This window comes from Methanobrevibacter sp., from assembly GCF_045603845.1.
In the GTDB taxonomy this organism is placed as follows: domain Archaea; phylum Methanobacteriota; class Methanobacteria; order Methanobacteriales; family Methanobacteriaceae; genus Methanocatella.
The window spans coordinates 1-47206 of the sequence record NZ_JAZUMY010000107.1; the positions used below are offsets into that span (position 1 = coordinate 1).

Sequence of the window (47206 nt, forward strand, 5' to 3'; positions counted from 1 at the left end):
TTATTCTTTTGTTGTTGATAATGCTGCACCGATGGTTTTTGCAAATATTGGTTCAGGTATTTACACAGAGTCTTTATATATTAATTTAACCTGTATTGATAATACGGATGATAATCCATTAATTTATTATTCTTTAAATAATTCTCCATATATTTTATATGCTGGTACAAACATTTTTATTTTAAATAATTATAATCATGTAAGTTTAAGTTTTTTCAGTATTGATAAATATAATCATCAATCTGACATTATTACAATTAATTATTTTTTTAATGTAAGCATAGCTAATTTGAATTCAGGAAAATTTTATTCAAGTTTAATGAATGCAATAAATGATTATGATACTGGTGAAGGTAATGTGATTGAACTTTATAATTTATATTCTATTGAATCATTAATAATTAATAAATCTATTACTTTAAAATCTACTAATTCTATTTTAAATTATACTAATGGGAATAATATTCGTGTTAATGCAAATAATGTCATTTTCATTGATTTAAATATTATTTCAAATGCTTACTCTAGTGCGATAGATATATCTGCATGTAATTGTACATTATTAAATTGCTTCATAAATTGTTCAAATTCATTTTCTTGTGTTAATATATGTGGAGATGGAAATAAATTATTTTTTAATAATTTTATTAACACTAATGGTTATTCTTTTTATTTAAATTCTTCTCAAAAAACTATTTTAAAAAATAATATTTTTAATTCATATAACGGATCTATGTTATATAATTCGGATTACAATTATTTACAAAACAATACATTTATTTTTAATAATTATAATTGTCGTTTAATATTTATTGATAGCTTCTTCAATGATATTTATTCTAATAATTTAACAGTCGGTATTAATCTATTTGATTCAGGAAATAATACTTTTCATAGTAATTGGATATATAACAAACCTAAATCTGGTGAAAATACTTCTTTAATAAATTATTATTTAATTAATATTGATTGTCCTAATTATTCTAATACTTTTTATTTAAATTATATTTTATTTGATTATTATGGAGGAATGAAAACGCATAATATTTATATTACTTCATATAGTCATGTTGATTTGTCTGATAATTGGTGGGGTGATTATGGAGTATTAAGTTTAATTTATTACAAAAGGTATAAGGATATTGTTTTTGATTCTTATATTGTGTTAAATGCAGATATTTCTTCATATAATGTTCATGATGGATTGATTTATGGAGCCATTATTTCTTGTGATTTGACTCATAATTCTAAAGGTGTTGATTTGTCATATAAGGGTTATTTGCCAAATAATATTCCAGTTAAATTTGAAAACCAGACAAACTCTTATGTTTCATATTTATCTGAAGGTCATGGATCATATTATTTTGAAGTTAATGATGATATTTCAAATTTCATTGTTAGTTCGGATTATATGGATAAAACCATCTCAATCAATCGAAGTGCTTGCGCAAGAATTCAGGTTAGTAGCACGGCTTTATATAATAATTCTCATTTAAATTTTAATCATGATTTATATCTTAATGATAGTGTTAGTTGGGTAAGTTTGATTTCTCATAACTTAAATAATTTCACTGATGAGTTATATTTAATCATTAACGGTATCATAGTGAGAAATTTCATGATTACAAATTCAGCATATGATTATTATAAATCAATGTATAGAACTGAAGTTTTTAATGCAATACATATGTATAATGATTTTTTATACAACAACATGTCAAATATCAAAGCACAATTCTATGTTTATACTTCATTAACTTATAATATCACGGATTTAAATGTCTTAATGAATAATCATTTTATTCTTATTCCGCAGTATTTTCTTGAGTTTATTACTTCATTACAAGATATTGATTGGAAAGAGTATTTATTATTTTTAGTTTTGGACTATTATAATTTAACCAATGATGAAAAAATTTTTGTTAAAAATCATTATAAAGATTTTCATGATACTGCATATGTAAGTATTAGTTATCCTGGAGATAAATTGAAGAAGTACAATGCACAAGATGAGAATAATACTTTTGATGTAATATTTATGGGTAATCAGATTTATCGTAGTTTTGATATTAGTTATATTAATGGTGCGTACTTGCACACAGACCAATTATATAAAGACAATCCTGAATTAGGTATTTTTTATTGGATTGGTGATAATGTATATTATGAAAGTAATTCAATCAAAGGACATTATATTAATTCGGATTATGATGCTTTAGAAACATTCACATTTGTTACTACTAAATTAAATGAAGATGATTTAAGGTATTGGTTGAATCAAAGAAATAATTATCCTGAAGGTTATATGAAAGCTAGTTATGGTAGTTTTTTAAATGGATTTTTAACATTATATTGTGTTGATTTGATTGCTGATATTGGGTCTAGTTTATTTAATGTAACATGGAATCGTAATACGCCTATTGCCATTAGTGTTCGAGATGATTTTAAGCATACAATTTTGAGTGGTGAATGTGATTTTCGATTTGGTATGGATGTATATGGTGAAATGAATAATGTTAAAGCTTTTAATTTTTTGGTTTCAGCCAGTTTTTCACAAATTGAATATTGGGTTATGGATGCTTTGTTTCCAGGTACTAGTCCTTATGGAAGTGTTACTTATGGTTTAGGTAATTTATTATTAAATGGTAGTTCTTTGGAAGTTCTTTTTGAAGATGGTTTTGTCATTATTCGGGAGAAAGGTAGTAATTTAAGGATTTTAGTTATTGATTTAGTTTCAGGTAGAGTTTGTGATGTTCTTAATTTGAGTTTTGAAGGATCGTATTGTTATTCTAATCAACAAGCTGACTGGGCCTGTGATTTTGGTGAAAAATTATTGAATGGTAGTGAAATTTTTGAAATATTAGTTAATTATTATATAAATATTACCTATACTTATCTTCAAGATATGATTAATGGTGCATTTGAATCAATTGACGATTATCTTGATAGTATGGATAATAATTTTTTAGGTATTGTTGGAAGTGTTGCTATTACTGTGGGTATTGCTGCATTGTTAGTTTCAAATCCCGCGGGATGGCTAATATTGGGGGGTATTACTTTAGCAGTTTTCGGCGGAATATTGACATATTATGCCGATGACTTAAATAAAGGCTGGAATTATGAGAGAGGGGCTTGGTTTTTCGCAAATATTGCTTTATCACTTCCTTTTGGTGTTTTTAAATCGGGTGTTACTGTAGGTAAAATAATTATTAAAGAATGTGCGTTTTCAAATACAGAAGTTGTTATTATGCATTCAAATGATGCATTTGAATTACTGTGTAAATATTATTCATTAACAAAAGCAAGTATCACCTATGAACCTTATGGTACATTAAAAAGTGTAATTATTTCAGTTTATGAAACCACAAACCCTCTTGTAATTGGTGGAAAAATAACGTGGAATGCAATTAAAGGAATATTTTTATACCATCCTCTAATTAGCAGTATGATTAATTTCATATATGAAAATTAATTATTTATTGATAACATGCGAAAAAAAGATATAAATACTGTAGAATACGAGAATCATTTATTAAATATGTTCTGGAGGATTTCAATTCCTATTTATTTAATTTTATTAATATTAACTATATTTTTTAATAATCCTGCACCATTAATGGCAAGCTTATTTATTTTCTTAATTCCTGATGCGATAGGAGATAAAGATGAAGATTTTAAATGGAAATATAGATTAATTCTAAAAAATAAATATGTTAAAATCTTTTTGATAATTTGTATTTTGCCTTTCTTAATTGCAATTATTTATAAAAATATTTTATGATTTGGGGGAAATTTATGAATTTAATTAATGAAATAATGAATAGTCATGCTAAAAGTTACCTTTTATTATTAATTCTTCCTTTTGGTGCTTTTTTATTAAATTATTTGAATATTATATCTTTAAATGATAAAAATAAAAAACAAATGATACTTTTAGCATTCATGGGATATTTGGTATTTTTAACAGTACATTTTAGATTTATCAGTCCATATGGAGAATAATGGGATAAGATGGTGCTCTAATGAATATTAAAGGTTTAATTTTATCTGTATGTTATATAATCGGTTTAATATTAATATTTCGTGGCGAAGAGTTAATTGATAGAATTAGTGTTAAAAATTTAGCAAGTTTAACTTTAATTTTTTCTATCGTAATAACAATTTTATTGTTTTATGTTTTTTAAATTATTCAAAATAAGAATTTGTGGTGGCAATGATAATGAATTATTTAAAAATTATACTTTCTAATAGATCCGATTTAAATCCTCAGGAAAGATTTACTAGATTTAAACTCACATATTTTTTAGCTATATGCTCAATTATTATAATATCTTACATTATTTCATTTTTCATTTCAAATGGGGTTATTTCATTCCTTTTAGAAGGAATTGTAATCTCATTAATTTTAATATTTTTCATGTCGCTTTCAGTTAGAAGCTATTACAAAAATAAAGACATGGATTATAAAGATTTTTCTGACAGAATGTTTTTTATTATCTTATTTTTAGGAATTAGTTTTGTAGTTATAACAGAGTTTCTTAAATGAATTGATTCAGGTGAATTATGGATAAAAAAGATATTTTAATGATACTTTTCATTGGCATTGTTTTAATTGTATGTTATGGATTGTTTATACTTAATAATAAACTATTTTTATGTGGAATAATTGTTCTATTTATTTATTATCTTTATTTAAATCGTTTATTTAATAATATGTATTATAAAATAATTAATTTCATTTTTTGGACAGTAATTGGACTGATAATGATAGTATTCTTTCCAAAATAATCTTGGATTGTAATCTGAATTATAAGGATAATATTTAATAAACATTTAAGATATAATTTAATAGTGACTATTTTATTATGTTAATAAAACACTGAATTATAAAATTGAATATTGGTGATAAAATATGAATGAACTAGGTAGAACATTTACATCAGAATCAGTAACTCAGGGACATCCTGACAAGGTTGCAGATATTATTTCTGATGCTATATTGGATGCATATATGGCACAGGATAAAAATTCACACGTTGCATGTGAAACTTGTGTAACAACTGATTTTTGTATGGTATTTGGTGAAATAACCTCATCAGCTCATATCTCAGAAGATGAAATTGAAAAAATCATTAGGGATACTATCATTGAAATTGGATATGACAATCCTGATTTAAAATTTGATGGTCACACTTGTAAAGTTGAAAATAGGCTTCATGAACAATCTGCGGATATTAATCAAGGGGTAGACCGTGGAGAAGAAGAAACCGGAGCTGGAGATCAGGGAATGATGTTCGGTTTTGCAACTAATGAAACTGAATCATTAATGCCTTACCCTATTGATCTGGCCCGTAAATTAACTAATAAATTAACTGAACTCAGAGAAAGCGGAGAAATCCCATATTTAAGACCTGACGGTAAAGCACAGGTCTCTGTAAATTATGATAAAGACGGCAATGTCGTTTCACTTGATGCGGTGGTATTGTCAACCCAGCATGATGAGACAATGTCCGAAAATCAGGAACAGTTGAAAGAGGATATCCGTGAAAAACTCTTCAAAGCAGTTATTCCTGAAGAACTTATGACTGAAGATACTAAAGAGCACATCAATCCGACAGGTAAGTTTGAAATTGGCGGACCTCACGGTGATGCTGGTTTAACCGGCCGTAAAATCATTGTCGATACCTATGGAGGATATGCCCGCCACGGTGGAGGAGCATTTTCAGGTAAAGACGGTACTAAAGTAGACCGAAGTGCATGTTACATGGCAAGATACATTGCTAAAAACATCGTAGCTAGCGGACTTGCAGAAAAATGTGAAATCCAATTATCCTATGCTATTGGAGTTGCAGAACCGACTTCAGTTATGGTGGATACTTTTGGAACCGGTGCAGATGTTGACTTTGAAAAAATTGTACGTGAAAACTTCAAGTTAACGCCTGACGGAATCATCGAAACCTTAGGTTTAAGGGATGTTAAATTTAAACAAACCGCTAAATACGGCCACTTCGGTATTGAAGGTCTTCCATGGGAAGAAACCGACAAAGCTGAAGATTTAAAAAAGTATATTAAAAACTAAATCTGACTTTCCTCTTTTGAGGATAAGTTTTCTATTTTTTTATTTCTATTTTTCTTTTAAAATCTTTTCATTTTTTAAAATTTTAAATATTGCAATAAACTTTATTTAATATTTAAAACAAAAATATAAGTATTATAAATTATTAATTTTTGAGGAGTTACAATGCCAATAAAAGAGGCAGAAAAATCATACGATCATGATAAAATAGAAAAGAAAGTTCAGAAATTCTGGAAGGAATTTGAAACTTTTAAAAAAGTTAATGAACTTAGAGCAAGTGGTCCTAGATACTCATTTCTGGACGGTCCACCTTACTGTAGCGGTAGAATACATTTAGGTACAGCATGGAATAAAACAATTAAAGATACATACCTACGTTTTAAATCCATGAACGGATTCAGCCTAAGGCGCCAGGCCGGATGGGATATGCACGGACTTCCAATCGAGAATAAAGTGGAACACCTAATGGATATCCAGTCCAAACAGGAAATCGAAGAGACCATTGGAATAGCTGCTTTTGTAGACAAATGTAGAGAATTTGCAATGGAAAACAAAGTTGCGATGGAAGAGCAGTTCGACCAGTTGGGTGTTTGGATGGATTGGGATGATCCATACATGACTTTGGATCCGAAATATATGGAATCTTCCTGGTGGACACTAAAAAAGGCAAATGAGCAAAACCTGCTTGTACACGACCAAAGGGTAATCAGCTGGTGTCCTCACTGTGGTACAGCTCTTGCAGCAGCAGAAATTGAATATGAAGAAAAGGTTGACCCTTCAATATTCATTAAATTCCCGGTAACCGGTGAAGAAAATACATATTTCCTTGTATGGACAACAACTCCATGGACACTTCCGGCTAACCTTGCAATCTGTGCAAACCCTGAATTTGATTATGTTTACGTTTCAAAAGACGGTGAAACTTATATCTTGGCTGAAAACCTTATGGAAGAGGTTTTAGGAAAACAGGTCAAAATCCACAGAACCAAAATTCCTGCAGAAAACGAAGGCGAAGAAGATAAAATCATCGAAGAAAAAGAAGTAATGTATGAAGTCATTAAAACCGTAAAAGGTGAAGACTTAATCGGAATGGCTTACGATTACATTTTAGCTGATGAAATTCCAAAACAGATGGAATTCGACTCAGAAATTGAAAAAGTCCACACAATATTGCCTGGTGACCATGTGGAACTTGGTGAAGGTACAGGTTTGGTACACACCGCACCCGGACACGGTCCTGACGACTTTGAAGTCGGTCAGGCAAACGGACTTCCAATATTTTGTCCTGTAGGCGAAGACGGATGCTTCACAGAAGATGCAGGAAAATACGATGGAAAATTCACAAAAGATGAAAACCAGCAAATTATTGAAGATCTGCAGGCTAAAAATTTAATGTACAGAGTCGAAACCATTGAGCACAGATACGGAGTATGCTGGAGATGTAAGACTCCAATCATATACCGCGCTACCAAACAATGGTTTTTAAAAGTCACAGAAATCAAACAGAAAATGTTGGATGAAATTGCAAAAGTCGAATGGGTACCTAAATGGGCTGGAGAAGGCAGATTCCATGATTGGGTAGACAATGCACGTGACTGGACAATTTCAAGACAAAGATACTGGGGTATTCCGATTCCTATATGGGAATGTCCTGACTGCGGTGAGCTGAAAGTAATCGGTTCTCTTGACGATCTCAAATCCGAAGCATTAAATGAAATCAATGTAAGCGATGCTGAGCTTATCCACAGGCCATACGTTGATGAGGTTGAAGTGAAATGTGATTCCTGCGGAAAAGCTATCAGAAGGATTCCTGACGTATTGGACGTATGGATTGACTCAGGTGTAGCCGGTTGGGCTTCACTGTACTATCCTGAAGAAAAGGAAAAATTCGAAGACTGGTATCCATATGACTTCATTACTGAAGGTCACGACCAAACAAGAGGATGGTTCTATTCACAACTCGGAACAGGGGTAATTTCAATGGGCAGAAGTCCATATCAAAAAGTATTAATGCACGGTTTCGTTTTAGATGAAAACGGAAATAAAATGTCCAAATCTTTAGGTAATGTAGTGTCTCCTGAAGAAGTGATTGAGAAATACGGCGCAGACGTCTTAAGATTCTACTTATTATGGGCATCAAAACCATGGGATGACTTAAAATTCGTATGGGACGAACTCCTTAACATCAACAAGATGTTTAATATTTTATGGAATGTATATGTATTTTCAACAACTTACATGTCTTTGGATAACTTCAATCCTACAGAAATAACTGAAGATGATATTATTTTAAGGTCTGAAGACAGATGGATTATCTCCAAGGCCAATACGTTGGTGAAAGAGGTTGGTGAAGATTTCGATAAGTTATTCTTCCATAAGGCTACAAGAAAAATTAATAATTTCATATTGGAGGATTTAAGCCGTTGGTATGTAAGGCTTATCCGTGGAAGAACCTGGGTTGAAAGCGACGATCCGGATAAATTGGGTGCATATTACAGCTTATACACTGCTCTTACTAAATTAATATCTGTATTATGTCCTATTGCTCCTCATGTATCAGAAGAAATCTATGAAAACCTTGTAAAAGGAGTCAATCCTGATGCTCCTGAAAGTATTCACATGAACGATTGGACTTATGACGAAGATGCAATAGACGTGGAGCTTGAAGCTAAAATGGATGTTGCACGTGAAGTAATAGATGCATCAATCAGAGCACGTGACATTGCCCAATATAAACTCAGATGGCCGGTATCTGATATTACTGTCGTATCTCAGGATGAGGATGTTTTAAAAGCTATTGGAGAGTTAACTGATATCATTAAAGACCAGTCCAATACTAAAGATGTTTTATGCGCCAGTGAGTTTGAAAAATTGTCTTTCAATGCAAAACCTAATCTCAAGACTTTAGGTCCAAGGCTTAAGGGAGACATGGGTAAGGTAATGGCCGCATTAAAACAGGGTGACGGCAATCAAATCAAGGCAGACCTTGAAGCCAACGGAAGCATAACAATAGAAGGTCATGAATTGTCTGGCGATGACGTACTCTTTGATTCAGAACTTCCGGATGATTTCGTTTCATCAGAGTTTGAAGGCGGAAATGTATTCGTTAACACAAACATTACTCTGGAAATCAGACAGGAAGCAATGGCTCGTGAACTCATAAGAAGGGTTCAGGACATGAGAAAAGATTTGGATTTGGATGTTGAAGCAAACATTGACGTATGCGTCGAAACAACTCCGGAATTTAAAGAATTGATTACTCCTCAATCAGAATTCATCTCTCATGAAGTCAGGGCCAGAAGTTTAACAATTACAGACAGCGAAGTTTGCGATAAAGCTAGTGATTATGAAAAAGAATGGGATATAGAAGGCGAGAAAGTAATCATATCCATAAAAAATATCTAAGGTGTTTAAAATGACTTTAACAGATTCTGAAGTGGAATATATTGAAGGTATTCTTGGCAGGGAAATGAATGAGCTTGAAGAGGGAATGTTGGATGTAATGTTCTCTGAGCACTGTTCATACAAAAGCAGCAGACCAATTTTAGGTACTTTTCCAACTGAAGGAGAAAATATTATTTTAGGTCCTGGCGACGATGCGGGGTTAGTTTCTGTCACAGACAAATACGCTCTTGCAGTTGGTATGGAATCTCACAATCACCCGTCAGCTATTGAACCTTATGGTGGAGCTGGAACTGGTATTGGAGGAATTCTAAGAGATATTATTTCAATGGGTGCAATGCCTATAGCTCTTCTTGATTCCTTAAGATTCGGTCCTCTGGAAGATGAAAAATCAAGATACCTATTCGAACATGTTGTAAAAGGAATTTCAGATTACGGTAACCGTGTTGGTGTTCCAACCGTCGCAGGTGAAATAGAATTCGATGAATCCTTCAGAACAAATCCTTTAGTAAATGTAATGTGCGTGGGACTTGTCGAGAAAGATAAAATCGTACGTGGTCAGGCACCTTATGTCGGTGATGTATTCTTCCTTATGGGAGGAACCACTGGCCGTGACGGTATTCATGGAGTAACTTTCGCATCTGAAGAGCTGACATCTGACTCTGAAACTGAAGACAGGCCTGCTGTACAGGTAGCAGATCCGTTCACTAAAAAAAGAGTATTGGAAGCATCACTCGAGATTCTAGAAGAAATTGATGTAAGTGGTGTCAAGGATTTGGGTGGTGGAGGCCTTACCTGTTGTATTTCAGAGCTTGTAGACGAATCAGACAATGCGGCATTCGTTGACCTTCGTTCCATTCCTTTAAGAGAAACTGGAATGACTCCATATGAAATAATGCTATCCGAATCACAGGAAAGAATGGTATTCGTATTAAATCCAAAAGATGTTGAAAAGGCAACTGAAATCTGTGACAAGCATGAAATTGTCTCAGCAGTGATCGGTGAGGTAAGGGAAGGCAATAACATGATAATTTCTGATGAGGGTGATGAAATTGCAAACTTGCCTACTATTTTACTCGCAGACCCGCCATCCTTAAACAGACCATTGGAAGAAATTCCTGAAGATCTGGAGCCTGTTGTTGTTGAACATCCTCCAATTAAGGAATCCTTGCTTAAATTATTGTCTTCACCGAATATAGCTTCAAAAAGCTGGGTTTACAAACAATATGACCATGAGGTTCAGGTAAGGACTGTCGTAAAGCCTGGAGATGATGCGGCTGTTTTAAGAATTGATGATACAACAGCTATCGCTCTTACAACTGATTCAAATACAATCCACACTAAATTGTCTCCATTTGACGGAGCTGCCGGATGTGTTGCTGAAGCTATCCGTAATGTAGTTTCAATGGGAGCTACTCCATATGCTGTGGTGGATTGTCTTAACTTCGGTAATCCTGAAAAGCCTGATATCCTATGGCAATTCAAAAGAGCCATTGAAGGTATGAGTCTGGTTGCCGAGAAATTTGAAGCTCCTGTCATCAGCGGAAATGTAAGTTTCTATAATGAAACGGAAGGAATTAAAATCAATCCGACTCCTGCTGTTGGTGTCATAGGTGTTGAAAATATCGAAAATATTAGAACTATGGACTTTAAAAATGAAGGGGATAAAATCCTGTTAATTGGAGAAACTTTTGATGAATTGACAGGTTCTGAATATCACAGAACTATACATAATTTGGAAAAAGGTGTAGCTCCAAGAATTAGAATTGATGACGAAGTTGCTAATGCTAAAACAATATTAAACTTATTGGATGGGGATTATAATAAGGATATCACTGCAATTCACGATGTGTCTGCAGGAGGTTTGGCAATTGCACTTTCTGAAATGGTAATGTCATCCGATATTGGCTGTGAAGTTGAATTAACTTCCGATGATTTGGATGAAAATCAATTAATTTACTCTGAAAGTCATGGCAGATATTTAATGACTGTCAAATCTGATGCTGCCGATGATATATTATCAAAAATAGATGTTCCTGTAACTGTTATAGGGGAAGTTAAAGGTAATGTCCTAAAAATTAATGATAATGAATTCGGCATTGATGAATTGAAAGATTCATATTATGGCGTTATTGAAAAATACATGGCTTAAATAAGTTTGACTGGTGTTTATATGTTTTTATCAAAATTAGACTCTTTAAATGATGCCTTAAAGTTGATTGATGACAATCAGCAGTTAATGGACACAGAAGAAGTTCCATTGGATGAGGCACATAAAAGAGTATTGGCAGAAGATATTATCGCATATCATAATTCTCCACCTTTTGATAAATCTGCAATGGATGGTTTTGCACTTAGGGGGGAAAATACGTTTGGTGCATCTCAATCCAAACCTAAAACATTGAAAATTGTTGATGCTATGGGTGCTGGAGATTTTTGTGATAAGACGATTAATGAAGGTGAAGCTATTGTAATAGCTACTGGTGCACCTATTCCTGATGGAGCTGATGCTGTTTTAATGAAGGAATACACTACTACAGATGGGGATGAACTGACTATTTATTCTCAGGTTACTCCCGGTGAAAATGTCTCTCCAAAGGCTGAGGACATTAAAAAAGGAGATCAGATTCTTTCTAAAAATACTTTCATCAGATATCAGGAAATGGGACTGATTGCATCTGCAGGTTATAGTAGCGTTAAAGTTTATAAAAAACCTAAAATCAAGTTAATTGTAACTGGTAATGAACTGGTGGAACCTACTAAAGATGAAATCGACAAGGCTAAAATTATCAATTCCAATAAATATTCCATAAAATCCTTAATTGAGGATGCCGGTGCTCTTGTTAGCTTTACTCATGCTGGCGATACATTTGAAGAAGTAAGGGATGCAGTTTTAAAAGCAAGCGAAGAGTATGATGTCATCATGACAACAGGCGGAACGGCCATCAGTAAAGGGGATGTTGTATTGGATGTTGTCGATGATTTGGGCGAAATTTTATTCCATGGAGTATCAATAAGGCCGGGCAAGCCGATTGGTGCAGGAATAGTTAATGGAAAAATCATATTCACCTTTTCAGGCCAGCCTGTTGCGGCAATGACTCAATTTGATATATTTGCCCGTAAATTTTTATTTAAAATGCAAGGAAGAGACTTCAATTGGCATTTTGTCAAAAGACAAGCGCAATTAAAGATTCCATCTCAGCTTGGAAGAACTGATTTCATTCGCGCTTTCACTGATGATAATGATGCCAGACATATATTGAATAGAGGTTCAGGCATTATACGTTCAATGGTTGAGGCTAACAGCTATATCATAATTGATGAGAATGATGAAGGATATCAGAAAGGCGATATGGTGGACGTTGTCTTTTTCGATTCTTTGCTTTGGTAATGTTGTGGTGTTTTAATGAATGGGATTTATTATTATCTGGTAGCTTTCTTTGTCATATGGACGGTGGCTTTAATATTTAATAATAGATTATCCACTCATGGCTTTTCCATAGAATTTCCTGTAATAATGTGGAGAACAGGAAGACTTAGGGGATTAATTTCCCGTATTGCCAATATATCTCCACGTTTTTGGAAATATTTCATGACACTGGGTATTTTCGTATCGTTTGGGGCAATGATATTAATGGCATGGCTTCTGGTGTCATCTCTGGAAACGGTTACAACTGCTCCTTCGGTATCTTTAGTCATTCCTGGTGTTGAAATGCCGGGCTCATCGATTTATGTTCCTTTGGGATATGGATTGATTGGACTTGCTACAGTGCTTATTGTCCATGAGTTTTCTCACGGTATTGTCGCCACAGCTGAAAAAATCAGCATAAAATCCATCGGACTGTTATTGTTTTTAATCATTCCGGGAGCCTTTGTAGAGCCTGATGAAGCGGAATTGATGGCTTCTAAAAAAATATCCCAACTGAGGGTTTATGCTGCAGGTTCAATTGCGAACATGTCTTTGGCGGCCATTGCATTAATCATATTTTTAGTGATTTCATCATATGCAATACCTGCCAATTTTCAGGAAAACGGAATTGAAATCAATCGTGTCGTAAGTGATTCACCGGCTAGCGAGTATTTAAAGGAAGGAATGATTATAGAGTCTATTGATAATCACACGGTGGATGATTCAGACAGTTATCTGGATATTGTCGGATCCTTTAAACCTGGCGATAATGTTAGCGTAGGCACTAATGAGGGCACGTATACGCTGACATTAGATAAAAATCCTAACAATGAATCTGTGGGTTACTTTGGTATTCAGGCAGGAAAACATTTCGAATTGAAGAATAACGCTTTTGGTCCGCTTCCATGGATTTACTTTAATCTGCTGGAGCTGTTCCAATGGATGTTTGTTTTAAACTTGGGAATAGGTACATTCAATCTGCTTCCTATGAAGCCGTTGGACGGCGGTAAAATGCTTGAAATATTGCTTAGCTATAAACTTCCTGAACATCAATACAAGCCGCTGGTAAATTCAATTTCAGTCATCATGGCAATGGTCATTGTTTTCAGTTTAGTTGCAAGTTTTCTTTAAATTCACTCTTACATGTATGGCAAGATATTTTATTTATATTTTTTTTAACCTTATTTTTATTATTTTATAATTATGCATCATAATTTCAATAGTTTTAGAAAAATTATATTGAATTATTAATGATTATTTTAATTAAATGGCATTGTTTTGATGAGTGGTTTTTCGGTAAAAAAAATAAAGGATTGAAAGAAAATTAATTCTTTCAATTTAGAAGTATCTTTCTAAGATACCTTCTAAGATTTTGTAGTGACGACCTTCGTCTTTGGAACTTTCTCTGAAGAAATCAGCAGCGGTTTCAATGCCAGCTTCTTGAGCTTTTTCAGAAGCTTCTCTTTTTTCAGCGTTAGCCATTTTTTCTCCGCCCATCATCCATTCGATGTTAGCTTTGAGGTCATCTTTGATGATTCCGTTCATTTCACAGAATCTTGCAGCATGTTCAGCTTCTTCCCATGCTAATCTTTTGAATACTTCGGCTAATTCCCCATAGCCTTCTCTGGAAGCTTGTCTGGACATTGCTAAGTAGATACCTACTTCGTTGGTTTCTCCTTCAAAGTTTCCTGCAACAAATTTTTCTACAGGTGTTCCTTTTGTAATACCTATTTCATGTTCGTATTTTACCATATTAATACATCTCCTTTTAATTATAATTCTTTACAAGCTTGAGCTAATTTTTTACCTAATTCATAGCTTGCTTCGTTTTCGTCATCGGTTGGAATGAAGTAAATTTCTTGAGTGTCAATTACATCAAATCCGCAGTTACCTAATTCTTCAGCGAGTTTAGCAGGAGCTCCTCCTCTTCCACCCATGGAACCGAAGGTAACAGCTTTTCTTTCAATACCAGTTCTGTTGAATAATAGACCTTTCAAGTAGTACATGATGTCCCCGATACTTGGGAATGGAACATCGTTAATGGTAGGGTCTCCAATTGCAACTCCTTTACTGGTCAGGATACTTTTAACAATTTCGGATCTTTCATCTTCATGCAAGAAGAAGATTTCAACATCGTATCCTTCAGAGATTGCACCTTCAGCAATTTCGTGAGCCATGGTCTGGGTTGAGTAGTGCATTGTGTCGTATATGATTGTGATTTTGTCTTCACATACACCGGTTGCCCAGTTTTGGTATGCTCCAATGATTTGCATTGGGTCAGTCCAGATTTGACCGTGGGATGGTGCAATAACTTTGATTTGTTCGAGTAATCCTAATTCAACTACTTCATTTAATTTTTTAAGTACTAATTTTGAAAGTGGAGTAATTAAGTTTGCGTAGAATTTTTGAGCAGCGTCCATTAACACGTATTCAGGGATTTCGTCACTGAATCTTTGTGTGTAACATAAGTGTTGACCGAATGCATCGTTAGGGAATAAAATACCGGTTTCATCGGCAAGCAAGGTAAACATGCTGTCTGGCCAGTGGAGTAAGAATGCATCCAGGAATGCTAAGGTTCTTCCGCCGACATCTAATGTGTCTCCGGTTCCGACAGTAATGAATTCAGCACCTTCTAATTTAGGGTAATGTTTTAAAAGTCCTTTAACTGCAATTTCGGTACAGTAAATAGGTGCTTCAGGGAATCTTTTGTGCAAGTCATATAAAACACCTGAGTGGTCTTTTTCAACGTGGTTTTGGATGATGTAGTCAACTTTTACATCTCTTCCTTCCTGTGCGAATGCATCGTCGATACGTGCCATCATTTCAGCAGTTTTTCCAGGGTAAGCATTATCGATGATTGCTGCTTTATCTTCTCCAAATACAATGTATGCATTGTAAGTGGTTCCGTCTAAGGTGTATCCGTGGTAGCTTCTTAAATCCCAGTCAAGAACACCAATCCAGTATACTCCTTCAGCTATTTTTTGAGCATTAGCTTTCATAATATATTCCTCAATTAAATTTGTTTGAATCCATACGAATGACATATGAATTTATTATATTTATGTTAAAGAAAATATATATAAGTTATGTTTTCAAAAACTGTTCGTTTTTTAAAATTGAACAATACACTAAAAAATACATTTTTTAGATAATTATATTAATCAATAAATTAAATAATTGTTAATAAGAGGTGCAAATTAATGGCAGATGAAAAACCAATACAAATTTTCTCAAATCCCGAAAAAAATATTGGCGTTAATGTTATTAAAAGTCCAGTAAAACTAACAATTCTAGAAATGCTAAGAGATAGCGAAATGGAATTTGATGAGATAGTTTCAAATACAGGCAAATCAAAATCCACAGTTTCTGTCCATTTAAAAAGTTTAAGAGAATCAGGTATTGTTTCATTTAAAATTCATCCTAATGATAACAGAAAAAAGATTTTTTATATTAATTCAAAATATTTGGGTTCCGTTAATCTGACAGAGCAAAAAGAAATTGAAGAGACTCAAAAAGATTATTTGGTCGATAATATCATTGATAACGATGGTGATTTCACCGTTTTATTATTCCATACATTAAGATCCATGCTCATTCAGGAAGGAATTAACATTGATCCCGTATTGCAGGCAACAGGCGTTCGCATAGGCAGATCAATTTTTGATTCACTATATGATGATGATTTAGACATATTTTTACAAAATATCGCTGAATTCTGGGAATCCAAAGGTTTGGGCAAGGTATCCTTTGAAGTTGGTGATATTATTAAAATCACAGCTCTTGACTGCTTCGAATGCGGATTGCTGCCTAAAACAGGTAAACCGGCATGCTTTTTAGATACGGGTATTTTTGAAGCGCTGTTTTCAGAATATTTCAATTCGCCGGTTAATGTAATTGAAATCCAATGTTATACTATGGGTGATGGTAAATGTGTTTTTGAAGTTGAACCATTTGCTGTTAACCAGAATTAATCATCCAATTTGATAATTGTGGTTGTAAGATAAGGCTTGTCTTTTGAAAAGCCTTCAATGATTTCTTCATTTTCACGGGTACAATTTTGAACGGAATAAACGTCTTTGGTACGTTTATTGTTCTCTATTTTTAATTCTAATTTTCTCATGTTTCTTGATGCTTTCATCAATGCTATCGCGTTACTGTATTCCATCACATCATCAAGCCTGTCATCAATTTTCGGAACAACTGTTAATATATTGTTCTGTTCAACCAATGCCTCATTACGGGCCGCTGCACAGGCAGTAAATGCAGTAATTCCAGGAACTGTTTCTATTTCATAAGCTCCTTTCAGTTTCTTTTGAACATATGAATATGTACTGAATATTGAAGGGTCTCCAAGAGTTATAAATGCCACATCACGTCCGCTATCCAGATATTGTGCAATTAACTCTGAAGCGGAGGTCCATACCTTTTCAAGTTCATCTTTATCTTCAATCATAGGAAATATCGGTTCCACAAGCATTAATTTTTTGTAATCTTTTCTTTTTTCGATTATTGGTTTGACAATTGAAAGTGATATACTTTCCTTTTCTTTTGATGATTTCGGTGAAAAAACAACAGGAACACTTTCCAGAATCCTAGCAGCTTTCAATGTTAATAATTCAGTATCTCCAGGTCCAACACCAATTCCAAATAACTTTCCTCTTTCAGTCATATTATCACTTATAAATATTTCTTTTCAAATGCTCTTATATAATTTATTTATAGTATACTATACTAATATATTTTTGATGTCAAATTCTATGTTTTGTCCAAATTGTGGTATGCTTAAAAGTAATTGTATCTGTAAACATAAGAGTACTGTTGAAACTGAGGGTTCAACTAGTTTATTTAGTTTTTCCAAGCCTCAGACAACATCTATTTTAGATGATGAGATACAGGAGTCTTATTCTATTGAAGACCATAAGATGCAGGTAAACAGGTTTTTTGAACTTAAGGAGTTATACCCGCATATAAATGAAGATATTATAGAGAATTTCCCGTTTTACGAACCAAGATTCGGCCAGTTTGAAATTATTCAAAATATTGATGATGCAATCAAGCAGGGATATAAATATATCATTTTGGAAGCGGGAACCGGTACGGGAAAGTCCGCAATCGCAACGACTCTGGCTAAAATGTATGGTTCAGCATATATCCTAACAATGACAAAGCAGCTTCAATCACAATATAGCAACGAATTTGAATTTCCGCTGGTTAAGGGAAGGTCTAACTTTTCCTGTTTGCATGACGGTCTGGAAGTAACCTGTGATATGGGGGCATGTAAGACATCCCCTACTTCAAGCAACTTTTTCTGTGAGTTCGGTGTTGCTAAAAATCCGACATTGGATGCTGAGTTGGCTTTTGAGGATTCCTTTGGAGGTGCTGTGTTTTATCAGTCTCCTGCCCACTGTCATTATTGGGAACAGAAAACCAATTCAATCAATTCTCCAATAACTTTAATGAATTACGATTATGCTATAGCGGAATTAAACTATGTAAAGCATTTCGGTACAAGATCCCTGCTTATTCTGGACGAAGCCCACAACATTGAATCCAAACTGATGAATACGATGGAGGTCAATATCTATAATCACCGTTTGGAAAAGGACATTAGTAGGGTGATTTCCAAGGAAACGCTGAAGGATGGAGAACTCCCTGATTGGCTTATGGAAATTTCAGCTATTGCCGAGTCATATGAAGATATTGACATTAAGGATTTATCCAAAAACAAGGCAGAAAGAATCCGATCCACCATATCAAGGCTTAAAGTACTTAAGAAAAATCTTGAAAGCGAACCTGAAAACTGGGTTATCGACAGCGATGAAAACGGCGTTTCATTCAAACCGTTAAGGGTACACCATTATGCCAAAGACAGTCTGCTTAAATATGGTGATGTTGTTATTTTCATGAGTGCAACTATCCTGTCAAGCAATCTCTTTTCAAAATGGCTGGGATTGTCTCCTGATGAGGTCTATCACATTAAAGTTGACAGTCCGTTCACTAAAGAAAAAAGACCTATCATTCTGGATTTGGCGGGAAAAATGTCTAAAAACAGAATAAGTAAGACAGCACCAAAAACGATTCCAATACTTAAGGAAATCCTTGAAAAGCATAAGGATGAAAAGGGACTGATTCACACAAACAGCTATAAATGTCAGCATTTTATTAACAACAATTTGGTTAATTCAAGGTTGATTTCACATAATTCAGACAATAGGGAAAGAATTCTCGAATACTTTGAGAATGATGAAAATCCTTTGGTTCTGGTTTCCCCTTCAATGAGCGAGGGTGTGGATTTGCCTTATGATAAATGCAGATTCCAGGTAATCTATAAGATTCCATTCCCGTATTTGGGCGATAAGCAGATTAACATGCGCAGAAAAAAAGACCAGAAGTGGTATGCATATAAAACTGTAATGACTTTAATGCAGGCTTATGGACGTGGAATGCGTGCGGAAGATGATTACTGTTACACTTATATCCTGGATTCGGATATTAACATGGTTTTAAAAAGCCCTATATACAGATCTTTAGTTCCTGAGTTTTTTAAAGAAGCTGTCGTTAGAGTTAAAAAGTAAAAACGGACCTGGAGGGATTTGAACCCCCGATTTCAGGATCCGAAGTCCTGTGTCATTCCTGACTAGACCACAGGCCCATTAAACATGATTTATTTTTTTTCACTTTCAAGGTCTTCAACGTCTGCAAAGATTTCATCAATGGACTCGCCATCAAGCTGGGCTTGTTCATAGTCTTTTTCTTCTATTTCCTCTTTAATAAGACCTTTTTCATCATCGGATTTTTCACGAGCCGGAGGAAGATCTTCGACATTTATTTCCTCTTCATCATTTTTTCCCGGTTCTGATTTCTCGATAGTTTTTGAAAATGAGTTTTTTAGATTATTTTTAAGTTCGTTCATCTTGAACTCGCCTATTTTATAAGACTCTTTATCTAATGGAATATTACTTTTTGGGATGGTTGGTTCTTCTTTTTTGGTTTCAACTTTATTCAAAGTTTCTTTTTCTTCTTCAATTTCGTTAATTGATTCCATCATCGAATTCAACGGACCTTTAATGTTGAATATTTTAACTACTCCATAAATGAGTAATAATATTCCAATAATCAATAAAATAACCACTAAAAAGTTATTTTCGCCTGAAACAACATTGTCGATAATTCTATCAGTGCCTGAGTTGAAAACTATGATTGAAGCAACAATGAATATGATTCCAAGAATTGAGCTGACAAAGGCTAAAATTGGCTTTTCACCTATTTTAATATTAACTAGATTGTCGAAGTTTTCGCTGATGTCGTCATCGAAACCGGACGGCATGTTAATTACTTGTGATTTTTCATCCATCTCTTCGTTAATATCGGCTTCAATGATGAAATTTTCATCGATTTCAGCATCTTCATCTAAATTTAGCGCATAAGGAGTATCTTTTCCCGGACGGTAAATGTATTCATCATCAATTTCATAATCGTCTGTATTTTCGTTTAGGAAATTGATTAATTCCTCATCTTCTTCGATTTCTTCATTAACGTCCTTTCTAAATTCTAAGGATTCATCATTTTCCTCTTCGGACATATGATCAATCATATTCCTTAAGTTAGAAATCCTTTGCTCTTTTTCTTTAGAATCTTTCATAGCATTTCCTCTTAATCGTAATCTCTCCATTTATGGCCACATTTTGCACATTCAAAGAACCTTGTAGGTGCTTCATCTGCACTACGGGTTTGTTTGAGTTCATAGTATGCTTTTTTATGACCACATTCAGGACATACTTCATTAATTTGTGATCTAAGGTCTTCAGCTTCACCCATATTCACAACACCTTGCTTTTCTTTAACTTTCTGTGAAACTGAATATTCACTTTTATTTGAGGATAAATCTTTAGTATAGCCACATGAACATTTAAGCACATTATCTGTAGGAAGCAACATTGCTCCACATTCTGGGCAAAATTCCATTTTATCAACCTCTTATTTTTTCTTCATTCTATCTTTAATTTTTTTTTTAAATTATTTAAATCTATACTTTTTTTCAATATAATTTTTACCTAGAAATGCAATTTAGGCAATCATTTATAATTTTTTCATGATCAAAGGCAAGATTTATATTTTCCAAATCTTTTTTCGTGAAAATATTTATATCGCATGCATCGTCAGCCGCTTTCATTTCATCCATATTTCCTTTGGCAGTATATGCGATGCTTATTGTGTGTCTTCTAGGATCCCTATTGGGGTCTGAATAAACTCCGACGAGGTCTTTTAACACAACATTAATGCTGGTTTCCTCCAAAGCTTCTCTTACAGCAGCATCTTCAACACATTCGTTATAGTCTACAAATCCTCCAGGCAACGCCCAATAATCTTTATACGGATCATTTTTTCTTTTAATCAATATGAAATTTTCATTTTCGTCAAAAATAAAAATATCTGTCGTTACACTGGGATTTCTATATTTTCCCATATTAATCACATAAAAAAATAGAAACAAATATTGAAGTTATAATGCTTCTTCAATAAGTTGTTTGAAAGATTCACTGTCATTTTTAAGCTGTTCGGCAGCCTTTTTCAATGCATCTTTAGGGTTTGCACCATTAGTTTTAATGGTCATTATTGGTTTTCCTGTAAGAGGATGGTCTATATTATAAACTGCGAATTCAACATCTTCATCTTCCATTAAAATGTGTCTGAGTGCATTACATACTCCATGACTTTCATTTTCAATTTCAAATTCTATTTCTGTTGCAGTTTGTTTAAGAACTTTGATATCATTCATTTTATCTACCTTTTTATTCATTCACATAGTTAATTGAAACTTTACGTTTTTCTTTTTTATTACAAGTATTACATTGAACTTCGTCTTTTTTCTGGGTGGTGTGCATATAATCTCTGCAACGTGTACACATTGCCTTCAATACACCACAATCTTTATCTACAGTACTTAAATCAACATTATCTCCAGTTATCTTGACTACCTTTGCCTGCACGATATCTCCTATTCTGAATGCATCACCCAATTTTTCCAAATAATCTTTTTTGGCCTGGGATATGTGTATTGCTCCCATATAAGGCAATGCTAACGGTCTAGGATTATCTTTTATACATTCAATGTTAAAATTTGCTCTTTGTGGTTTTATGTCAGTTATTTGACCATAAACAATATCTCCTTTCTTTAAAAGAGCAGGTTTACCAAATTTTGAGTCAACAGAGATAACTCTCTTTTTTTGATTAATCTTAACGTTTCCTAGTACTGATGATTTAATTTCTCCATTGTCATCATAAGTACCTTCTCCAGGCACATACTGTTCAATTATTCCTAATTTATCTCCTGGCATTACAATTTGTTCTTTTTCTTCGCCCATATTAAATCACCAAATTAAGAAAAAAAATTTTTCATTAATATAATAATTTTATCCAAATCCATATTTATATTTAGTGTACTATCTTCTTCTAAAAAGTATTTCATCCAACTGATAATTTTCCCAGTCCCTTTTATCCAGGACAATTTCAAGCTCTTGGGGAGTTATCAGCGGTTTTTTATACATCTGTGAATCGTCAATAGCTATTCTTGGACATGCAGTCACAATAAATGCGTCTAAATCAAGGTATGGCAACAGAACATCCGGATTAACATTGTCCAGCATTATTATGAATCCTTCCATCCCGCTGTCCTTAAGCAGTTTTTTTATTTCGCGTGCAAGCTCCATTCTGTATTGTCCTTCCTTTGAAGATACTATGATTCCCCATTTTTTGGCTTCGCGTGCTTTAACGATTCTTGCAAAACGTATTCTTAAAATTCTATCAGCATATTCTGTCATTTCCCGCAGTTCATTGTTGTATGGGTCAAGGGCAAAAACGGGAGCTTTCGTAAATAGGTATATTCCTAAAGGGTGGAAATTTCCGCTTCCTATGAATAAAAAGACTTCAGCATCCAAATTTTTTATGGATGAGAAATTACATCCCAGTACCTGGCCTTTTCTTGTGCTTTTTGATGACCCGAGAACTACTTCCTTTCCATTGTCCTCAAGGAAATCTTTCATTTCATTCAGCAGATGCAGATGCTGTGTTGTTGTGACAAGTCCTATTCTGGAATAGTCCTTTAAGCTTTCAAGGCACTTTTTCAAATCATTCCTGACATCAATGTTTGCAAAGGCTTCAATAAACAGTGTGGGAGTTTCATATCTGATGGGAAGAGGCGTATGGCCGAAATGTATAATCAGGTCAACTGAATCTTTCATTTTATAGTCGCTGACATCGCATGCGCCGAAGCAGGGATCTCCGGATATGATTACATTAACGTCACATTCTTCCTCAATAGTGCGTGCAATGTTTACCGCCTGCATCTTCAGGCCTTCCGGAAATTGCAGTCCCACATTTTTGATATTGTTTTTTGAGTTGATCTTACGGATTACCCTGTCCAAATCCATATTGTACAATGACATTTTAATCTTCAATTGTTTTTTCAATTACTACCTTTCCGTCTATCACATCAAGTTTTATTATTGAAAGAACTTCTATTCCGGTTTCCTTTTCGACTATTTCTTTTCCTTTACCTTTTTCAATCACGGCAACAGTGGATTTGATTTCGAGACCCAAGTCTTCCAATGTCTTGATGAGGGCAATTAATGTTCCCCCGGTACTTACAACATCATCAATGAGCAGGATTCTTTCACCAGGGTGCAGGTCATTGATATAAAGGTTTGAAGAGCCGTATCCGGTTTTCTGATATACCTGCTTTTCTCCTTCAAGGCCATATTGTCTTTTACGGATAACGACAAATGGAATGTCTGTTGTAAGGGATAATGCAGTAGCCAAATGGATACCCATAGCTTCGACAGCGACAATTTTGTCAATTTTCAAATCAGCATATTTATAAACCGCTAGAGATAGTTCACGCAGCATTTTAGGTTCCATTGCAGGAACACCGTCACTGATAGGATTAACGAAATAATCATAATCTCCTTTTTTCACGATTGGGGACGCTTCCAAAGATTTTTTTACTTCTTCTAACATAGTATCACACAAAAATTTTAAAACTTAATATAAATATACATATATTTTAATAGATTAATAAATTTATTTAAGTGATATTATGCTTGGAAATTTAGGTGAAAATCTTACTAATACGATGAAAAAATTAGTAGGAATGTCAGTTATTGATAAAAAAACAATAAAAGAAGTTGTTAAAGATATTCAACGTGCATTAATTCAATCTGATGTTAATATCGCTTTAGTATTAGATTTATCTAAAAAAATTGAAAGTAGAGCTCTTGAAGAAGAACCTCCAAAGGGTATTACTCCAAGGGAACATGTTATAACAATTATCTATGAGGAAATGGTAAATCTTTTGGGCAGGGAAGCTGCCGGTTTGGATATTAACGAAAGGCCATATAAAATATTATTCTTAGGACTTCAGGGTAGTGGTAAAACAACCACCATCGGTAAATTATGCAGGTATCTGCAGAAAAAAGGTTTCAATCCTGCTGTAGTATGTACGGACACTTGGAGACCTGCCGCTTATGAGCAGTTAAAACAGTTAACGGAAGAAATGGATGTTCCGCTTTATGGTGACCCTGACAATAAGGATGCATTGGATTTGGCTGAAAAAGGTTTAAACGAATTTAAAAACCGTAAAGTCATTATTTTCGATACTGCAGGTAGGCATAAGGAAGAATCCGATTTGATTGCTGAAATGGATCAGTTGGACGATATCATAAATCCTACTGAAGCTATTCTTGTCATTGACGGAACTATAGGTCAGCAGGCCGGTGAACAGGCAAAGGCTTTCTCACAGGCAACAGATATCGGTTCCATTATCATTACAAAACTTGACGGTTCAGCCAAAGGTGGGGGTGCAATGTCCGCTGTAGCCGAAACAGGTGCTCCAATCAAATTCATCGGTACAGGTGAAAGGATTGATGACTTTGAACTCTTCGACCCTGAAAGATTCATTTCAAGATTGCTTGGAATGGGAGACATCAAAAGCTTAATAGAAAAGGCTGAAGAGAACATCGATGAGGATATTGCAGAAAAAACCATGAATAACATGCTGAAAGGTAAATTCACCCTTGTTGACATGAAAAATCAGTTTGACATGATGAATAAGATGGGTCCTATGCAGCAGGTTTTAAACATGATTCCGGGAATGGGAAATAAAATCTCAAAAGAGGCATCCCAGATGACAGAAGAAAAAATAGAATCATATAAGATAATGATGTCATCAATGACTCAGGAAGAAATGGAAAATCCAAAAATCATAAAGCAGTCCAGGGTTCAAAGAATCGCTCGAGGAGCCGGTGTTGATGAATCAGAAGTTAAGGAACTTCTAAAATATTATAACAACACTAAAAAGACCATGAAAGGACTTGGAAAACGTGGCGGTCGTTTAGGCGGCGGAGCAATGAACCGTATGATGGGCCAATTCATGAGATGAGATTAATATGCAGTTAGCTGACGAAATTCTTGAAAAAACTGACGGTAAAATCTGCAAGCACTGTCTTGGAAGAATGCTGTCCAAAACAATTGACGGCGAAGATAACGTTTCAAGAGCAGAATCCTTAGACATTGAATTGGGCTCTGAATGTGTGATTTGCGGCAATGTCTTTGATAAGATTGATGACGTTTTATTCGATAAAATCTATGATAAACTTGACTTCCTGAATGTTGAATTCGACTCATTCATAGTGGGTTCACGCATAGATAAGGAAATTCAAAAGCGGGATGAAGAATTCATAGACCAATTGAATTTGGATGTAGAGCCTATTAAAAAGGAAATAAACAGAATAATAGGCAAACGATTGGAAAAGGAATTGTCAAAGGAAGTCAATTTTGAAAAACAGGATATAATTGTCAATGTAAATTTAATAAAAGATCCAAAAATCAGAGTTCAAATTAACCCTATTTTTATAGAAGGCAAATACAATAAGCTTATCCGTGGAATCCCTCAAACTAAATGGCCTTGCAGTAAATGCAAGGGCAGGGGATGTGAGGAGTGCAATTTCACGGGCAAGCAGTATCCATGTTCAGTGGAGGAGTTAATTTCCGAGCATATCCTGAAAGCTACTGACGGATACGAAGCCAAATTCCATGGGGCCGGAAGAGAAGACATTGATGTTTTGATGTTAGGTTCCGGAAGGCCGTTTGTTTTAGAGATAAAAGAACCTAAAATCAGAAAAATTGATTTGAATAAATTGGAAAATGAAATAAATGAAATTAATCAGGGTAAAACTCAATATCATAATCTAAAATTCACCTACAGGAATAGGAAGGCTGAAATTAAGGTATCATCACCTGATGCATATAAGGTTTATAAGGCACTGGTTGAGTGTGAAGAGGCTTACGATGCTCAAAAGCTAGCTGATTTATCTCAGTTGGGTGAAATTCATCAGCGGACTCCGATAAGGGTATCCCACAGACGTGCAGATAAGGTTCGCATTAAGCATGTTCTGGATTTGTCCTGTGAGGTCATAGATGACACCCATTTTGAAATGACAATAAAAACAGAAGGCGGATTATATATTAAGGAGTTAATCTCTGGTGACGAAGGCAGATCACAGCCTAATGTAGCCGATAAACTCGGCGTTAAGGCTGTTTGCAAGCAGTTGGATGTAATTGAAGTTAGTGAAAAGTAGTGATAGTATGGCAGAAGAGTTTACACATTTAACGAACAGTGGAGTACACATGGTTGAAGTTGGTGCAAAACCTGATCAAAAAAGAAGGGCAGTTGCTTCAGGAAAGATATTTCTCGATGAAAATACAATTAAAATGATTCAGAAAGAGGAAATTAAAAAGGGAAACGTTTTAACAACAGCTCAAATCGCCGGAATACAGGCAGTTAAGAATACTTCATCAATCATTCCATTATGCCATCCATTAAGTTTGACAGGAATTGAAATAGATTTTGATGTTAATCCTACTTTTATCACCTGTACATGTGCCGTTAATACACTGGGCAAGACTGGAGTTGAAATGGAAGCTATTACCGGAGTAAGCGTAGGTCTTTTAACAATATGGGATATGGTTAAAGCCGTTGAAAAGGATGAGGACGGACAGTATCCTGATACAAGAATAAGTGAAATTAAAGTAATAAAAAAAGAGAAAATTTAATATTCTCAAAAATCATTGATTTTTTAATAAACATTATATACTATGAAAAAAATAATTAATATCAGTTATTTTTATTAATTAATTTAAAAAGGAGATATTATGGCAAAGAAAGATAATAAGATTAGTATGCCTCAAACCGGTGCTGGTTTGGTAAGGTACTTTGATGAAGAAAGTGTAGGTCCAAAACTTTCTCCAGAGCATGTTTTAATTTTAACAGTTATTTTAGCTATATTCTGTTTTGTTTTAAGATATTCAGCTTAATTTTATTGTTTTTTTAAAACAATAACTACTTTTTTTCTATTTGATATTATGTTAACTAAAAGAATTATTCCTTGTTTAGATTGTGATTTACAGGTTCCTGAAGGACGTGTTGTAAAGGGTGTCGAATTTAAAGAGATTAAATATGCGGGAAATCCTGTAGAGCTCGCAACCCGTTATTATGAAGAGGGTGCTGATGAGGTTGTCGTACTTGACATCACTGCCTCTCATGAAAGGCGTGCAACGATGGCTGATGTTATCGATAGGCTAACTGAGAATGTATTCATGCCGATTTGCGTTGGCGGAGGAATAAGAAAGGTTGACGATTATATTAAAATGTTAAAGGCAGGAGCGGATAAATGTTCAACTAACACTGCAGCCATTAAAAATCCTGAATTATTGACTGAAGCATCCAAGGTTGTCGGATCACAGGCTGTTGTAATAGGAATCGATGCTAAAAGAAGATATGTTTCCCATCCGGATGATGCTAAGGACAAAAATGTTATTGAAACTGAAAAAGGTTACTGCTGGTTCGACTGCAGTATTTATGGCGGAAGGGAGTTCACAGGCATTGATGCAATAGAATGGGCATGCAGATGTCAGGATCTGGGCGCCGGTGAAATCCTTTTGACAAGTATGGATGGGGATGGAACTCAAGCGGGATATGATATTGAGCTTAACAAGGCAATCAATGATGCTGTCGACATTCCGGTCATTGCCAGTGGTGGTGTGGGAGAGCCAAAAGATATTTTGGATGTCTTTGAAAAGACTGACGTCAGTGCGGCTCTTGCAGCCAGTATCTTTCATTTCAATCAGTATTCCATCGGTGAGGTCAAACAATACCTGAAAGAGAATAATGTGGCTGTCAGATTATGATTATTGAAGCTCCAATTGATTTGGAATTAACTCAGATTTCAGGTCAAACATCACAACCGCCTTGGAAAAAGATAAATGATTCCTATAGTGATTTGGTTTATGTTAATGGTGAACCTTCTGTTTTTAGCGTAAAACAAAGTGGTGAAAACATCTATTTCACTTACACTGGAAATGTATCTCAATCATCAGCTGTTGAAAAAGTCAAAAAAATCTATGATTTGGACTTTGATTTAGATGAGTTTTATAAGTATATGGATAGCTATGATGAGCTTAAGGACATGTCCAAATTCTGTAATGGTTTAAGACTATTTCAAGCTAAAGACCCGTTTGAATGTATCATATCATCAATTTGTTCAGCTAACAATTCGATTAAAAGATGGACAAACTCTATATCCGATATGAAAGAAAAATGGGGTCGCAATTTCAATAATTTTTATTCTTTTCCTGATGCTAATTCTTTAAAGGAATTTTATTTGGATGACGAAGAAGAGCTTTTAAAAGAAAATATTGTTAAAAATAATAATCTAAAAGTCTGTAGAGTAGGTTACAGGGCACCATACATGAGAAAGGCGAGCGAGATTTTTTCACTTGAAATCGACCTTTCAGACATATCGAAAATGTCCTATGACGAGGCCTTTGAAACTATTTTAAAAGTTCCTGGCGTCGGTCCAAAGGTTGCCGATTGCATTTTGCTTTATGGATTCGGATTTAGGCAGGCATTTCCAAGTGATGTATGGATTAAACGCATCGTGTCATATTTATACTTTGACGGAAAGGACATTAAAGTTGAAAAAGTCAGGGAATTCGGAATGGAAGAATTCGGTGACTATGCAGGTTATGTCCAGCTGTATATGTTTCATTATGCCCGAAAATCCGGATTAATGGAAAAATTGAAAAAGAAATGATTTTATTTTTACAAATCAGATTATCAGTTCCAATCAACGCTTATTGCTTCTTTTTTTAATATATTTTTTATTTGAGGTTATGGTTGCTATTTGATCTAGAATATCGTCTGAAGAAGCATTACATTGTTCACATTATATTTGAAGGAAAATTAGTAGATAAATAACGTATTAAAGGATAATGGCTCTTAATATATAAAGATTAAATTTCGTATATTCGATTTATAGTAAACTATTTATAACATATATTTTATATTATTATGTGTAAATTAATAGTTTATATATGTGTTTTTGATGATTTCTTTAAAAAAATATTTATTAATAATATTAATATTTTTCATAATCTTATCTTCATCTTCAGTTTATGCAGATTCTATAGATGTAAATTCTACAGATTGCACTGTAACTAATGATTGTGTTAATACTGTTTATGAAGATAATGATAATGATTATTCTATTGATGATATTGATAATATTTATGCAGTTGAGAATAATCGTAGTTTGGTTCAAAGTGATTATATAATTGCAAGTGATGTTGTAAAATATTATAAAAATGCTACACAATATTCTGCAAAATTTTTAGATTTTAATGGAAATCCATTAACTAATACTCAAGTAAAAATTAATATTAATAGTGTTAATTATACTAGAACAACAAATTCATCAGGTAATATAATATTTAATATTAATTTAAATCCAGGAATGTACATTATAACGGCATATCATCCTAATGGGGAAAAGCAAGAAAATTATGTCACGGTACTTTCAACAATTATTTCTCATAATTTAAGTATGTTTTATAAGGACGGTTCTGCATTTAAAGTAAAATTGATCAATGGTGATGGTACTCCAAGAGTTAATACTCAAATTACGTTAAATATTAATGGTGTTTTATATTATAGAACTACTAATTCGAGTGGTGGTGCTTCAATTACTATTAATTTAATTCCTAATATTTATATAATGACAGTATCCGAACCTAATGGGTTAAGTATGGGTTATAATATCAATGTTTTTCATAATGTAACTAAAAATTTAAACAATCTAAAAATTTGTCAGATTACTAATTATTTACAGCAAAATGGTGAGTATAAAGCAAAAATCATACAAGAAAATGGTTTGCCTTTGTATAATGAAAAAATTAGAATTACTGTAAATAATAATAATTATGATGTTTACTCTGATAAACAGGGGATTATTAGTAAAACATTTTCTTTCAATCAAGGTACATATGAAGTAATGTTGAAACATTTATCAACATTAAATTTTATAAAAGATAATGTTACTATTGTTCAAAATAATGGTATTGTTACTAAAATTCAACCATTAAATTCTTCATTATGGTCATCAAATAAATTTTATATAAAATTAACGAATAATGATGGATTGCCTTTATCTGGTAAAAAAGTATGGTTTAATATAAATTCTGTAATGTATAGTAGAACGACGGATTCAAATGGAATTGCAGGTAAGGATATAAATTTTTTACCTGGAGTATATCCGATAAGTGTAAGTTATGAAGGATCTACTTCTGGAACATTATTCAAACCGTCTTCAATATATAAATTAATATATATAGCTAATCCATTTTCTGATTCCGAATATAATTTTGGAACATATCCTGACTTGTTGCCACTTGATGGTTTTATATATCCGAATAATTATTGTCAAAATTCGAATCCTAATGTATATGATATTTCTTGTACTGGTGAAGAATATATTTCAGATTTATCAAATCTTTTAAATATTTATGATGATGAGTTAGAAAATTTGATTTCGATGAATAATTATGTAGCATTAACTAATTATAATAATTATTCTAATCATTGTTATGATGCTGTTGATACATTAAATTTATTCGTAGGAAATTGTGTTGATGAAACAAGCGCAATCATTGGTTTATCTAGATGTGCTCAATTTCCTGCAAGATATGTTGTAGCAAAAAAATTAGATTCACAAATATTTCATGCTTGGAGTCAAATTTTATTAGATAATATTTGGATAACAACTGATGTTTCAGCAACAATAAGTAATAATATAAAGTGGGATGGTGTTATTTATATTGGAAATAAAGATTACATTGTTAATTTATCCATAAATAAAAGTTATCCTATTATTTGGTTTAGTGATAATTCCTGGGGCATTTTAAATCAAAATAGAAATATCAATGATATAGTAATTTTAGAAAATCTTTCAAATATTGATTTTATTTCAATTAATGTTAATGAATATTTAGAAAATCATTTAGAATGTAAAATCAGGGGGTGATAATATGAAAAAAATTATTGTTTTGGGAATAATATTAATTTCATTGTCATTAATATGTGCTTATGCTTACGTTAATGAAGAATCCGCTAGTGATATTGAAAATACTCAAAATGGATTAAATGATTCTGATGATGGTGATTTAAACAACATTTCGAATTTAACTGTAAAAAAATCTATTGATGACGTAAATTCACATAATAGAAATTTTTCTGGAATAGAACAAAGTTCTTATTCCTCAAATTCTGAAATGAATCAAGGTTCTTATTATTCAAAGTATGGAATGGAACTGCTTTCATATGGTCCTACAGGCGCTTATCCATATACATATTCGGCCGTATATCCTGCAGGTGATATGGAGTATGCTGTATTTATAACTGATGATGGTGAAGAGGTTTGGGTTCCATGTGATGTAACATTAGATAAAATCACTGTAATCCCTATTAATGTGAATACATCAGTGTTATCTGAACATTCAAGTGAACCATCTCAAATTAATGACAATGCCACAACATAAAATTTAAATAACAAGATATGGGGCAATATCCCCATTTTATTTTTTTTGCAAATTCAATTGTAATGTAATATCAATTTAATTAATTCAAAAATAATATTATAATATAATTGAGGTAATGGGCATGAGTCTTAAATCAGAAAATATTGTTTTAGTTGTTGCAACGTTGACTTCATTTTTCACAGTATTTTTATCATCAGCAGTTATGGTTGCGGTTCCAAGTTTAGCCCAAGAGTTTGGAATGAGCAATATTGTCCAGAATTGGGTCACAATGCTATTTTTCCTGGCAGTAGCTATTTTTACAATTCCTGCAGGACAGCTGTCCGCCAAATACGGTCTTAAAAAGGCAATGGTACTTGGTTCCATCGTTTATATTCTAAGTTCTATCATCGCAATTTTCTCTATAAACTCAGAAATGTTTTTATTATGCCGTTTGGTTCAGGGCATAGGCGTTTCATTTTTGAATGTTGCATCGATGGCAATGGTCGTATCAGCTTTTGAGCCCCAAAATAGGGGAAAGGCTATCGGTATCAATGTCACAGGAGTTTATCTTGCAACATCTACTTCTCCGGTTATTGGAGGATTTTTAAATTATCATTTTGGCTGGAAATCAATATTTTTAACTTCCGTTCCGTTTTTAATATTGATTCTGGTTCTGTTAATCGCCAAAGTCAATAAGGAATGGATTACTATGGGTGATGTTCCTATTGACTGGAAAGGCTGCATAGTATATTCATTAGGAATATTGCTGTTTATTTATGGATTTACACGTTTAAGTGAATTAACAGGGGTTATCCTAACAATTGTGGGCATAATTGTCCTTTCGATTTTTGTAATGCTGGAATTAAGGGAAAAATATCCTGTATTTGATGTGAAATTCTTTAAAAATCCAAAGTTTTCTTCAGCCAATTTCGCCGCTTTGTCTGCATATCTGGCGACTTTTGCCGTCACTACAATTGTTAATTATCATTTGCAGTATATCAGAGGTTATGACTCCCAAATGGCCGGACTGATACTTCTTGTAGCTCCTCTGATACAGGTAATTATGGCTCCAATTTCAGGAAGATTATCTGATAGGATCAATCCTCAAAAACTTGCTGGCCTCGGAATGTTTTTCGGGGCAATATCCCTTGCAATGCTTGCAATGCTGGATAATGACACTTCACTGGTATTTTTAATTGCAGCAATGATTTTCCACGGATTGGGTTTCGGAATATTTTCATCTCCAAATACAAACGCCATTATGAGTTCAGTTCCACCAAAGGACACTTCCATAGCTTCAGCATCCGTTGCAACAATGCGTGTAATAGGCCAAACCATGAGTATGGGAATGTTAACGCTGGTATTTGCATTTGTGATGGGTGATGTTCCTATTGTCAGCCAATACTTCCCGCTGTTAATCAAGTCATCTCAAATAACCTGCTTTATTTGTATGGTATTATGTATAGCGTCAGTATTCGCTTCACTTGTCGGTATTAGAAGTAAAAATAGAATTTAAAGATAGTTGGTTAACTATCTTTCTTCAACATATAATTTGTTCATGTGGTCGCCTTGCTGGATTGCATTAACCACATCCTGACCTTTGATTACCTGGCCGAATACAGTGTGCACTCCGTCTAAGTGTGGTTGCGGGGAGTGGGTAATGAAGAATTGGCTTCCGCCAGTGTCTTTACCTGCATGTGCCATTGATAATGCACCGGTTCCATGTTTGTGTGGGTTTCCTTCGGTTTCACATTTGATGGTGTAACCAGGTCCTCCGGTTCCATTTCCAATAGGACATCCGCCTTGAATTACAAAGTTTGGGATTACTCTGTGGAATGTTAATCCGTCATAAAATCCTTCGTTTATTAATTTTTCAAAGTTAGCTACAGTTCCAGGAGCTTCGTTTGGGAATAATTCCAATTCGATTACTCCTTTATCGGTTTCGATTATTGCGACTTTCATTTAATCACCTTTTTTATAATTAATATAAATATCATTATTTATATAAATTATTAGTGATTATTATGAATACTCAAGAATTAATAAAGATTGAAGATGATTATTTTATTAACACTTTCACAAGACAACCAATCGTATTGGATCACGGGGAAGGTGTTAAAGTAACTGATATTGATGGAAATGAATATATTGATATGTTTGCAGGTATTGCAGTCAATGCTTTAGGCCACAACAATCCTCAACTTGTAAAAGCAATCCAGGATCAGGCCGAAAAGCTCATACACATCTCAAGCATCTACTATAATGAGCCTGCGTTAATCTATGCTAAAAGACTGGTGGAATTGACCAGCTTTGACAGAATATTTTATGCAAACAGTGGTGCTGAAGCAAATGAAGGAGCTATCAAGCTGGCTATTAAATACACTGGAAAAAGTGAAGTTATCTCAACTGTTGAGTCTTTCCATGGAAGAACAATAATGACCCTTGCAGCAACAGGCCATGAGCATTATCATGAACCATTTAAAGCAGTTTTGCCTAACGGATTTATCAATGTCCCATACAATGATATTGAAGCTATCAAAGAAGCAATCACTGAAAACACTGCAGCTATCATTGTTGAACCTATCCAGGGTGAAGGCGGAGTCAATATCCCTGATGTCAACTACCTTAAAGAGATTTCCAAAATCTGTAAGGAAAATAACATCGTGTTCATTGTTGATGAGGTACAGACAGGTTTCGGAAGATGCGGAAGCTTATTTGCACATGAGCTCTTTGACGTGAAACCGGACATAATGACAATGGCTAAAGGAATTGGTGGCGGAGTTCCAATGGGAGGAATCCTTGCAACCGAAGAAGTTGCCAGTGCATTCGTTCCTGGAGATCACGGAACCACATTTGGTGGAGGTCCATTGGTCTGTGCAGCAGCCAACGCTGTTTTGGATGTTATTTATGAAGAGGATTTGCTTGCTAATTCAAAAGAAGTCGGCCAGTACTTGAAAGAGGAATTGGAAAAACTTCAGGAAAAACATGATATCATTAAGGAAGTGAGAGGCTGTGGATTAATGGTAGGTATTGAATTAACAACTCCTGGAGCAGAATACGTTGATAAACTCAGAGAAAAAGGATTCCTAATCAACTGTACTGCAGGAAGTGTTTTAAGATTAGTTCCACCATTAATTATTAAAAAAGAAGAAATTGATGAATTTGTAAAAGCTTTAGATGAAACACTCTAAAGTTTACTATTCTTTTTTAATTTTATATTTTTTCCAGATAAAAATCACTATTTTTGATTCTTTTTATCCTTTCCAGATCTTTTTTGTATTCTAGGGAATTTTCATCACAGTCTTTTCCAAAAAATTTAGGAAAAAATCCTGGTGTCATAACATCTCTAAAAGATATATCCTTTCTTGATATGTGTATAAGGTTATGGTTATTTTTTGATGGCATAATTTATAACTCCTTTTTGGTTAGTTTAATGTTTGGATGAAACTCATATATATAATTTTCAAGATAAATTCCATATAAATTGTCTGTTACTTGAGGAAAGAATTCATTGTTTATATGGGAATTATTTATTGTGAAATAAAAGATATTTTTAACATCATTATTAATATTTTTTCTTAATTCATTTTCAAACTTATTTTTTGCTTCTAAAACCCATAAAGTATCTTTAGAAGATATTATCTCATAATCTTCATATTTTATTTTAATATTTCAAAATTTTCTGGGGAGGGAGGTGAAAAATTATTCTGTGAATGATTATGAATTGAAGCAACATGCTTATCTTTAAAATAGAATTCATCAATCGTATTGTCTATATAATTTTCATTTCCTATAAAGCAATAAATAATTTCTCCAGTATAATAATCAAAATATAACATACATTCAAAATCTAAGTTTATTGTTTTTCTTCTGAATAAATCAACTAATTTACATGCTTTTTTACTAAATTCTTCAGGTAAATCCTCTTTTTTAATGGGAGATATTGTCCAATCAATAGTTAATTCACGATAAAATTTATATTCATCATCTGTTAATTTTAATTTTAAAGGAATTAATAATTGACCATATTCATCTTTTAAAAAATTACTATATTGTTGTTTTATATTATAATGTATAAATTTTCTATAAAACATTGTTTGAGATATAATTTGTTTTATTTTTGTTATAATTTTATTTTTTAAATTCATATATTCTTATTTGGATTTTAATCTATATAAATTGCTCAGTTTTTTATTACAACAATTTTTATCACTTAAATAAATTTTATAAACACAAATCAAAATTTTTAATTGAGTATTTTTTTATTAAAATTTTATCTGGAAATGTGTAAGAATACCTTATTTCATATAATGCGAGAATGAATTGTACAAAAAAATATCAGTATATTGTTTAAATGCTCTCGATAAACTTTAAATATCAATAATATTTAAAATAATAAATAGCAATGGCTAAAGGTTAATTTAATCTTTTTTCAACGATTAGTCAAGTTTAAAAAACATTAATATTTGTAAAAATTGCATGAACCGCTTGGTTGATGGGTGTAAAAATCTTCCAAAAAAATATATTTTTTGTTTGTGAATCCCATTCTTCTACAAGAGGGGAGGTTCAATTGAATGGGTGATATTATGATTTATACAATTGAAGAAATTAGAAATATAGTTATTCCAATTGCTAAAAAGTATGGTATTGCTAAAATTAGTCTTTTTGGTTCCTATGCTAAAGAAAAAGCTACTAATACAGTGATATAGATTTTATAATAGATAAAGGAGATTTGGTTGGCATTCAATATTTTTCTTTATTACATGATTTGGAAAATGTTTTTCATTGTAAAATTGATTTAATCACAACGGGTTTTTCAAACAAAGAGTTTTTAAATAATATTCAAAAAGAGGAGATTCTTCTTTAGGAACAAACTCACTGAATATTTAGAAAGTATACTATAATCTATTTTCTTCACTCACAATATTTCATTCTTTTTTTCAATTATTTTTTCAAGTGAGGAAGTAATGTCCAGTGATTTAATTTCTTCAATGCCAGCCCATTTCCAGTCATCATGCTCATTACTGATTTTAACTTCGCCGGAAATGTCTTTCGCATACATGATTAGTTGAACGGTCCTTTTGTGGGGATAATCGTCCTGTACGGCTTCTCCAAAATCTCCAACTTTCACATCCAAATTTGTCTCTTCTTTGATTTCACGAACCAGCGCCTCATCAAAATATTCGCATTTTTCTATTTTTCCGCCAGGCAGTTCCCATTTGTGGGGATTGGTTTTTGATTTCGGATGCCTTCTTAAGATTAGGATTTCGCCTTCATTATTTTTCACTATTCCTCTCATTGTCAGTCCGTAGGGTTTTTCCATTTTTTCACCTTTATATTAGATTTAATTTTAAAATATAATAAAATTTTCATTTGTTGGCAAAATGACTTCCTTCACTACTTTTAAATAATATTTAATACAAACTCTATTTATAATGAAACTTTTTTTTAGGAGTTTATATTATGGATTTAAATATTAAAGTCAATGAGAAAAACCATTTGGATATTGGAGGGGCTGATGCAGTAGACATTGCAGAAGAATTTGGAACTCCAACATATGTTATTGATGAAAACAGAATTAGGGATAATTACAACAGATTTTACAGTGCATTTTCTAAATATTATCCTGATTTCAAAGTATTTTATGCATGTAAAGCTAATACAAACCTTGCTGTAATGAAAATATTGGAAAGTGAAGGATGCTGCATTGATGCTGTTTCACCTGGTGAGGTCTACACTGCTAAAAAAGTAGGCTTTGACGGCAGCAGAATTCTTTTCACTGGAAACAACATCACTAATGATGAATTGAAATTCGTCCACGAGGAAGGAGCAGTTTTAAACATTGATTCAGTTTCAGCACTTACCAGACTGGCTAAAATCATCGACCCTGAAGGAGTTAAAATTTCATTTAGAGTAAACCCGATGGTCGGTGCAGGACATCACGATCACTGTATTACTGGTGGAGTAATGAGTAAATTCGGTATAATGGACTCTGAAGCCAGTGAAGTTTATCAAAAGGCAAAAGATTTAGGTTTCAATCCAATCGGTATGCATTCCCACATCGGTTCAGGAATTTTGGATCCGGAACCCTTCAAACTAGCTATCGAATCCACAATGGATATTGCAGGCAAAGTCCATGAGGATGTCGGAATTGACTTCGAGTTCGTTGATTTCGGTGGTGGAGTAGGTATTCCTTACACTCCTGAAGAAAATATCGTTGATTTGGATAAATTCGCAGAAGTCAACGTCGGATTGTTCAAAGAAAAATTGGATGAATATGATATGGGTTCACCAACAATGTATCTTGAGCCTGGAAGGTACCTTGTCGGAGATGCAAGTGTGCTTTTAGTAACAGTCAACAGCGTAAAACAGAGTTACAGAAAATTCATTGGTGTGGATGCAGGTTTCCATACTCTTTTAAGGCCGGCAATGTATGATTCATACCACCATATTGTTGATGCAAGCAAAATGGATGCTCCAAATACTCAGGAAGTCGACATTGCAGGTAACGTCTGTGAATCAGGAGATTTGTTTGCACGTGACAGACCTATGCCTGACGTGGAAGAAGGAGATATCTTAGGAATATTGAATGCGGGAGCATACGGATTTACAATGTCTTCAAATTACAACTCAAGGCCGTTAACTTCAGAAGTATTGGTCACTGACGGCAACTGCGAAATTGTACGTGAAAGACAGACCTTTGAAGATTTACATGCTCAGCAAATAATTCCTGACCATTTAAAATAAGTGATATCATGGTTGACTTAAAAGGATTAAAATTTTCAAAAATGCACGGAATTGGAAATGACTTCCCTATCATTGACGAATCAAAAGGAGAAGTCATTCCCGAAAGCGATAAAGCGGAAGCATGTAGAATTCTATGCCACAGAAACTTCGGTGTCGGCGGAGACGGTGTGTTATTCGTAGAACCGTCTGACGTTGCAGATATCGGATACAGGATGTTCAATCCGGATGGAAGCGAAGCTGAAATGTGCGGCAACGGTATCAGATGCTTCGGTGACTTTGTTTACAGAAAAGGTATCTTAAAGCAGGAAAAGATGACTGTTGAGACCAGAGCTGGAATCAAGACCATAGAAATAACATTAGAAAATGATGAGCCTGTTTTATTTAAGGTGGATATGGGCACATCAACTTTCAAAACTCCTGAAATTCCAATGACCAGCGATAAGGAAGAATTCATTGACGGAGAGCTTGAAGTTCTTGACACTACATTCAATGTTACTGCAGTTAGTGTAGGAAATCCTCACGCTATCATATTCGTCGATGATGTTGAATCCATTGACATTAATAAGTATGGTCCAGCCATTGAAGCTCATGAAGTTTTCCCGGAAAAAATCAATGTGCACTTTGTTGAAGTCATAAGCAAAAACGAAGGTAAGATGATTACATGGGAACGTGGTGCTGGTGTTACTCTTGCTTGCGGTACCGGTGCAACTTCAACAGCGCTTGCTGGCGTTAAACAGGGTCTTTTTGACAATGAAGTTCTTCTCCATTTGCCTGGTGGAGATCTCGAGTTTGAAGTCTATGAAAATGATGGCGAGCTCGGCGCATTCATGAAAGGACCTGCAACTTTAGTCTTTGATGCTCAAATTTAAATAATTTATTTTTTATTATTTTTTTAATATTTTTAAGTCTGATTTTTCGTATCTGTTATGTCCTTTCAGACTTTTTTTGTAATTCCAGCATTTGATGGCTTCATCTAATGTTTTATTATCATTGTTTTCAAAGAAGTCTCGGATGTATTGGTTGTATTGGAATTGCCTGTCGATTTCAGTTTTTTCTTTGGAGTTTTGAATTTCGCAGTAACCATTTATGGCATCGCGATATGTCTTGTCTGGGTTTTGCTTTAGCCATTTCTGAAATTTGACCTTGAACTTGAATCCTTTTCCGATTTCTTTTTCGAAAAATGCCCTTTTGTCTTCACCGCATCTGAAATTTTCACCTAAAACTGTGTCTAAAGTAATTTCTTCACTTTCATAGTGATTGTTTTTCATAGCTTTTGCATTATCAAGAGATTTGCCGGTATCCAAATAGTGGATTATCCGCTCTTCCAGCTGATTTTTGCTCCCGCTTATTTTCAGGCCTTCACTTCTGCAGAAATCTTTCAGTTCCTCTTTTAAAAAGTAGTATTCACTAAATTCTTCACTTTTCATCTCTCTAGTTAACGGAGGTCTTGAGGTCATGTTATCTAAATCAAATAAGCATTAATCAACACGATATCTTCAAAAAAATAGTGTTCCTTTTTTGCAATTTCGGCTATGAAACCAAGTTCATCAAGCATGTTCAATGTCTCATCATTGTCTGAAAATGAGGACTGTATCAGTTGCACAATTCCGCCCTCATTTAAATGATTTTTCACTTCATTTAAAAAAAGATCAATAACTTTCCTTCCATTTAATCCACCGTCAAATGCATAATTTAGATTGCTGTCTATAACATCACCTTCTTCGGTAGGTAGATATGGAGTATTGAATAAAATTACATCAAACTTTCTATTTTTCACAGGCTCGAAGAGGTTTCCGAAGAGTAATTCAATATTTTCAATGTTGTTTGCCTTAAAATTAGATTCTGCCAAGGTAATGGCATCAAAATTGATATCCGTTGCAGTAACCTTTTCCGTTAACTTGGACGCATACATTGCAACGATACCTGAACCGGTACCGATTTCCAAAACGCTTTTTCCGTCTTCAATCTCTAAATTTTCAGCAAGCAGATAACTGTCTTCGGCAGGAATGTATACATTTTCATGAGTGTTAATTATAAAGTCCATGTTAATCATTAAAAATAGGGTTAAGTTCTTTTGAAATGAGCAAAATTTCTTCAGGAGCCAGTACGACAACCCTTTTGGTCAAATAGTCAAGCAGCTCGTCATTGTCTATTGCATTCAATCTTTTTTTTATTTCTTTTTTATCAAGATTGCTTACAACATGTCTTGAATCAATCAGGGCATTTCTGATTTTCTTGTTTCTATGCTGGAACAGTGCTTTAGTGAATTTTGAATAGGTTTTAAAATCATCATCATTCAAATCAGATTCTTTGGGAGTCAATCCTATGACCATGGAGTCGACCTTAGGCTTTGGAATGAAGCTTTCACAGCTGACATCAGTTAATTTGTCAACATTGCACCTGAAATAAAGCATTGCCGCAAGTCTTGAGTAGTTTTTGCTTCCGACTTCGCCGTTCATTCGTTGAGCAAATTCCTTCTGATACATCAGCACGGCCAAATCAAAATCATAATCAAGAAATTTAAATGTTATGGGTGATGATATTTGATAAGGTAGATTAGACACTATTTTATTGAATTTCGGGAATTCAATTTTCAATGCATCCTCATTAATGAGCTCTACATTATCAATTTTTTCTTCTTTTAAACGCTGATCCAATATTTCACAAATATTGGAATCCTGTTCAATAGCTATTACTTTTTTAGCTCTTTTAGCTAACTCTATTGTAAGTGTACCGATTCCAGAGCCTATTTCCAAAACAATATCGTCTTTTGAAACATCGGCAAAATTAATTATTTGATTTCTCTTGTTTGCATCAATCAAATAATTCTGTCCAAGATTTTTATTTAATCGTATTCCGTATTTTGACAGAATGGATTTTGTTGTTTTAGATAGGGATTCGCTACCTTCACTATTCAAGTTATCACTTTTATCTTTTATTCCTGTTATTTCTAGGAATAGGGGTAAATAAATAGTATTTTTGTTTACCTTTTTTAACAGTTGTAGTGTCCAATTCCTGTTTTACACGATTGACAATCATTCCGACAGGATCAGATAATGCAGGAACTCTTTGAGATATGTCTTCAAAGCTTTCGAATTCTTTTTTCTTACGTTCTTCAATGATTTCCCACATGTATTTCTTACCGATTCCAGGAATTAATTCTAATTTATGTAATCTGGTATTTACAGGACCGGCAGTATTGAAAAAGTCCACAAATTCTTCTTCTCTTGCTATCACAATATCTTTAATAGCATATTCAAGTTCTATTCTGCTGGTAGCAGTCAGATTTTCAAAGTCCAGTTTTCCAAGAACTCTATAAATCTTATCTCTTTTGCCTTTTCCAATATAAACTGTGTCTTGAATTTCTAAATCAACTCCTTTTTTAGGAGCTAATTCTAGTAAAGTGAAATAATCGGTACCAATAGCTTGAGCAATAGCTTTTCCTTTAAACTTAGACATGTCAGACTGCACATATCCTAAACTAAGATAATCTAATATAACTGCATTGTCTTCAGTTTTTTGAGGTGGGTTTTTTCTATTATTATTTCTTTTTTCCATATTATCACTTCACTATTTTTAAAAATCTAATATTAAATTTAATATTTAATAGTAATAAATATATCTAAAATAAGCTGGTTAAAAAAAAGTTAAAAAAGGAATAGTTTGAAACTATTCGTCTGTGAAATATTGATTTAAGATTTCAAGAATCTGTTCCATTTCCTCTTTGGAGATTTGGGTTGGTTCTTTTGCAAATATTAATCTTAAATCAGATAAATCTTGTGGAATCAAATCTACGATGTGTACTGCAACTTTATGTCTTAAACCGATTTTGCTTTCAAGCTCTTCAATGATTTTTTCTGTATCTTCAGCGGAATATCTTGGAAATCTTGCAAGATGGTTTAAAGTTACGTTCTGTTCGTAATTCAATTCATAATCCTGAGAGAATTCTTCAAGAGTTTCTCTGACAACAACTCCTGGAATTTCCTCTTTTTTTATGATATTTTTACCTATCATTTAAATCAGTTTTGTAATTTTAAGTGGTCAGGTCTAACAATTAATTCTTTTGCTTTGTTTCCTTCTTTTAAAGCTACTAAGTATGCTTTACCTTTTTGACCAACGATTTTTCCAGTTTTTCCGTGGAATCTGGAATGTGGTTGACCTTTTTGAATACTTGGGTTAATAATAATGTGAACTAAATCTCCTTCTTCAAATTTTTGGAATCTGTTAGTGATAGGGTTAGTTCTTCCTTTTCTTTCAACTTTAGTCATTTTTTTTCTTGATCTGCTTCTAAATCCTCTTGATCTTTGCATTTTATTACCTCGATTTATTAATGCACTGGGTATTAATTGAGTCTATGTTATCAGCTACCTAGTATCAAAAAAGCCCATAAATACTAGTAACATAGAGTGTGAAAATAATTTATCATCAGTGATATGATAATAGTATAATTTATATTTGAAGATATTAATATACTTTTAGTTTTTTGCTTCTGTGGTGATAATTATTAAAAAAATGAAAAGGTAATTAATCAATTTTTACCCATTCATTATTGCCTAAATGTTTCCAATAGTGATCATCCGGACCTAACTGAACTTCTCCTGTATAAATTGTTCTTCCAGCTTGTTCACTGTAAAATGCACCATCATCGATATCAGTACTGTTATCATCGGAAGATATTGTATCGACTACATCTTCAACTATTTCTAAATCTTGTTCAATACTGGATTCTTTAAATTCATCGTTACCTTCAAAAGTAACATTAACAGTATAATTTCCCTCTGAAACATTGGTAAGCTCTATTGCTGCTTCACCATTTTCATTGGTTTTTACTTCTTCATCAATAACGGTATTTGATTCGTTATCAAGAATTTCAATGGAAATACTTTCATTTGCAATTGACGTATTGTTTGAGGCTGTTGATTTGACTAAAAAAGTAGTGTTTGTATGAACAGTACCATTGGTTACAATATCAATTTTAGGCTCCTGTTTGAAAGCATTTGTCAAGGACAATCCTCCTACAACAAGAATAATTGCTATGATGGCTATTAATACTAAGATTATTTTATTATTATTCATTTTTACACCCAATTAATAGTATTAATGTTGGGATTATTAAATTTTTTTAGTGATGATATCGGTGGTGTTAAAAAAATGGTGTGGAAGATAACATATTTAGTTATCTTCGAATCTTCTTCTGTCAATTAATTCTTGACGTTTACCTGGGTTCCAACCGCCTGATGCGGATTTTGCACGGCCTACTTGTTGTACGTATCCGGTAATCCTGTCATACCATTCCACATCTTCACTTTCACCGCAGGTAGGACATACATGGTTAAGTCCTTTCATTAAAGTTTTACATTTTAGACAGAAACTTAAGGCTGAGCTGTAAGCCCAGAAACCGATATCTGATTTTCTTGCTATTTTATTTGTTAAACTCATTAATGAATCAGGATCGGAGTATGATTCACCCATGAATGCATGGAAGATGTGTCCACCAGGAGTTAATGGGTGGTACTGTTCTTCTATTTTGATTTTTTCAATTAATGATGCGGATGTGTCCACAGGAACGTGAGATGAGTTTGTGTAGTAGTTTGCGTTGCCGTCTCCTTGAACGATAGCTTGGTCTCCGTACTGTTTTTTGTCGAGAGTTGCAAATCTGTAAGCTGTTGATTCAGCAGGAGTTTGAAGTACAGACCATCTGAGTCCAGTTTCTTCTTTTAATTGATTAGCTCTTTCGTTAATGTATTCAAGACATTTGATACCGAATTTGTTTGCATCAGGGTTTTCGATACCTTCTCCGAATAAGGATAATAACATTTCGTTAAGTCCGACAAAACCGAAGGATAATGTTGAGTTTTGGATTCTGTAGTATGAATCTTCAGCAACTTTTTGTTTTAGGAACGGTAAGATGTGGAAATCATTCAAACATTTTAATCCTTGTTCTCTTCTGAGCATTAAGGTTTCGGTAGCTAAGTCCATGTATTCGTCCAAGTATTCGAATACTTGAGTTTCATCTTTGGATTGGTATCCGATTCTTGGAAGGTTTAAGGTTACGTATGCGAGGTTACCTGTTCTTAAACAGTCCTGATCCCAGTCACCTGTCCAGTTGTCTTGTAAACAGGTTCTGCAACCCATGTAGTTAGCCATGTCTCCTCTGTAGTCAGCTAACATGTTTACGAAGTAGGATGAACCGTATTTGGCGGATAATTCGTGAACTAAACGAATGTCTTCTTCATATTCACTGGTCATTGTTTCTTCACGTAATGTGTAAATGGTATTTGGGAATAAGTGAGGTTTTCCTTCGTTATCTCCTTCAAGTAATGTTTCGGTGAATGCTCTTTGGATTAATCTTGTTTCTTCTTCAAAGTCAGCATAGGTTCCGACCACCTGACCTTTTGGTCCGTATGCGGTTTCATCTTTTAAGAAATTAGGAACACCGAATTCCAAAGCCATACTTGTGAAAGGTACTTGTGATCCACGTGCTGCGTAGGCCATGTTTAGGTTGTAAACAAGCATTTGCACGGATTGTTTGATTTCATCATAGCTTCTTCCTCTTGCAAATGGTGCTACAAATACGTTCCAGAGAGACATACCCTGTCCACCGGACATGTTCTGCTGTGCAGCAAGCATGATTTCACCGGTGTGGTTCATTAATGTTTCCATGTGATTTGGTGCACCTGCAATTGAGGTGTGGTCACCTGTACCGTCCACTTTAAGTCCGTATTTGATGAAGGTTCTGATATCGTGCTGCATACAGTTTAAAGGTCTTCCTGCGAAGAATTCCAAATCGTGAATGTGGATATCTCCGGACATGTGTGCGTCAGCGAGGTTTGCCGGAAGCATTTTTAATAACGCGTATTGTTTTAATGCTTCGTCCGCTACATGTTTGTGGATACTTTCAGGGTTGTGAATCATATTTGCATTGTCTCTGTTACCGTTTTCAATTAAGGAGGTAATGTTGTAGACAGGAATACCTAAACGGGTGTAACGGCTTCTTAAATCTTCAAGTCCGTATTCAACCAGTTTGGTGTTGACTATTTCCCTGATCATTGGAGCGGTCAAGTATTCCACATTTAATTTTTTGAGTTCTTTCCAGGTTTCGGTTGCTATTTCAAAAGCGGTTTCCTGACTTGCACCGGTTTCTTCAATCAAAGTGTTTGCAATTCTGGATAAATCGAATGCTTCGATAGTATCTCTTGAAGTACGTACTTTTAATTGGGTGCTTGCTAGGTATTTGTTAGCAATTTCACCGTCGATGTCTTCTAAACATTCGTGAACTATTTTTTTGATTTCTTTTGTTGTAATTCCATCGTATAATGATGATACAACAGTAGCTACAATTTTATCAGATTCAAAGAATGGGGTTTCAACCATTACTAATGATTTTAATAATTTTTCATAACTGAATCTTTCTTTAATTCCGTTATTTTTTTCAACATTGATTTTAACGGATTTATTTAAATTATTCGCAATTTCTGAACTTCTTTCCATTTAACACACCATTTTCCATTTGAATATCGATTAGTAAAATAAGAGATAGAGCAATCTATCTACTACTAATCACTTAATTATAATATTAGTCTTCCTTGTATATATATTGTTCGTCTTTATACGAACAATTTTTTCAAGGCCTTGCAACAAATAAATATTTGCTATTAATAATGTATCCGAGTTGTCCTAGAGCATTTGAACAGTAATGTGGGTTTAAAAGAACAAATCGAGTGAGCTTTGTTTTGACTTATCACTTTCAAACAATGAATTTATACCGAATTCCTGGATTTCCAAACGCTGTTTCAGGTATGGAGACACCGGGTATCTATTAACAAGATCCTGTGAAATTCCAAGGTATTTCTGAACTGAACCTTTTGATACTGAAAGAATCAGATTTCCTCCGCATTTTGTGCATTTCCCTGATAATGGAATTCTCCTGTATTTGGAATTGCACTTGGTACATCTTACTTTCTGTTTGGAAAACGCTCTGGAGTTACCCATAATGTCAGGCAGGAAGTGTGAAGAGAGTACCCTTTCAACAACATCCCTTTGATCAACCGCCCTGATTCTCTCTGCAAGTTCAATCTGGGCTTCCACCTTTTCTTTCATTGAAGGCAGTCTTTTGTAAAGACACAATGTCGGACCCGCATGGATGCTTGAAGTGTGGTGGGAAAACATCAGCCCTTCATACTGCTGCGGAGTTCCCAAATGCATTTCAACGTTATCAATATATTCCAGCACGTCTGCAGGTTTTAAAGGTTCCATTGTTTTTTCATAAAACTCGACAGGGAAGCGTTCATAAATGTCCAGGTTATGTGATTCGTCATCAATCTCTTCCGGATCTATTCTTGAAGATAAAACTAATGGCGCATCCATACTTCCTCCTCTTGTATTAGGCAAATAGGTCTTTGAAAAGTTAATCAAAGCATCTAAAAGTAGCATGACTGCATCTTCATCACTGTCACAGTTTCTACGTTTGGCAGAATGGAAATATGGGTGGGCATAGCAACCTAATGCTTTGGTAAATCCTACAATACGACCTAGTACTCCTGCTGATGTATGGGGAGCAAGACCGGCAATTAAATGACCAATCAAATCGGTTTTGGTTTTAACATTATAAAAGCTTTCCATATCATATAATTTCGTAAGTTCATCATCAATGAAATGGGCAGTAT

Annotated in this window: 46 protein-coding genes, 1 tRNA gene and 1 pseudogene; 24 read left to right on the forward strand and 24 right to left on the reverse strand. The window is 33.8% G+C overall.

Annotation, left to right across the window (positions count from 1 at the left end):
- The first annotated feature begins 31 nt into the window (after window positions 1-31).
- The 9 genes from ACKI2W_RS10600 to ACKI2W_RS10640 all read left to right on the forward strand — a co-directional run bounded on the left by ACKI2W_RS10600 (window position 32) and on the right by ACKI2W_RS10640 (window position 14018).
- Window positions 32-3472, forward strand: coding sequence for a hypothetical protein (locus ACKI2W_RS10600; RefSeq protein WP_407381933.1), 3441 nt, complete (start codon window positions 32-34; stop codon window positions 3470-3472).
- A 15-nt stretch (window positions 3473-3487) separates the two neighbouring features.
- Entirely contained in the window at window positions 3488-3781 is a 294-nt protein-coding gene (locus ACKI2W_RS10605) for a hypothetical protein (protein ID WP_407381934.1), read from the forward strand.
- A gap of 14 nt (window positions 3782-3795) precedes the next feature.
- Window positions 3796-4002: a hypothetical protein gene (locus ACKI2W_RS10610; protein WP_407381935.1), complete on the forward strand. Its 207-nt coding sequence runs from the start codon at window positions 3796-3798 to the stop codon at window positions 4000-4002.
- A 217-nt stretch (window positions 4003-4219) separates the two neighbouring features.
- Window positions 4220-4546 carry a hypothetical protein gene (locus ACKI2W_RS10615; protein ID WP_407381936.1) on the forward strand — a complete coding sequence of 109 codons (327 nt, stop codon included), beginning with the start codon at window positions 4220-4222 and terminating at the stop codon, window positions 4544-4546.
- 366 nt (window positions 4547-4912) lie between these two features.
- Window positions 4913-6079 carry a methionine adenosyltransferase gene (gene metK / locus ACKI2W_RS10620; RefSeq protein WP_407381937.1) on the forward strand — a complete coding sequence of 389 codons (1167 nt, stop codon included), beginning with the start codon at window positions 4913-4915 and terminating at the stop codon, window positions 6077-6079.
- Between the two features lie 162 nt (window positions 6080-6241).
- A complete protein-coding gene (gene ileS, locus ACKI2W_RS10625) occupies window positions 6242-9481 on the forward strand; it encodes an isoleucine--tRNA ligase (RefSeq protein WP_407381938.1) in 3240 nt (1079 codons plus the stop codon).
- Between the two features lie 10 nt (window positions 9482-9491).
- A complete protein-coding gene (purL, locus tag ACKI2W_RS10630; protein ID WP_407381939.1) occupies window positions 9492-11630 on the forward strand; it encodes a phosphoribosylformylglycinamidine synthase subunit PurL in 2139 nt (712 codons plus the stop codon).
- Between the two features lie 21 nt (window positions 11631-11651).
- Window positions 11652-12869, forward strand: a complete 1218-nt coding sequence (gene glp, locus ACKI2W_RS10635; RefSeq protein ID WP_407381940.1) for a gephyrin-like molybdotransferase Glp — start codon at window positions 11652-11654, stop codon at window positions 12867-12869.
- Between the two features lie 15 nt (window positions 12870-12884).
- A complete protein-coding gene (locus ACKI2W_RS10640; RefSeq protein WP_407381941.1) occupies window positions 12885-14018 on the forward strand; it encodes a site-2 protease family protein in 1134 nt (377 codons plus the stop codon).
- Between the two features lie 207 nt (window positions 14019-14225).
- Here ACKI2W_RS10640 and ACKI2W_RS10645 read toward each other — a convergent pair whose 3' ends face one another.
- Both ACKI2W_RS10645 and ACKI2W_RS10650 read right to left on the reverse strand, forming a co-directional pair.
- A complete protein-coding gene (locus ACKI2W_RS10645; RefSeq protein WP_295112521.1) occupies window positions 14226-14639 on the reverse strand; it encodes a ferritin family protein in 414 nt (137 codons plus the stop codon).
- Window positions 14640-14659: 20 nt separating this feature from the next.
- The gene (locus tag ACKI2W_RS10650; protein WP_407381942.1) at window positions 14660-15886 is read right to left on the reverse strand and encodes an FprA family A-type flavoprotein; all 1227 of its coding nucleotides are present in this window, start codon (window positions 15884-15886) and stop codon (window positions 14660-14662) included.
- 201 nt (window positions 15887-16087) lie between these two features.
- Here ACKI2W_RS10650 and ACKI2W_RS10655 point away from each other — a divergent pair, with 201 nt between their 5' ends.
- Window positions 16088-16858: a V4R domain-containing protein gene (locus tag ACKI2W_RS10655; protein WP_407381943.1), complete on the forward strand. Its 771-nt coding sequence runs from the start codon at window positions 16088-16090 to the stop codon at window positions 16856-16858.
- Here the strand turns inward: ACKI2W_RS10655 and cobI are convergent.
- Window positions 16855-17556, reverse strand: coding sequence for a precorrin-2 C(20)-methyltransferase (gene cobI / locus ACKI2W_RS10660; RefSeq protein ID WP_407381944.1), 702 nt, complete (start codon window positions 17554-17556; stop codon window positions 16855-16857). The genes ACKI2W_RS10655 and cobI overlap by 4 nt on opposite strands.
- 76 nt (window positions 17557-17632) lie before the next feature.
- Here cobI and ACKI2W_RS10665 point away from each other — a divergent pair, with 76 nt between their 5' ends.
- Window positions 17633-19462 carry a helicase C-terminal domain-containing protein gene (locus ACKI2W_RS10665; RefSeq protein ID WP_407381945.1) on the forward strand — a complete coding sequence of 610 codons (1830 nt, stop codon included), beginning with the start codon at window positions 17633-17635 and terminating at the stop codon, window positions 19460-19462.
- Between the two features lie 3 nt (window positions 19463-19465).
- Here the strand turns inward: ACKI2W_RS10665 and ACKI2W_RS10670 are convergent.
- The 8 genes from ACKI2W_RS10670 to hpt form a co-directional block, all read right to left on the reverse strand.
- Window positions 19466-19539, reverse strand: a tRNA-Arg gene (locus ACKI2W_RS10670).
- Window positions 19540-19551: 12 nt separating this feature from the next.
- On the reverse strand, window positions 19552-20529 hold the full coding sequence (locus tag ACKI2W_RS10675) for a topoisomerase IV (RefSeq protein WP_407381946.1): 978 nt from the start codon (window positions 20527-20529) through the stop codon (window positions 19552-19554).
- 11 nt (window positions 20530-20540) lie between these two features.
- Entirely contained in the window at window positions 20541-20852 is a 312-nt protein-coding gene (locus ACKI2W_RS10680) for a transcription factor S (protein WP_407381947.1), read from the reverse strand.
- A gap of 85 nt (window positions 20853-20937) precedes the next feature.
- The gene (locus ACKI2W_RS10685) at window positions 20938-21354 is read right to left on the reverse strand and encodes an NUDIX domain-containing protein (RefSeq protein ID WP_407381948.1); all 417 of its coding nucleotides are present in this window, start codon (window positions 21352-21354) and stop codon (window positions 20938-20940) included.
- Window positions 21355-21390: 36 nt separating this feature from the next.
- Window positions 21391-21666 carry a DNA-directed RNA polymerase subunit L gene (locus tag ACKI2W_RS10690; protein ID WP_407381949.1) on the reverse strand — a complete coding sequence of 92 codons (276 nt, stop codon included), beginning with the start codon at window positions 21664-21666 and terminating at the stop codon, window positions 21391-21393.
- 13 nt (window positions 21667-21679) lie between these two features.
- Window positions 21680-22252: an exosome complex RNA-binding protein Csl4 gene (locus ACKI2W_RS10695; protein WP_407381950.1), complete on the reverse strand. Its 573-nt coding sequence runs from the start codon at window positions 22250-22252 to the stop codon at window positions 21680-21682.
- 78 nt (window positions 22253-22330) lie between these two features.
- Window positions 22331-23332, reverse strand: coding sequence for a diphthamide biosynthesis enzyme Dph2 (gene dph2 / locus ACKI2W_RS10700; RefSeq protein ID WP_407381951.1), 1002 nt, complete (start codon window positions 23330-23332; stop codon window positions 22331-22333).
- 1 nt (window position 23333) lies between these two features.
- Window positions 23334-23903 (reverse strand): hypoxanthine/guanine phosphoribosyltransferase, encoded by a 570-nt coding sequence (gene hpt, locus ACKI2W_RS10705; RefSeq protein ID WP_407381952.1) that lies wholly within the window; start codon window positions 23901-23903, stop codon window positions 23334-23336.
- Window positions 23904-23982: 79 nt separating this feature from the next.
- On the opposite strand from hpt, the gene ACKI2W_RS10710 reads away from it, so the two are divergent.
- The 9 genes from ACKI2W_RS10710 (at window position 23983) to ACKI2W_RS10750 (ending at window position 33309) form a co-directional block, all read left to right on the forward strand.
- Complete coding sequence (locus tag ACKI2W_RS10710) at window positions 23983-25323, forward strand: signal recognition particle protein Srp54 (RefSeq protein WP_407381953.1); 1341 nt, start codon at window positions 23983-23985, stop codon at window positions 25321-25323.
- A 7-nt stretch (window positions 25324-25330) separates the two neighbouring features.
- A complete protein-coding gene (locus ACKI2W_RS10715) occupies window positions 25331-26521 on the forward strand; it encodes a tRNA pseudouridine(54/55) synthase Pus10 (RefSeq protein ID WP_407381954.1) in 1191 nt (396 codons plus the stop codon).
- A 7-nt stretch (window positions 26522-26528) separates the two neighbouring features.
- Window positions 26529-26996, forward strand: a complete 468-nt coding sequence (moaC, locus tag ACKI2W_RS10720) for a cyclic pyranopterin monophosphate synthase MoaC (RefSeq protein ID WP_407381955.1) — start codon at window positions 26529-26531, stop codon at window positions 26994-26996.
- A gap of 99 nt (window positions 26997-27095) precedes the next feature.
- Window positions 27096-27257, forward strand: coding sequence for a preprotein translocase subunit Sec61beta (locus ACKI2W_RS10725; protein ID WP_292796713.1), 162 nt, complete (start codon window positions 27096-27098; stop codon window positions 27255-27257).
- A 48-nt stretch (window positions 27258-27305) separates the two neighbouring features.
- Entirely contained in the window at window positions 27306-28130 is an 825-nt protein-coding gene (gene hisF / locus ACKI2W_RS10730) for an imidazole glycerol phosphate synthase subunit HisF (RefSeq protein ID WP_407381956.1), read from the forward strand.
- A complete protein-coding gene (locus ACKI2W_RS10735) occupies window positions 28127-29035 on the forward strand; it encodes a DNA glycosylase (RefSeq protein WP_407381957.1) in 909 nt (302 codons plus the stop codon). Before hisF ends, ACKI2W_RS10735 begins: the two co-directional genes overlap by 4 nt.
- A 291-nt stretch (window positions 29036-29326) precedes the next feature.
- Complete coding sequence (locus ACKI2W_RS10740) at window positions 29327-31300, forward strand: transglutaminase domain-containing protein (RefSeq protein WP_407381958.1); 1974 nt, start codon at window positions 29327-29329, stop codon at window positions 31298-31300.
- Window positions 31301-31304: 4 nt separating this feature from the next.
- Entirely contained in the window at window positions 31305-31814 is a 510-nt protein-coding gene (locus ACKI2W_RS10745; RefSeq protein WP_407381959.1) for a hypothetical protein, read from the forward strand.
- A 121-nt stretch (window positions 31815-31935) separates the two neighbouring features.
- Window positions 31936-33309: an MFS transporter gene (locus ACKI2W_RS10750; protein WP_407381960.1), complete on the forward strand. Its 1374-nt coding sequence runs from the start codon at window positions 31936-31938 to the stop codon at window positions 33307-33309.
- A 14-nt stretch (window positions 33310-33323) separates the two neighbouring features.
- On the opposite strand, the gene ACKI2W_RS10755 is transcribed toward ACKI2W_RS10750, so the two are convergent.
- Window positions 33324-33755, reverse strand: a complete 432-nt coding sequence (locus ACKI2W_RS10755) for a peptidylprolyl isomerase (protein ID WP_407381961.1) — start codon at window positions 33753-33755, stop codon at window positions 33324-33326.
- Between the two features lie 62 nt (window positions 33756-33817).
- Between ACKI2W_RS10755 and ACKI2W_RS10760 the strand changes: the two genes are divergently transcribed.
- Window positions 33818-34984 (forward strand): aspartate aminotransferase family protein, encoded by a 1167-nt coding sequence (locus ACKI2W_RS10760; protein WP_407381962.1) that lies wholly within the window; start codon window positions 33818-33820, stop codon window positions 34982-34984.
- Window positions 34985-35006: 22 nt separating this feature from the next.
- Here ACKI2W_RS10760 and ACKI2W_RS10765 read toward each other — a convergent pair whose 3' ends face one another.
- A complete protein-coding gene (locus ACKI2W_RS10765) occupies window positions 35007-35198 on the reverse strand; it encodes a hypothetical protein (RefSeq protein WP_407381963.1) in 192 nt (63 codons plus the stop codon).
- Window positions 35199-35452: 254 nt separating this feature from the next.
- Window positions 35453-35941, reverse strand: a complete 489-nt coding sequence (locus ACKI2W_RS10770; protein ID WP_407381964.1) for a hypothetical protein — start codon at window positions 35939-35941, stop codon at window positions 35453-35455.
- A gap of 438 nt (window positions 35942-36379) precedes the next feature.
- Between ACKI2W_RS10770 and ACKI2W_RS10775 the strand changes: the two genes are divergently transcribed.
- Window positions 36380-36502, forward strand: coding sequence for a hypothetical protein (locus ACKI2W_RS10775; RefSeq protein ID WP_407381965.1), 123 nt, complete (start codon window positions 36380-36382; stop codon window positions 36500-36502).
- Window positions 36503-36711: 209 nt separating this feature from the next.
- Here the strand turns inward: ACKI2W_RS10775 and ACKI2W_RS10780 are convergent, their stop codons facing one another.
- Window positions 36712-37116 carry an NUDIX hydrolase gene (locus tag ACKI2W_RS10780; protein WP_407381966.1) on the reverse strand — a complete coding sequence of 135 codons (405 nt, stop codon included), beginning with the start codon at window positions 37114-37116 and terminating at the stop codon, window positions 36712-36714.
- 140 nt (window positions 37117-37256) lie between these two features.
- Between ACKI2W_RS10780 and lysA the strand changes: the two genes are divergently transcribed.
- Together lysA and dapF are read left to right on the forward strand one after the other, a co-directional pair.
- Window positions 37257-38540, forward strand: a complete 1284-nt coding sequence (gene lysA, locus ACKI2W_RS10785) for a diaminopimelate decarboxylase (RefSeq protein WP_407381967.1) — start codon at window positions 37257-37259, stop codon at window positions 38538-38540.
- Between the two features lie 8 nt (window positions 38541-38548).
- Entirely contained in the window at window positions 38549-39409 is an 861-nt protein-coding gene (gene dapF, locus ACKI2W_RS10790; RefSeq protein ID WP_407381968.1) for a diaminopimelate epimerase, read from the forward strand.
- 15 nt (window positions 39410-39424) lie between these two features.
- Here the strand turns inward: dapF and ACKI2W_RS10795 are convergent, their stop codons facing one another.
- The 9 genes and pseudogenes from ACKI2W_RS10795 to ACKI2W_RS10835 all read right to left on the reverse strand — a co-directional run.
- Window positions 39425-39997 carry a DUF6434 domain-containing protein gene (locus tag ACKI2W_RS10795; protein WP_407381969.1) on the reverse strand — a complete coding sequence of 191 codons (573 nt, stop codon included), beginning with the start codon at window positions 39995-39997 and terminating at the stop codon, window positions 39425-39427.
- Between the two features lie 5 nt (window positions 39998-40002).
- Window positions 40003-40584 (reverse strand): HemK2/MTQ2 family protein methyltransferase, encoded by a 582-nt coding sequence (locus ACKI2W_RS10800; protein ID WP_407381970.1) that lies wholly within the window; start codon window positions 40582-40584, stop codon window positions 40003-40005.
- A gap of 1 nt (window position 40585) precedes the next feature.
- On the reverse strand, window positions 40586-41458 hold the full coding sequence (gene rsmA / locus ACKI2W_RS10805) for a 16S rRNA (adenine(1518)-N(6)/adenine(1519)-N(6))-dimethyltransferase RsmA (protein ID WP_407381971.1): 873 nt from the start codon (window positions 41456-41458) through the stop codon (window positions 40586-40588).
- Between the two features lie 10 nt (window positions 41459-41468).
- Entirely contained in the window at window positions 41469-42098 is a 630-nt protein-coding gene (locus tag ACKI2W_RS10810) for a DUF655 domain-containing protein (RefSeq protein ID WP_407381972.1), read from the reverse strand.
- Between the two features lie 111 nt (window positions 42099-42209).
- The gene (locus tag ACKI2W_RS10815; RefSeq protein ID WP_407381973.1) at window positions 42210-42554 is read right to left on the reverse strand and encodes an RNA polymerase Rpb4 family protein; all 345 of its coding nucleotides are present in this window, start codon (window positions 42552-42554) and stop codon (window positions 42210-42212) included.
- 5 nt (window positions 42555-42559) lie between these two features.
- Entirely contained in the window at window positions 42560-42850 is a 291-nt protein-coding gene (locus ACKI2W_RS10820; RefSeq protein WP_292796661.1) for a 50S ribosomal protein L21e, read from the reverse strand.
- Between the two features lie 214 nt (window positions 42851-43064).
- The gene (locus ACKI2W_RS10825) at window positions 43065-43616 is read right to left on the reverse strand and encodes a hypothetical protein (RefSeq protein WP_407381974.1); all 552 of its coding nucleotides are present in this window, start codon (window positions 43614-43616) and stop codon (window positions 43065-43067) included.
- Between the two features lie 96 nt (window positions 43617-43712).
- Window positions 43713-46031: an anaerobic ribonucleoside-triphosphate reductase gene (gene nrdD, locus ACKI2W_RS10830; protein ID WP_407381975.1), complete on the reverse strand. Its 2319-nt coding sequence runs from the start codon at window positions 46029-46031 to the stop codon at window positions 43713-43715.
- A 213-nt stretch (window positions 46032-46244) separates the two neighbouring features.
- Window positions 46245-47206, reverse strand: a pseudogene (locus tag ACKI2W_RS10835) (DNA polymerase II large subunit); the annotation flags it as partial.

What these genes read in the sequence shown, in the direction of transcription:
- ACKI2W_RS10600 (WP_407381933.1), top strand. Translation starts at nt 32, where the DNA reads ATGGTTTTTGCAAATATTGGTTCAGGTATTTACACAGAGTCTTTATAT.
- ACKI2W_RS10605 (WP_407381934.1), top strand. Translation starts at nt 3,488, where the DNA reads ATGCGAAAAAAAGATATAAATACTGTAGAATACGAGAATCATTTATTA.
- ACKI2W_RS10610 (WP_407381935.1), top strand. Translation starts at nt 3,796, where the DNA reads ATGAATTTAATTAATGAAATAATGAATAGTCATGCTAAAAGTTACCTT.
- ACKI2W_RS10615 (WP_407381936.1), top strand. Translation starts at nt 4,220, where the DNA reads ATGAATTATTTAAAAATTATACTTTCTAATAGATCCGATTTAAATCCT.
- metK (WP_407381937.1), top strand. Translation starts at nt 4,913, where the DNA reads ATGAATGAACTAGGTAGAACATTTACATCAGAATCAGTAACTCAGGGA.
- ileS (WP_407381938.1), top strand. Translation starts at nt 6,242, where the DNA reads ATGCCAATAAAAGAGGCAGAAAAATCATACGATCATGATAAAATAGAA.
- purL (WP_407381939.1), top strand. Translation starts at nt 9,492, where the DNA reads ATGACTTTAACAGATTCTGAAGTGGAATATATTGAAGGTATTCTTGGC.
- glp (WP_407381940.1), top strand. Translation starts at nt 11,652, where the DNA reads ATGTTTTTATCAAAATTAGACTCTTTAAATGATGCCTTAAAGTTGATT.
- ACKI2W_RS10640 (WP_407381941.1), top strand. Translation starts at nt 12,885, where the DNA reads ATGAATGGGATTTATTATTATCTGGTAGCTTTCTTTGTCATATGGACG.
- ACKI2W_RS10645 (WP_295112521.1), bottom strand. Translation starts at nt 14,639, where the DNA reads ATGGTAAAATACGAACATGAAATAGGTATTACAAAAGGAACACCTGTA.
- ACKI2W_RS10650 (WP_407381942.1), bottom strand. Translation starts at nt 15,886, where the DNA reads ATGAAAGCTAATGCTCAAAAAATAGCTGAAGGAGTATACTGGATTGGT.
- ACKI2W_RS10655 (WP_407381943.1), top strand. Translation starts at nt 16,088, where the DNA reads ATGGCAGATGAAAAACCAATACAAATTTTCTCAAATCCCGAAAAAAAT.
- cobI (WP_407381944.1), bottom strand. Translation starts at nt 17,556, where the DNA reads ATGACTGAAAGAGGAAAGTTATTTGGAATTGGTGTTGGACCTGGAGAT.
- ACKI2W_RS10665 (WP_407381945.1), top strand. Translation starts at nt 17,633, where the DNA reads ATGTCAAATTCTATGTTTTGTCCAAATTGTGGTATGCTTAAAAGTAAT.
- ACKI2W_RS10675 (WP_407381946.1), bottom strand. Translation starts at nt 20,529, where the DNA reads ATGAAAGATTCTAAAGAAAAAGAGCAAAGGATTTCTAACTTAAGGAAT.
- ACKI2W_RS10680 (WP_407381947.1), bottom strand. Translation starts at nt 20,852, where the DNA reads ATGGAATTTTGCCCAGAATGTGGAGCAATGTTGCTTCCTACAGATAAT.
- ACKI2W_RS10685 (WP_407381948.1), bottom strand. Translation starts at nt 21,354, where the DNA reads ATGGGAAAATATAGAAATCCCAGTGTAACGACAGATATTTTTATTTTT.
- ACKI2W_RS10690 (WP_407381949.1), bottom strand. Translation starts at nt 21,666, where the DNA reads ATGAATGATATCAAAGTTCTTAAACAAACTGCAACAGAAATAGAATTT.
- ACKI2W_RS10695 (WP_407381950.1), bottom strand. Translation starts at nt 22,252, where the DNA reads ATGGGCGAAGAAAAAGAACAAATTGTAATGCCAGGAGATAAATTAGGA.
- dph2 (WP_407381951.1), bottom strand. Translation starts at nt 23,332, where the DNA reads ATGTCATTGTACAATATGGATTTGGACAGGGTAATCCGTAAGATCAAC.
- hpt (WP_407381952.1), bottom strand. Translation starts at nt 23,903, where the DNA reads ATGTTAGAAGAAGTAAAAAAATCTTTGGAAGCGTCCCCAATCGTGAAA.
- ACKI2W_RS10710 (WP_407381953.1), top strand. Translation starts at nt 23,983, where the DNA reads ATGCTTGGAAATTTAGGTGAAAATCTTACTAATACGATGAAAAAATTA.
- ACKI2W_RS10715 (WP_407381954.1), top strand. Translation starts at nt 25,331, where the DNA reads ATGCAGTTAGCTGACGAAATTCTTGAAAAAACTGACGGTAAAATCTGC.
- moaC (WP_407381955.1), top strand. Translation starts at nt 26,529, where the DNA reads ATGGCAGAAGAGTTTACACATTTAACGAACAGTGGAGTACACATGGTT.
- ACKI2W_RS10725 (WP_292796713.1), top strand. Translation starts at nt 27,096, where the DNA reads ATGGCAAAGAAAGATAATAAGATTAGTATGCCTCAAACCGGTGCTGGT.
- hisF (WP_407381956.1), top strand. Translation starts at nt 27,306, where the DNA reads ATGTTAACTAAAAGAATTATTCCTTGTTTAGATTGTGATTTACAGGTT.
- ACKI2W_RS10735 (WP_407381957.1), top strand. Translation starts at nt 28,127, where the DNA reads ATGATTATTGAAGCTCCAATTGATTTGGAATTAACTCAGATTTCAGGT.
- ACKI2W_RS10740 (WP_407381958.1), top strand. Translation starts at nt 29,327, where the DNA reads ATGATTTCTTTAAAAAAATATTTATTAATAATATTAATATTTTTCATA.
- ACKI2W_RS10745 (WP_407381959.1), top strand. Translation starts at nt 31,305, where the DNA reads ATGAAAAAAATTATTGTTTTGGGAATAATATTAATTTCATTGTCATTA.
- ACKI2W_RS10750 (WP_407381960.1), top strand. Translation starts at nt 31,936, where the DNA reads ATGAGTCTTAAATCAGAAAATATTGTTTTAGTTGTTGCAACGTTGACT.
- ACKI2W_RS10755 (WP_407381961.1), bottom strand. Translation starts at nt 33,755, where the DNA reads ATGAAAGTCGCAATAATCGAAACCGATAAAGGAGTAATCGAATTGGAA.
- ACKI2W_RS10760 (WP_407381962.1), top strand. Translation starts at nt 33,818, where the DNA reads ATGAATACTCAAGAATTAATAAAGATTGAAGATGATTATTTTATTAAC.
- ACKI2W_RS10765 (WP_407381963.1), bottom strand. Translation starts at nt 35,198, where the DNA reads ATGCCATCAAAAAATAACCATAACCTTATACACATATCAAGAAAGGAT.
- ACKI2W_RS10770 (WP_407381964.1), bottom strand. Translation starts at nt 35,941, where the DNA reads ATGAATTTAAAAAATAAAATTATAACAAAAATAAAACAAATTATATCT.
- ACKI2W_RS10775 (WP_407381965.1), top strand. Translation starts at nt 36,380, where the DNA reads ATGATTTATACAATTGAAGAAATTAGAAATATAGTTATTCCAATTGCT.
- ACKI2W_RS10780 (WP_407381966.1), bottom strand. Translation starts at nt 37,116, where the DNA reads ATGGAAAAACCCTACGGACTGACAATGAGAGGAATAGTGAAAAATAAT.
- lysA (WP_407381967.1), top strand. Translation starts at nt 37,257, where the DNA reads ATGGATTTAAATATTAAAGTCAATGAGAAAAACCATTTGGATATTGGA.
- dapF (WP_407381968.1), top strand. Translation starts at nt 38,549, where the DNA reads ATGGTTGACTTAAAAGGATTAAAATTTTCAAAAATGCACGGAATTGGA.
- ACKI2W_RS10795 (WP_407381969.1), bottom strand. Translation starts at nt 39,997, where the DNA reads ATGACCTCAAGACCTCCGTTAACTAGAGAGATGAAAAGTGAAGAATTT.
- ACKI2W_RS10800 (WP_407381970.1), bottom strand. Translation starts at nt 40,584, where the DNA reads ATGGACTTTATAATTAACACTCATGAAAATGTATACATTCCTGCCGAA.
- ACKI2W_RS10810 (WP_407381972.1), bottom strand. Translation starts at nt 42,098, where the DNA reads ATGGAAAAAAGAAATAATAATAGAAAAAACCCACCTCAAAAAACTGAA.
- ACKI2W_RS10815 (WP_407381973.1), bottom strand. Translation starts at nt 42,554, where the DNA reads ATGATAGGTAAAAATATCATAAAAAAAGAGGAAATTCCAGGAGTTGTT.
- ACKI2W_RS10820 (WP_292796661.1), bottom strand. Translation starts at nt 42,850, where the DNA reads ATGCAAAGATCAAGAGGATTTAGAAGCAGATCAAGAAAAAAAATGACT.
- ACKI2W_RS10825 (WP_407381974.1), bottom strand. Translation starts at nt 43,616, where the DNA reads ATGAATAATAATAAAATAATCTTAGTATTAATAGCCATCATAGCAATT.
- nrdD (WP_407381975.1), bottom strand. Translation starts at nt 46,031, where the DNA reads ATGGAAAGAAGTTCAGAAATTGCGAATAATTTAAATAAATCCGTTAAA.